The sequence below is a fragment of the Streptomyces sp. NPDC006551 genome, assembly GCF_040611675.1.
Lineage (GTDB): Bacteria > Actinomycetota > Actinomycetes > Streptomycetales > Streptomycetaceae > Streptomyces.
This window is the reverse complement of sequence record NZ_JBEXOT010000036.1, coordinates 1-57,671: the sequence shown is the minus strand read 5'-3', so window position 1 is coordinate 57,671 and position 57,671 is coordinate 1. Positions and strand designations below refer to the sequence as shown.

The following is a 57,671-nucleotide window of genomic DNA, read 5'->3' as shown; positions in this document are numbered from 1 at the left end:
ATGGTGAGGGCGACCAGAAGGATATGGAAGCGGTCTGCTGTGGACAGCAGCAGGGTGTGCAGGAGGTAGACCATCAGCATGTAGAGGCCGACGGGGAGAGCGAGGGCGAGGACGACGGCGGTGCCGGAGATCTTGGCGTGGTGTTCCATGTAGAGGCCCGCCACGTGCAGCCCGGCGCCGGCCCCGGCAACGCCGATGAACAGGGGGATGTGGCCGTAGCCGAAGAGGTATCCGCGGCTGCGGCGGTGCGCCAGGATGTCGCCGAAAGGCGTCAGGAAATACATCCACCACATGCCGAAGGTCAGACCGACACCGGCGATGACGACGGCGACGGCGTTCCAGGTCCAGTGTGTGCCGTCCCCGCCGCCCAGGAGGTCTCCGGAAGAGGCGACCGTACCGACGACGCCCTCGCCGAGGACGATGATCGCGAAGAGTCCGTACCGTTCGGCGACGTGGTGCGGGTGCCAGGGGGTGCCGCCCGCGGAGCCCTGTGTCAGCACCGGCAGGACGAGTTCGAGGGCGCCCAGGACGCCGAACGCGGCGAAGGCAACGCCGATCGGCATGTGCACGAAGGCCACCACGATCCAACCGGCCTGGACGATCACCGTCCAGCGGATGTTGGCCATGCCCACGTCGTGGAACGACGGGGACTGGCGGGCGGCACGCCACCACTGGAGCACCATCGCGATCCGCATCACGACGTAGCCGATGACCATGGCACGCAGTTCGAGGTGGCCGCCCTCCTCGACGGAGTGGAACATCGCGGGCAGGCCGAGCGAGAACACGACGACGCCGATCATCTGCAGCATCGTCACGGCCCGGTAGAGCCAGTCGTCGGTGGCGAACGCGGAGGCGAACCAGCTGAAGCTGATCCAGGCGATGCTGATCGCGAACATCGCCAGGACGAACGCGATGACCGCCTGGCCGGCGTGCCCCTCGGCGACCATCTCGGCGAACTGGAACGCCGCCGTGCCGACGGCGACCACGAAGGTGAGGTCGAACAGCAGCTCCAGCGGCGAGGCGGTCCGGCCGTGCTCTTCCGGGTCACGACCGGTCATGGGGACCAGCCGTCGCGACAGACCGCGCTTGCCGAGCCTGCCAGCGGGTGGGGAATCATTCATGTGCAGCAGTATTTCTGACGCTGTCCCTGCCGGCCCGGCCGCCCTGCCGACGCAGAGCACTCCGGCGACAACGGCGAAACACTGTACCCGACCGGCCCCAGCGGCATCGTGGGATGCGGCCATTCGGGCAGCCGTCTCTCCTGGACGCACCTTCGCGCTCGGTCCCTGACGTGCCCGTCGCTGTCTGCCAGCAGCACGGCCGCCGGCTCCGGTTGCCAGGTCTCCGCGTACTCGTCAGAGTGCTCAGGCAGGTACGGATGAACGTGCTCAGCTCGACGTTCGGTAACGCGGGGGTTGGAGGATTTCGGGATGCCACGGAGTGCGACAATCTGGCCGTGTCTGAGGAGTCGTCGCGCTGGTATCGAGACCGTCTGGTCGTGGGGCCGTTCAGGCCATTCGAGGTTGGTGAAGTTGAGGGTCTCGAACGGGAGATCGGGCTGCCCCTGCCGCCTTCCTATCGCTCATTCCTGGAGGCGGCGGGCGGGGAGAGCCTCACGTATTCGGTCCGATTGCCGGCTTGCGACCCGGAGCCGTTCCAGAGTTTCGACGATCTCTATCAGCTCGGTCGTGACGATGATGGTGAATACGGCTGGGGCACGCTTCTGGGCGAGTACCGCCGCAGCCGTGATGGGTGGCTCGCCCATGAGGTCTCACTGGCCGGCCTTCTCCCGATCGCCCGCAACGGCGGGAGCGACACCCTGTTCCTGGACCTGAAGCCGGCCACTCATGGCCAGCTCCATGCCTTCGTGCATGGCATCCCTCACCCGGGATACCTGCCGAAGGGGGTCTTCACCAAAGTCGCTGACGACTTCGACGCCTACCTCGACAGCCTTGTCGTCGATCCGGACGTCGCTGAAGACACCTGGGCCGATGTCGTCGACAGTGACTCCACCGACCCTTGGCGGCGGACTGTCGAGGAATGGCTGGACAAGGAACTGCCGGGTTGGCGTGCTGAGCCGTGGGCGGCGGCCTGAGTGCTCGGGCTGGGCGATTGATCAAGCGACGTTGGTGTCGTGCTCGATGGCGGCGAGCCGGTTCTTCAGCCGGTAGCTCGGACCGTTGATGGAAACGACGTCGCAGTGGTGCAGGAGCCGGTCGAGGATGGCGGTGGCGAGGACTTCGTCACCGAACACCTGCCCCCACTCGCTGAAGGTTTTGTTCGAGGTCAGGATGATCGAGCCCTTTTCGTAGCGCTTGGAGATCATCTGCCGGGACCGGGCGGGCGCGTACGCCGAGGGTGCCCGCCGCGGTGCCCCCGACGCGCTGCAGGGCGCCGACCGGTTCCATCTGTGGCAGGGCCTCGGCCGAGCTGTGGAGACCTGCGTCGCCGCCCGCCGCGACTGCCTACGCAACCCTTCGCCCAGCGGCATGTTGCGGAGGCCACCCCGACTGGCTTCCGGTCGGCCGCAGGACAACTCGAAGCCCGTCGGCCGGCGGGCCGAGCGGAAGAAGGCAGCACATGCCCTGGTCCACGAACTCCTTTCTCAAGGTCACTCACGCCGGGCGATTGCCCGGCACCTGGGCTGGGGCCTCAACACCGTGTTCTGGTACGCGAACGCCGCCCGCTGGGAGGACACCTTCCGCGAGAACCGGCCCCGACCCAGCAGGCTGGACCCCTACAAGCCCTACCTGGAGCGCCGATTCGCCGTACGTCGATCGGCTACGCGCCGAATTCCTGACGGGGCTTTGCTGTCCCGAGGCATCCCTCCCGCTCCAGGGGTGAAGGAAGGTCCGGTAATGGTGCGGTGAATTTGAAGGCTGCCGCCCAGCCCGCTCCGACGCATCCGCCCTGGCCGAGTTGATGTCGCCGTACGAGCCCTGGGTTGAAGCTCGTATGGCTGGTGATGCAGGACCCCCGCGGGAGCCGCTGGCCAGCTGTCTGGCAGATCAACGGGGCGGAGGTCGTCTGGCGGTTCGGGGACTGAGTCCGCCGTCGACGTCTACGTCAAGAGGCTGGTCAACGAACTCGGCATGGAGGGGACCGGCAGTCCGCGCACATCCCCGAGTTGCAGCGCATTTGCCCCGGCATCAGGCTGCGAGCCCGGTCACGACGACGGTCACGTGTAACGGGCGAGGCCGCGTACCACTGCAAGCAGGTGAGTCCGGCGTGACAGCCCGCCCACACCGATCCGTCCACCGTGGTGTCGAGGCTATGGGAGAAATCGTCGAAGTTCGCACGGAGAAAGCGGTGCGCTGGAAAACTGGGCGCTAACTGTGTCAGGGGGGTCTGATGACTGAGGTGGATATCGTGGTGGCGGCGCTTGCCGCCGGTGCGTCGGCGGGGCTGATGGAGACAGCGAGCGCTGCCGTGCGGGACGCGTACGGCGCGCTCCGCGAGGCGGTGCGCCGTCGGCTGTCCGCACGTGGCGAGGAGGTGTTGGACGCTGAGCAGGTGGAGCCGGGAGTCTGGGAGACACGGCTGCGTGAAGAGCTGATCGCGTCCGGTGCCGACCGGGACCAGGAACTGCTGGCTGCGGCCGAGAACTTCCGGGCGCTGGTCCGCTCGGAAGGCAAATACCACGTCGACACACGTGGTGCCAAGGGCGTGCAAATCGGCGACCACTCCACCCAGACCAACACATTCAACTGAGGCCGCAGCCGGTGGACAGCTACGACGGCCGACTCCCGCGCATCGACGCCCGAGGAGTGTCGGGGTTACAGGTGGGGGACGGGAGCCTGCAGATCAATTTGCTGGCCGGCGATCCCGCCCCGGCCCGGTCGGCCTACCTCCACCAGGTGCGGTCGATCGCACCGGACCGGCTCCACGGCCGGGAGGCGGAACTCGCCGAGCTGGACGAGTTCTGTACCCGCCCCGGCGGGAGCGCCTACCGCTGGTGGCGGGCGAAGGCGTGGGCGGGCAAGTCGGCCCTGCTGTCCTGGTTCGTGCTCCACCCGCCGGAAGGCGTGCGCGTCGTCTCGTTCTTCGTCACGGCGCGATTTGCCGGGCAGAGCGACCGCGAGGCGTTCATCGACGTCGTCATGGAACAGCTCGCGGCGCTGCTGGGCAGGCCCGTGCCCGCGCACCTGACCGGGGCGACCCGCGCTGCGCACCTATTCGCGCTGCTCGAGGACGCGGCCACCGTCTGCCAGGAGCAGGGGTTGCGGCTCGTCCTGGTCGTGGACGGGCTCGACGAGGACCTGGGGGTGACCACCGGTCCCGACGCGTACAGCATCGCCGCGCTGCTCCCGGCCCGCCCTCCCGCCGGAATGCGCATCATTGTGGCCGGACGCCTCGCGCCGCCGCTGCCCGGTGACGTGCCCGACCACCACCCGCTACGCGAGCCCGCGGTCGTACGGCTCCTGGAGCCGTCCGGGCACGCCGAGGTCATCCGGCACGCCGCCGAGCAGGAACTCAAGCGCCTGCTGATCGGCACGCCCACCGAGCAGGACCTTTTGGGCCTGCTTACGGCGGCCGGCGGCGGTCTGTCCGTCCCAGACCTGGTGGAACTCACCGGTACTCGCGACCCGTGGGAAATCGCACAAACCCTGGACACGGTGTCCGGCCGAACGTTCGCGCAGCGCCCGACAGTGGTCCGGCACGGACCGGAGCGGCCCGAGCACGTCTACCTGCTGGCCCACGAGGACCTGCAGCAGGCGGCGGCGACCTTCCTCGCGGGAGAACGGCTCGCCGACTACCGCCGACGCCTGCACACTTGGGTGGACGGGCACCGGGAACGCGGCTGGAACGCGCACACCCCCGGCTACCTGCTGCTCGGCTACTTCCGCAGTCTGCGCGCGGACGGCGACATTGCCAGAATGCTCGGCCTTGCGCTCGATTCGGGCCGCCACGCCTGGCTGCTCGACACCACCGGCGGCGATGCCACCGCCCTCGCCGAACTCACCGCGACCCAAGACGCGATCCTCGCCACCGAGAGCCCGAATCTGCCCGAGCTGACCAAAATCGCCCTGTGCCGGGTGCGCCTGTCGGAGCGTAACGCCTCGCTGCCCATGGCTCTGCCCGCCGTCTGGGCGCTGCTCGGCCGCGTCGAGCGGGCCCGGGCGCTGGCCGGATCCATGGAGCAGGAAAGCTCGGCGAGGGCACTGGCGAGGGTGGCCAGAGCGCTCGCCAAGACCGGCAGTCGGGCACTGGCCGAGCCGATCGCGCGGAGTATCACCGGCCCGGATGAGCAACGGGCCCTAGCGCTTTCGGCGGTTGCCGCAGCAGCCGCCAGGGATGGTGACCGGCAGCGGGCCAGCGAGCTGGCCGATGCCGCCGCGCAGGCGGCTCGCCGGATCGATGAGGACTACGCACGGGCGGCCTCCTGGGCGGTGCTGGCCACGGACGCAGTCGGGGCAGGTGACCGGCAGCGCGCTGGTGAGCTGGTGCGGGAGATCAGGGCGCTTGCCGACAGTTCACAGGCCGCGAGCGTCGGACTGATTGCGGACGATCTGGCCGGGGCGCTTGCCGTCGTGGGCGAACACGTCGAGGCCCTGGCGGTCGCCCGCGCCATCGGTGACCCTGATCGGCGGGTAAAGGCCCTCGCTAATGTAGCGCGGGCGGTGGCCCGCAGCGGAGATCTGGACCTGGCATACGAGGTGGCCGTCGAGGCAGAGGCCTGCGCCCGCGCGATCACCAGGGTTACGTTACGACCCCCGATGGCGGCGGTCATCGAGGCGATGGCCGCCGCTGGGAAGCCGGACCGCGCGGCCGAGCTGACGCACGAGGCTGTCAACGCTCTTGTCGCCGGCGCGGACGACCGCCCGGCCTTCCAGGTGGCGGGCGATCTTGCCGTCCTCACCGGTGCTGCCGCCCGGGCAGGTGACCACGGCCGTGCCGAGCTACTGGCCCGGGCCAACTTCGACCCGGAGTCGAAAGCGCGGGCACTGGCTGAAGTGGCCGAGGCGGTCGTACGGTCGGGAGAGCACCGGCGTGGGCGCATTCTGGCATCGGAGGCCCAGGAGTCGGCCCAGCAGGCCCGGTCCCCGGTGCATCAGCAGGTAGAGCTCGCTGCCTTGGCCGGAGTGGTGGCGCGATCGGGCGATTTCGACTGGGCACTGGCGATCGCCGGTACGGTGCACGACCCCGCGCGTGAGGTGGCTGCACTGAGGGCTGCGGCCCAGGCGGCAGCGGAGGCGCTGGACTTCGATCGTGCCGAGGCCATCGCTCGCACCATCAACAACGTGAGCGGCCAGCGCGACGCCGCACTTGCCGTCATCGCCGAGGTTGCTCTCGAAGCGGGTGCCGTGGAGCGAGCCATGGAGATCATCCCCACGATCGAGACGGCGACCCAGCAGATGGTGGCCATCGGCGCGACGGTCGGCGCACTAGAGGCATCCGGCGACCACAGTGATGCGGTATCCCTGATGGACTGGCTCGTGAGCCCCATCACCGAAACGGGCGCGAACCTGGACCCGTCGAGCGTGCTTGTCCTGGCCGGGGCCGTTGCCCGCACCGGAGGGGTCGAGCAGTCCCAGCGCGTCGCCCGCATGCTCGAGCAATCCGCGCTACGAGCCCGGGCACTGGCGGCGGTGGCCCAGGCGGCCGCCCGCACGGGTCAGAAGAAGAAAGCCACTGCACTCGTCAACGAGGCCGAGGCAATCGCTCGCAGCTTGGGCGAACTTCACGAGCCGCCGCTTACCCTGGAGGCGGCCATCGAGGCGATCACCGGGACCGAGGACCCCAATCAGGCCATCGTGTTCTTCGGCGAGCCCACGGCGCTGGTCCACGCCCTCACCGGACCCCTCGAACGCGCACGCACCCTGGCGGCGGTCACCAAAGCGATCGCCTGGGCCGGGGACCACGACCGGGCCGCCACGCTGGCCGCCGAGATCAAGGACGCACTTGAAAAGGCGAACTCACACGGAAACTGGGAGCTGCTCGCCGACCTCGCCCAAGCAGCGGCCGAGACCGGACAGCCCGAGCGAGCGGAGGAGCTCGCGGACCGGATCACCCTTCCAGCGATCCAAGCCCGAACCTTGGCCCACCTGGCCAACGCGGCCGACCCCGCAGCGGCCCAACGCCTGACGGCGCGGGCCTTCGCCATCGACTTGTGGACGGCCGTGGACGTGCTGCACCGGCTGGAACCGGATGTGCTGCTTCTACTCGCGGAGGACCTGGGCGTCGCCGGGTTGCGCACCGCACCGCCGAACCTTGTCGACCCTCCGACCCTCAGGCCGGCGTCGGCCCGCCGCCACCGGATGGGCCTCGCCCTACGATGGCTCCGCCGCACCGGTCGAGAACCGTGATCACTGTGCTCAGGCTTCGCTCAGCAGCCGATGCTGACGGCCCGGGCGTAGGGGTCGACCGCACTCTTCTGGTTGATCAGGGCGTGAACCGATCACGGCCCGTGAGCAGGGCTTGCCAACTAACCTGCCCGCCCCTTGCCAACTACGCAGCGCCAGGTCCTCCAGGCTAGCGACAACTCCCGCCGTCCTTTGCCAACAAAACCGCGTTGTCACACCGGCGGTGCTCGCGCTGCCTCCTTGTCCAGCTCCGCTACCTGCGACATCCAGCCCCAAACAGGACAGCGCCCGGGGAGGAGAAGTCTCGGTCCCCGGGCGCTGCCCTGTTTCCCGTTCGGCCCAGGCCGCAGCCGCCCCGTACCTGGTGCTGGCGTCACCGCGGACGTCGGCGAGGAACTGGGGGACCATGTCGACTTCCTGCCTGCACCGCGTTGCAGCGGCCCCCACGCAAGCGCCCCCTCGCACCCCAACGGGTCCACCCGGTCCTCTACCGGACCCTGGACTCCCTCAGCGTCCCCGCAGTGGTCCAGGGGCGGCGCACGGACGTCCTGGCCGCCAACCGGCTCGCTCACGCCCTCTACACCGACTTCGAAGCCCGACCCCGCCGCGAACGCAACTTCGCCCGCTTCGTCTTCCTCGACGAGGCCGCCCGCGCGCTGTACGCCGACTGGGAGCGGGTCGCCGGCGACTGCCTGGCCATGCTGCGCCTGTACGCCGGGCGTCACCCCGATGACCCGCAGCTCACCGAGCTGATCGGGGAGCTGTCCCTCCACAGCGACGCCTTCCGCCGCATGTGGGCCGACCACCACGTCGTCGCCCACACCACCGGCACCAAACGCCTCCGCCACCCGCTCGTCGGCGACCTCACCCTCGACTACCTGGTCCTGGCCGTCGAAGGCGACCCCGAACAGACCCTCACCATCTACACCCCCGAACCCGCCTCCCCCTCCGCCGAAGCCCTGGCCCTCCTCGCCAGCTGGACCGGCACCTCTGCTTCTCGGCCGCAGGCTTCCGAAGAGACACACCACCGGGCCGGCTGACCCGAGAGCTCCCGACACGCAACGGCACCGAACCCCAGCGGGATCTGCCGGACGCCGACCCTCAGCAGCGGCGCGACCTCGAGCGCGCCGGGCGCTACCAGTACGAGCTGTACGTCGAAGGCGAGCTGCTCTACTCCTCACCGGAGCTGACCCTCCGCGAGATCCGGCGAGACGGCGACGGCGCCCTGGTGGTGACCGGATCCCCCTGACCAGGCAAGGACCCCCAGCGGTGACCGCCAGCCACCCGCACACGACGCTCTCGGCAGCGAGGCCGGGTCCGGCCGCCCCTGTGTCGCTCGTGCGGGCGGGATGCCGCCGAACGTTCCTCCCGCCTGGTGGGCCTTGATGTATTGGACTGTCGGAGCAGGGCGGAGCAGGGGAGCAGGACGTTAGCCGGATACAGCACGGGGTGCGCCGTCGAACTGGGGTGCGCGTGACGGACTGGGACGACATCGAGTGGGTGGTGTGGCGCCTTGAGGTCCGGGATCCTCAGCAGCTCGCGGGCGAGGAATCAGACCTGGACGAGCGCACCCAGGAGACGATGACGGAGCTCGCGGCCTCGCTGGGCTGTGTGTACGAACACTGCGTCGATACCGACACCTACCCGGACGGCACGCCGTACTACGCCTGGTGGGTCCGCCTGCCCGCAGCCGAGCATGCCCGACACGGCACGGACGGCCTCCCGCACGCTCTTGGCCCGCTGCGCCAGCAGTACCTGACCACCCAGCTGCCCGACGGTTTGAAGTGGGAGATCACGCCGGACCGCGAGTACACGGTCGACCACGCCGGCAGCGCGGCCCTGCGGGCCGCCTACGACGATCTGATCGCCCCGTTCGAGCGCGCCCTGATCCCGCTGCGCCGGGACGGGGCCGATGCTCTCGATCCGCGGGCGAAGGTCTGGAAGTGGGAGGAGAACCTCCTGGTCGGCACGTTCGACCTGTGGCTGTGCGACGACCCGGACCGCCCGCACACCTGGATCGTCGTCACCGTCGGCCTGTGGACCGAACCGCAGCTCTTCAACGAAGAGCCCGCAGCCAGCCTCGGCCACTTCGACTTCACCCCGCACCACCCGCTGCTCTTTCTGCCCCGCCCGCCGGCCCCGGCGACCTTCACCGCCCGCGCGGAGTCCGGCTCGTTCCCCGGCAAGAGCACCTCCAGGACGAAGGCTGCCGACGCCATCGGGACAGCTCACCAGTGGACGGCCAACGACCCCCACGTCCTGGCCGAGCGGGTCGCCCGCGACCTCAAGCTGCTGTGGCCGCATCTCACCGGCCCGGAAAGGAGCTGACGATGGCCTCGTACGCGAAGGACCCGCGTTGCACCGCCATGGCCGAAGCCCTCGTGCCCCTGCTGCGCCGCAACTGCCCGGAAGGCGCCGGCGGATTCGGCGGCTCGTACCAGGTGAACCTGGACGATGAGGAGGCCGTCGGATTGGGCGGGGTGGAACTGATCCGGGCCGCGATGCGTAAAGCGGCCCGGCAACTCGGCTGGAAGGTCACCACGATCGGGATGATCGGCACCCGCCACGGCACCATGGTCGTCGTCCAGGACGTGCGCGAGGTGCCCGAGGAGCACCAGGCCGTCCTCAACGATGCCATGAACGACCGGATGCGAGCCGCGCTGCACAAGGTGTGGGGTGACCAGGGCCCGGCCCCTGTCCAGCGCGGCTCGGTGGCCTTGATGACTCAGGAGTTCCGCGCGGCCGTTGCCACGGGCAGCGCCTAGCGCTGTACCGCCCCTGACCTGCCAGAACATCGGCCGAACCGCGGCCACAGCACCGGCCCCGGACTTCAAGAGGCCCGGGGTCCGGTCACGGTGCTGGAAGGCGGTCAGGGGCTGACCGGGGCGGTATGGGGGATCGTCACCGGCCTTGCCCATTTCATGCCGAGTTCTCGTAGTGCGCCCAGCTGTTCGGCGCTGAGTTTGTCGCGCCTGGTTTTGGTGTTGGATACCCATACGCCCAGCTTCACGGTCACCGGCTCGTCCTGGCCGTCGACCGTGATCTGTTCGCTGTGGCCCCTTGGTACGGGCCGGTGGGCGCCTTCCCGCTGCACCCACTGCGTGAGGGCTGTCAGGCCGCGTTGGAATGCCTGCTGTGCCTTGTTCGTGCCCTTCGTCGCACGCGCCGCCGTCGGGGCGGGGGCCGGCTCCTCGACCGGCTTGATGCCTAGCGTGGTCAGCCGCTGCTGCTGCTCGGTCGACAGCAGCTTCCAGGTGGCCGGGTTCTTCTGCCGCTGAAGCCACCGCCCGATGTCGTCGCCGTCGAAGGTGACGCCGGGTTCGATGGCCGGCAGGACGCCGCCCGCCTCGTCGGTGGCGAGGTCGGCGAGGACGCGGTAGTGGCGCTGCCAGTCCAGCGGCCACGGGCAGTTCCAGTCCTCGTCGATCGCGGCGAGCTGCTGCGCGCGCACGGCGGCCCGGTCCGGGTCCTTCCCGAGACCGCCCTTCCGTCGCAGGTTCGCCATGTGCTGGCCGACCGGCACTGTCGCCTCGCCTTCGCCCCACACGGCGTCCTGACGGGGCGCGAGGTGCCCGGTCGCCCGCCGGTAGGACCGGAGCGCGGCGAGTTTGTTCTCCCAGGCCTCCTCGCCCGGCTCCCACACCATTCCGGCCTCCGGCAAGTCGAGCAGGGTCTTGCGCCGCTCCTCGAGCTCACCGGCCCGCAGCGCCTTCCTCTGCTGGTGGACCCACCGCCCGAGGGGAAACGCCTTCGTCGCCCCGACTTCGGCCTCGACGTCATACGGGACGGCGTAGAGCCCGGTGATCTCGTTCTCCTTTCGCCACCGGAGCAGGGCCTGGTAGCCCTCCAGCCATACCAGTGACTCGGGCCGGTAGACCCGGGTGCGCAGGAACGCCGCGATGGTCGCCGCGTCGCGCGGGCTGGAGAAGTGCAGCAGCGCGGGCTCGGCCGCCGACTCGGCGCCAGCGTCATGCTCCTGGTCCTCGCGGTCGCCCTCGCCGCCGGCCCCGACGATCCGCCCGTCCTCGTCCCGCCGGATGTGGATCTTGCGCTTCCCGCTCGTGAGCGCGCGGGAGGCGAGTTGTTCGACGAGTCGTTCATCATGCGAGCGCAGGCCCTGGAGGACCGCTACAAGGGGGCGGAACGAGGCGGAGGCGACCATGTCGGTGGGGTCCTCGCCGGGCTCCAGAAACACCGGCACGATGATCCTGGCGACCTTCGTTCTGCCGTCCTTGTTGAGCCGGAGCGCGCGGCCGATGTTCTGCACGATCTCGACCTGGGAGCCGCGGGTGTCGGCGAAGCAGACGGCCTCGACTCCCCGCTCGCCGGTGATGTCCACGCCCTCCCCGAGCACCCGCACGGACGCGAGGAACGCCCGGTGCACACGCCGGTTGTTCGCGTCGATGCCGCCTGCGAACTGGCGCAGGACCTCGCGCCGCTCGGTGACGAGGTGGTCGCCGCACAGCCACGCAGCCCACACGCGGTCGGGGGGTACGTGGCGGCCGCCCTCGAGTTCGTAGAACTCCGCGTCGATGGAGGACTTCGGCAGCTTCTCCGCAGCGGCCAGGTCGGCGTCGGAGGCGTCGTTCATGTACAGCGCGGCGGCGGTCTCGGGCAGCTTCTCCGCGAACGCGGCGGCTTCCTCGACCTTCTGGTGGAACGTCATGACCGTGCGGAGGTTCCAGGCGGCGGCGTGTTCCAGGAGGGCGGTCTGAAGCAGGGCCAGGCGCCGGCCCCGCCGCGCCTCCTCGGACTCCCCGAGAACCGGTGAGGGGTCGCGGATCTCGAGCACGTCGATCTCGAACCCGGCGAGGATGCCGCGTTCGATCGCCTCGCTCAGTCCGAGCTCGGCCAGCCACGCGCCGTAGGTCCCGTTCGGGTCGTCGGCCATGGTCGCGAGCTCCGCCTCCTGGCCGCCGGTGCCCTTCTGCGGCCGGGGAGCGGCGAGGATGCGTGGGGTGGCGGTGAGGTAGAGCCGGAAGTCGGCCGGGATGCGGGCGTTGTCGTGGATGGCCGCCCACGGCCGACCAAGATCACCGGCGGTTCCGTGTGCCTCGTCCACGATGGCGAGGTCGAAGCCTGCCATCTGCTGCCCGTAGAGGCTGTGAGGTCTCACTGATGTTGCTGTGACCGCCGGGTTGCCTGCCTGCACTACCGCAAGTCGGCCGAGATGGGTTCCAGGAACCCCTTGTGAGGGCCCTGAACTGTGGTGTTGCAGGTCGGATGAGACTGCTTCAGGTCTATTGAGAATGCTTATAGGACGGTCCCGGGGGAGTAGTCGGTGCACCGGTTCGTGCGTCCCATAGGGCGCAGACGCTGGCCCCAAAACAGCGCTCTGCGCGATTGACTGATCCAACGCAGCCGAGACGTGCTCGTCGGCGCAGGTAAGTTGAAACTAACGTGCCTATGGACGAAGCTTTATCGAGCTCACAGTTCGCACGGCACGATTGACGTACGAGAGGACGGGACGATCCATGAGCTGATCAGCGACGCCTGGTGGACGCCCGCGCCGACCTTCGACGCGCCGTGTAACCCCGGCCGCCGAGCGTCCTGCCTGGCGAGCAGGGCGCCCCGCGCTGCACGCGTTCACCAGGCGCGCTTCGGAGTCTATGGCTGGGGCGCTGCTGGCCGTGGGAGGGCTGGGTCAGCGTTTGACCCGGTTACGGATGGCCAGGACCGCCAGGCCCAGAAGGACGGGCTCGGTCACACGGGACGCCATCTCGATGTAGGTGCCGGCGGTTGTCAGGTCCTGGCCGGAAGAGCGGAACACCACGGAGTTGAGCGTGACGTTGAGGGCCTTCTCGAAGCGCTCGCTGGTGAACCTTTCCCCCGTGGGGTTCTGCGGATCAGCCTTGTCAATCTTGAAAGTGACCTTGCCTCCGTCGCGCGGCACGGTGCCGGTCGCTTGCAGTCTCGGGGAGTCCTTCGGGAGCCCGAAGCCCATGAGCAGCACGATGGTGACGATCATGGCGGCAGCGAGCCAGCCCAGGGCCCGAGAGGCGCGCAAACCATAACCGGACAGTAGCCAGTAGCCCCACAGCAGCCTGCGTTCGCCAGGCGCCGTGCCGCCGCGGTCATGGCGGCGCATCTCCATCTCGCCGTAGTAGAAATCGGCAGCGCCAGGCTCGTTCTTGCCGTCCTCGAAGGCTTTGCGCAGCTGTCGGTAGAGCGCGGCCGCGTCTTCCGGGTCGGGAGTGCGGTCGGGGTCAGGGTGGTACGGACCGGGGCGCCAGTTTCGAAGTGAGGGTGGACGGGCCGGGAGCGGGGTGGGTTGGCTGGCTCTGTGTGCGCGCCAGTGGTGTTCCTCGGCCAGGGTGCGGCGCCTGGACCATCGCAGGGGCACTAGTCCGTGGCGGTGCCAGCCAATTGGGGGGTGGGCGAAAGTTGTGCGTCCATCCATGTGGAGCTGGTCCAGATGCACCGCGCCGGCGAAGCGGCACTCGGAGAGGTCCATGTCCGTCAGGGCCAGGTGTGCTGCGTCCACGCCGCTGAGGCTGGTCACCTTCACATCGGGGTCTTGGCTAGCCAGAACCTCTTCGGACAGCATGTCCTCCTCTAGGCCGGTGAAGGGGACGGGTTCGGCCGTCACGGTGACTGGGTACTCCATCACCGCCCCGGTCAGGTCCACCTTGGCGTAGCGCAGCCGCAGCGCAGCTGCGGATGCCCAACGTGTCCGCTGGAGCGACAGCTCTCGCGCGGCGATTGCCATCGTCACCGGCGCGTCGAACACTGCGAGATCCAGTCTCACCCTGCTGCCGCATGCCATGGGCCCAAGCCACGGGGCGGACTTGAATCGAGCCCCGCTGAATGTAGCGTTGCCGGTGAAGGTCGCCCCGGGAAACTGGACTGGGCCGCTGAAGGTCGCCATGCGGAAGCCGGCGTCACCGGTGAAGTTCGCCCTGCCGAACGAAGCAGCGTCGCTGAAGGTCACCCAATCGAATTCGGCCTCACCGGTGAAGGTTGCCCGCGTGAACCCAGCGGTGCCAGTGAAGGTTGCCACGCGGAACGAGACGTTGCTGAAGGTAGCCTCTTCGAACCAGGCGGCGTTGGTGAAGGTAGCCCCGTCGAACCGGGCAGGACCGAGGCGGGGGTGTCCGGTGACGGGGTCGCGCAGGCCGACAAGCAGCTGGGCCAGCAGGTCTTCGCTGAACGGTGTGCCGCGGTGGTCGATTGCGGCACCGGGGGTCAGGCGGGTGAGGTAGTTGGTGCGGTCGGTAGCGGTCAGGTGGGCGAGGCATGCGGTGTGACCGGCGACGAGGACCCCGTGGCAGCCGACCGGATTTTCCGTGGTTGCGCCGTAGCCGCAGTAGGGCCATGCCGGCGGCGGACTCGATTGCGGTTCGGCGGTTGCAGACGTCATGCCTCAAGGACAATTGAGGCGGCCGAAGAGTTGCCCTCCGATTAGGTTCTGTCCGGCCGATCATGTCCGGAGCCAGATGATGGTTGCCGCGACGGTGACGGTACCCAGGTAGACATACGCACGCTTGTCATACCTCGTGGACACGGCACGGTAGTTCTTGAGCTTGTTGATCGCTCGTTCCACGGTGTTGCGCTTCTTGTACCGCTCCTTGTCGAAGCCGGACGGGCGACCCCCTGCCCGGCCCCGGCGAACGCGGTTCACAGCCTGGTCACTCTTCTCGGGAATGACGTGGCGGATGCCTCCTCTCCGCAGGTAGCGACGGATCCGCCGGTTACTGTAGGCCTTATCGGCGCTCAGGCTGTCCGGTGTTGTGCGCGGGCGGCCCGGCCCGATACGAGGCACCCGAATGCGGTCCATGACCGGCTCGAACTGCGTGCAGTCCGCTCGCTGGCCCGCCGTCAGCATCAGTGACAGTACGCGGCAACGACCGTCGGCACTCAGGTGGACCTTGGTGGTGAAGCCTCCTCGGGACCGACCGAGCGCCTCACCTCCCGCACCACCTCCACCAGGCGGGGGCACAGTCTCGCCCGTGACCTTTCGCTCTGGTGTGTCATAGCCGCAGCCCCTTTTGACGTGGCGGGCGGCGCGGCCTTCCGGGCGCCGGCCGCGTGCTGGTGGGCACGGATAGAGGTGGAGTCAACCGAGACGTCCCAGTCGATCCCGCCGGCGGCATCGACCTGGGCCTGCACCTGCTGGAGCAATCGCTCCCAGGTTCCGTCGGCTGACCAACGCCGATGGCGCTCGTAGATGGTCTTCCACGGGCCGTAGCGTTCCGGTAGGTCACGCCACTGCACGCCGGTCCGCACCCGGTGCAGGATGCCGTTGACCACCTGACGGTGATCGCGCCATCGCCCGCAGCGGTTGTTGCCTGTCGGTAGAAGCGGCTCCAGACGTCGCCACTCCGCCTCTGTCAGATCCCCCCGACCAGTCATACAACGGCCAACGAATCGGTGGGCAGCATGGGTACGGTCAGCACCTGCGATGCCACCACGCCAACTCCGGATCTGCCAACGGCTCGTGATGCGTTCGCCCGAGGAGTAACACGTCCAGGCGCTCCACCTGTGCCTGGAGTTCGCCGGCGGCCCTTGGCGGAAGCATGAACAGAGCGTCTTGCAGCTTGTCCCGGGCCCACCCCTCGCCGCAGCAGGAGCAGGTGAACTCAGCCTCCCACTGTCTCCACCGGCGCTTGGTTCCGTGGACGCGCACGGACCACACGCTCAGCGCCACTGCCACGATGCCCGGAGACAATCGCTCCCGTTCAAGTACACGGATGGCGGCGTTCGCCGCTCCTGACAGACCCGGGACATCGCGATACCGCACCCAGGGTCGTCCCCAGCCGCGTTTCCGCGACCGAAGTGAAGCTGGTGTTCTACGCGGCACGGCCCCTTCGGATGCAAGTCATGGACCGCATCCTCTCACAGCCCAAGATCGGCCGGACAGAACCTAGTTGAGGCCGCTGGCAAGACCGTCAGACTTCGATGCTGACGCCGAGGTCCGTGACCAGGCCCTTTAGTCCGGTGTTGTACCCCTGGCCGACAGCCCGCACCTTCCAGTCTGAGCCATGCCGGTAGATCTCCACGGCGATGGCGACGGTCTCGCCTGAAGCGAAGGGAGTCGGCTCGAAGGACAGTCTGTTGCCGCAGGGTTGGGCGATCTCCGCCCGCCATGCAGTGTGCCGATCAAAGACAGCTGTGGGTTGGGCTTCGAGGTCGATGCTGGTGATGACTGCCACGGTGTGTACGTCGCCCGGAATTTCGACCAGGTCCGCGGTGACGGTGTCGCCGCCGGTGCGGACTCCGTCGTGGTGGGGATGGTTGTAGAAGACGAGATCGTGGTCGCTGCGCACCTTGCCTTGGCGGGTGAGCAGGACGGCGGAGACGTCGACGGGCGCCCCGGTGGCGATGAGGCGGACCGTTACCGGCTCGACTCGGAGAAGGGCGTTGGACCCTTTGTCGAGCGCGTCCCCGCGATCGTACTGCCCGCCTAGAGCGGTCTGGGTGACATCCCTGTCGGTTGCCGTGGCAGGGCTGGTGCCGATCAGGTCGGCGATCGTGTGCTGGAAGATGGGCCAGCCTTCGACTTCTCCGCCTGGCCAGGGCCAGGCCAACCGCTGAGCACCGAACTGCTTCGGGGCGGGCGGATGCCCGAGAGCCTCGCAGAGCTGCACATAGCGCAGGCTTTCGACCGCAAGGCGGCTGAGCTGCCACTGGCGTTGCGCTTCCTCGGGCTGGTTCATGCGCAGTTCGCTATCGACCGGCGCGCCGCCGAGCGCGGTGTAGACGCGGTGCGCGAAGAGGAGGGCGTCATCCGGTAGTAGTCGAGCTGGGTGTTGTTGCTGAGCGGCGGGGGGTTCTCCGATCGCGGTGTAGAGAGCGCCGAGGTCGCCGCCGGTCCATTGATTAGCCGCGCTAGTCGCGACCTGGGCGAACTGGATCAAGGTGGGCGGCCGGCCTTTCGCGGCCACAAACCGGTGGTGGGCCCGCGCGACGTCTTCCAGCGCGCTGCGCCAACGTTGCTCCAAGTAGGCGTCGAGATATTGCTCGGTCCAGGCACGGCGATGGCGGGTGATGATGTCACGCAGCCGCTCGAAGCCTTCGCGACGGCTGCCGCTGCTGAGGCTCGACGTCATGGTAAAAGTTCCGATGGGTGTGTCCACCTGGGTCTCGGCTCGCTCGTGGCTGATCTCCTCGTGCGGCCCCAAGCCCATCTCGGCAACGCGAAGGTCCTCGAACAGACCCTCATCGACCGCGCAGCCCGCGGTGCGCAGGGCGGTGAGAGGGCGGCTGTAGTAGTCGGGGGCACCGGACAGGGGCGTGCGGGAGTAGGGGCCCTCGCACACGAACCAGGCAGTGAGGGCGATGCCGTGCCAGAACTCCAGGGCGGGGCCGAATGCTTGCGCCATCAACTGATGGGGGCGGGGGTTGCTGACGATGCTGCGGGGATGGCGCTGCAGCGTCATCGACTGCCACAGGCGATTCACTTGTTCGTTGACGGAAGCGGGAAGCACCTGCCGGTACAACTGCTGAGCAACGCCCTGGTGACTCTCCCAGGGCAAGTCCATGACCTCATTATCGACGAGCCCCCACAGCGACTGCATGCCGGGCCTTTGGACGGCATGCGCATGGTCGAAGGACATCCACCAATTCCGTAAGGCGGCGGCGCGTTCTTCGACAGGGGAGAGGGAGGTCGGGCCACCAACAAAGGCCGCAAGCATGGCGTGGATCTCGCCCTCCGGGACGCCTGTCTCGGACGCCATGTCGGCCGCCTGGGCGGACATCCCCACATACAGGCGCGGTTCGGGCAGCGCGGTAATGACTTCCTCGTCCGGGTGCGGTGGCACCTGCAGGTAGTCCAGCACAGCCAGCCAGTCACCAGCGAAGTAGCCCGAGACGACCGGCTGCAGTGCCCGGGTCAGTACCCGGCGGGCCAGCGCGGTGCCGGCCTTGCCCTTGGCCTTCTTGGCGAAGCCGGCCATTAGGGCCTGCGTCTGCTGGATGCGACGACGGGTGACGAGTTGGAGAGGGTCAGTGGCGGCGAGGGCGTCCAGAAGCTCAAGTCGGGCGCGTTGCTGCCCAAGCCGGTCCAACTGACCCCAGCCGCCGCCGAAGCGGAACGCCTCGAGCGTGTCCTGGTGCAGGCCCAGCGAACGGTAGCGTTCCTCAATGCCGGACCACTGTTGCAGCTGATCTTCGACCGACCCGGCTGGCCCCGCTGCCCGCACCCGGACCGGCTCCAGCAGCGTCTCGAACAACGGCACAAGCAGCGTCCACAGCAGCACCGCGTCAGCACCCTCCAAGACGCTGACCCGGGCCGTGTCATCGTCAGCCAACGTCATGGCGTGGGCGGGACGTTCACGCAGCAGATGCGGCAGGTTGACCGACCCGGCCTTTACCGAGAACTTCTGCGGCAGATACCACGCTCCCCGTCGCTGCTGCTCCCGTACCCCGAATGTATCCGCGCACCAGGTTTTCTCCGGCCCGCTGAGTCCCAGCACCTCAACACTGTCCGCAGCCTGAGACCCTCTGCCGCTGACTATCGCAGCCACTCTCTGGCCGTTCAACGCAGCGGCAAGCAACCGGGCCGCGAGTGCGTCGAGCTCGGCAAACCGCTGCCCCTGCCCAGCAGCCGCCTCCAGGGCGAGCCCGTCCTCGGGGGACGCGTCGATGGCAGGCTGCCACCAACGCGACTGGTCACTGGCCACCGGTCATCCTCCGCATGTACTCGACGAACTGCTCAAACGGCAGCGGAGCCGCCGTGTTCTGCGCGTATACGGCGTAGCGCTGGGCCATCAACTGCATCTCCCGCTCTGCCCGCCGAGCCTCCACCCGATCCAGGTCATGCACGACGCGCTGTTCGACACGCCCCTGCTCGTACAGCACGAACGCATCAGCGCCGCCGCCCGGCAGAGCACCTTCAGGTGCCCCTTCTCCGGAGTCGTCGCCACCGTGCAGCTGTGCTTCCAGCCTGTCGGTGTCGATTGGCGGGACGCTGAGCAGCACCGCTGGATCCATGTCGTTGTCCGCGCACATGGCCTCTAGATGGTCCTCAAGGCCAAGCTCGGCATGACAGACCACGTCCAGGTACTGCTGGGTGGCGGTCAGGTTGGGATGCCGCAGCACGCGCACACCGCGCCCGATGAACTGGTAAAACTCACCAAAGCTGCCGTAGGGACGCATGGGTACGACCAGCGTGATGGGCGGGAAGTCGTAGCCCTGGCCAAGCATGCGCAGCTGCACGATGCCCTGTAAATCTCCTGAGTCGGACTCGAAACGGCGCCGTGTTCCTGCGATCGCCGACGCCGGCATGCTGTGGTGCAGTGTGGCGCAGGGGATGCCGTACTCCTCGGCGATCCGGGTGATCTGCTGAGCGTGGGCCTCGCCCATCGCCGCAAATAGAACCCGGGGTTTGACCGGCGCCAGCAGCTTGGCCTGGGCATCCAGACAGGCCCGCGTCACGGCCATCACACGCCGGATCGGTGCAACGGATTGCGCGGTGATGCGGGCCATCTTCCGCTCGTCCCCCAGCACAGCCAACAGAGCATCACGGCCCATGATCTGCTCGCGACGCCCGTCGGGCCACACTGCCTCATACACTGTCGTCGCCACATCCGGGGCGAACCGGTGCACACGCAGGTTCTTCGCCGATCCGTCCGCGACGGAGTCCACCAGCCGGTAGCGGTAGACGACATCAGCGTCGATCGGTTTGCCGTCCAGACGCTGGAAGCACGCCGACATCAACAGCGTGCGCGCTCCCTCAAAGTGGGCGAACAACCGCTGGTAGGAAGCACTGGCCGCAATGTGCGCCTCGTCGACGACGATGAAGTCGACATCCTCCGGCTCCAGCTTGGCCAGCAGGTCCCCCTCCTCTTCGCCGGTGCCCAGCGCGTGGAAGTTCGTGACCAGCACGTCCGCGGCCAGCAGCTGCTGCCGGCTCACACGGCTGATCTGGCCATCGTTCGCATCCAAGACCAGCGTGGTCGGAGGACGGGAGCCCGGCAGCAGCGGACCACCAGCCAGCCCGTACAGCACGTTGCCCGGCATTCCCGGATCGAGTGCCTTGGCGAACGTGCCGCGGATGACCGAGCCCGGAGTGACCACCAGCGCACGCTGTCTGCTGAAGGACAACGCGGCTGCCACCCCCAGCGCGGTCTTGCCAGCCCCGACCGCCATCACCGTGGCCGCGTGCCTGCCCACGGAGGCGTAGTAATTGGCCAGCGCTGCCAGAGCCTCGTCCTGACAGGCCCGTAACGGTCCCCTAGCCACTGAGCCGCGCACACCGGTGAAATAGGACGCATCTGCAGGTGTCCTGGAACTCAGAGGCGGATCGGCCGCCCGCAGAGGATCCCCCACCATCTCCGGGGCCGCGATGCGCGGTGCGGCGACCACCAACGGTGCGAGCGCCGCGTCCTGGCGCAGCAGCGCTTGCAGTTGGGCGACGCAGCGCGCGGTGTCCAAGCGCACCGCATCATAGGAGAACCGCAGCACCGTCAGTCCGGTGGCGGCCAGATCGTTCTGCCGAAGACGGTCGTAGGTGAAGGCGGCCCGGTCACTGTGGAAGGTGAACCCGTCCAGCTCGACAGCCATTTGCAACGACTCACCCGCGATCAGGTAGTCCAGCCGGTAAGTGCGTTCATTCACCGTCACCGGATGCTGGCTGCGCACGTGCGCCACGATGCTCCGATCCACGGCTGGGGTGAGAACCCAGCGCAGGAACGCCTCTTCCAGATAGGAGGCCGAGGGGATGAGCTGCTCTAGTCCAGTGCTCATGCCCATCCGCCGACCTCAGCCTCGGCGACCAACGCACTAACCCTCTCTGACAGCCGGGCCACTGCGTCCTCGCTCTGCCCGCAACGAGCCAGCCGCCGCGCCACACTGAGGGCCTCTGCAAGGGCGCCCTCGCGTTCCAGCAGTGCAATGAGCCGGGGCACGGACGTCACCCGTACGAACGACTCTGGGACGGGGCCAGCGTCGAAGGACACTGCGTGCGGCGCTGCCTCCATCAACTCTAGGTCCAGCACAGCGAACACCTCAAGCAGCTCAAGCCCTTCGGGGTATGAGCGCCGCCCGCTCCAAAGGCGGCTGACCGCGTCCTGGAGGACGAAGTGGTAGTCCATAGCCTCGCCAGGAAGCTCCAGCGCTTCCCAGACGTGGTCGACCAGCTGGAATCCGCTCACTTCGCGGGGCACGTGCCGACTGGCCGGCGCTGCCGACGTGCTGCCATCAGCGGTCGGCCACATCGGTAAGCCGGACGACACCTTGGGACGGAGATGTGCCTCCAGCAACGTCTCGCGGACGACACCAGGGCTGCCCGTGAACCGCAGCCCGGGAATCGCCGCCATTCGCTCAAACCACCTTGCCACGTTCCCCGCTCTTCCCGCTCACGGCGCCTGCCGTCAGGCTACTTCCACAGCCCTTGCTGCACGCCTGGCCCTATGTAAGTCCACATCCTGGGGCTCTCCTACAGCAGCTGAACCCGCGCCCGAATGCCCACCGGCTCCAGCAAACGGTGAATCCCACTCGTGTAGCCATCCGTCCGGGTAGTGAGTAGCGCTCCCCTACCCATGTGAGAGAGCGAGACCCGCCCGCGCGCTCCGCTAGTGGTGGCGCAGCTGCAGCCGGGCGGAGAACGCAGCGCGGCACCATGACGATCAGAGCATGACGGTGCTCCGATCAGTGATTCACCCAGCCCCGTTGCCAATGCCGAACGACCTGTCAGACGATTTCGCAGTGAACGATCCCTCCCGCCAGCCGAACCATGGCACGCGTCTACTCGGACCGAATTTCGCCCGCCGTAACCGACCGGATCCGACCACCAAGAGCGAAGACTCCGGACAGTGGGTGGCCTTGGACGAATCAGGCTGGGACGGTGACCAGCTCTACGGCCGGCCCCGCAGCCGGTACCTGTCCATCGGAACGGTCGCCATCAGTGACGACGAGGCCGCACCGATCGTCGATGAGATACGCGCGGCGACGCGCCTGCTGGCAGCCGAGGTGAAGTTCTCCAAGGCACTCACCGGGCCACGCAACGGCCCGCGCCGCTCCGTCCTGGCCAAGATGCTCGCACCCGGCGAGGTGCTGCACGGCCGGGCAGCGGTGTACCTGGTCGACAAGCACTACTTCATCGTAGGCAAGCTGATTGATCTCTTCGTCGAGGAAAAGGAAGCCAAGCAGGGGCGCGACATCCGCAACACCGACCGCGCTCGCCAGATGGCGCGAGGCCTCTTCACTGAAGGCCCCCGGGCTCTGGGGCCGGAGCTTTTCGGGCGACTGCTGTCCACCACCGTCGCCTTCGCTGCGGCGAAGAACCACGACCAGAGCGTCACCGTTGATGCCTTCCACGATGTCGTCGAAGAAGCATGGACGCGCTCCACCCGACGCAAGGCCTCCGAGGCCCTGGCCATCCTGCGCACCACGAGGGAAGAGGCAGCGGAATACCTGCGCGACGCCCATGGACCTGACGCGGTCCTTGCACAGTCGCTCGAACCGCTCATCCCGGCGACCGCTGCGATCACTGCCAACTGGTCGAGGAGGCTGGGGCGGGTCAATTTCCTGCTCGACGACCAGCGCGCCATGACCGACGCCAACCTCGACCTCATCGAGGACGATGCACGCGGCCGCACACATCCGGACTTCCGCTACCTCTCCCACGGAGTCCATCTCGGTGAGCTTGTGCGAGGCAGCTCGAAGGAGCACCCGTCACTCCAGCTTGCGGATCTGGTCGCAGGCGCCGGATTCGCCGTGGCCGAGCGCCACGACGGCCAGGTGAACCCGGCTGGCGACGACCTGTACGAGGCCATCGTTCCTCTGATCGACCCGGCAGGGCTGCTCTCGCACGACGATCCGGGCCGGTTCGCCTTCTCCGGGGCCCGGCCCGTCGGCTGAGGGGCCATCCAACGGGCCCCTGCTGCGGCCGGGGATGCCCGAGAATGCACGCAGTCGAGCTCAGGCAGCCATGAGTCGTCGAGGGTGTCGAAGATACGGTCGAACGTCTAGGCGTGCGTGGCAGGGACGAGGAGGTAGGGCGTCCCGGAGCCGGCAGTGGTTCGGGGGCCTTCCTGCCCGAGACCGAGGGCGTCAGAAGGGGTGAGGAGGTCGAGATTGTCGAAGACGTAGTAGAGAGGGAGCTGGGTCCAGCGACGAGCGAAGGTGGGCGGTGACGGCGGCTCGTTCGATGACGTGACGCTGGCTGGTCTGGCTGGTCATGCGGCTCTTGCAGTCGATCAGGACGACCTGCCGCCTTGTGCGGCGATGAGGTCGGGTGTCCAGCGCAGTAGCTGGTGTGGTGCTGGGCGAGTCGAACGGGCTCGCCCATGACGCCCTGCCTCCAGGAGCCCATGCCGCGGTCACGGGCCGCGACGGGAGCCGAGGCCGTCACAGGCGGCCTGAGACAAGACAACGCTGCTTCGGCAAGCGGTTACGAAATGGATGACAGCTCCCGCGAGCAGCCCAGGACGGTCATGCCCTATGAGAGCTGGGGCATGACCGCCCGTGGCATGTCAGAGCCTGCGGGGCGACCGGGCTTGACCGCCACTAGCAGCAGCTCGTGGGCGGCTATGCCTGTCCCTTGGCGTCTGGCCGGGGCTGCGGTGTCGCACTGTGTTGTGCGCTGGGCTGTGGTGGCAGACCCCAGTCGAGGACGTGTAGGCCCGTGCTGAAGATCAGACCAGCTTCCAGGTTCAGGAGCTGGATAGGAGAGCGGTTGTGACGTTGCAGCCATGTGCGGCGCCGCTGCTGTTCCGTCTTGCTCAGATCGTGCCAGCGGTCATAGTGGACGCCGGGCGCCCTGCCTGGGTTCTCGCGGGCCCAGGATCGGATGAGGGGGGTTTCGTCCGGTGCGGTGTGCAGGGTGATGAGGGCCCATGCGGTGTCGTACGACAGTGAGGGCCCGTGGCGTTTCATGAGCCGAAGGGCGCGTAGCTGTCGCAGAGGCGCAAGGAGCCATCGTGCGGTGCGGGGCTTCATGGAGGTGTGCTCCCGGTCTCGAGTGGGGTGCGCCAGCGGTCGGCAGCGTCCCTGAGGCTGTGGTGGCCCAACGTCTGCAGGGTCTGGGTGAGGGCCTGGAGGAAGATTTCGCGTTGCTGAGGTGTGTGGAGGTCGGTCAAGAGCTGCTCGGTGAAGCGCAGGATGTCGCTGCGGATGCCGTCGCTCTCGGCCTCGTGAGGCGGCGCCAGACCCTGTAGAGCCGTGGTGAGGGTGTCGAGGTCCTTGAAGCGGTCGGGAAACTGGGTGATCCACCACACTCGGCGCAGGTCAGGGTCTGCCAGTACGCGCTGCAGGTGAGCCAGGCGGTCCAGTTCCTCCTCGTGCGCCAGGCTCATCGCCTGCTGCCGGCGAGCATGCTCTTCGGCCAGTTCGCGGTCGCGGGACGTGGCTTCCAGGCGCGCCCTGCCGACGCACTTCAGACCGGGCGCGGCACAACTCCACTTCCCCAGAGCGGTATTGACTGCATCTTGCGTGGCGGCGAGGTCGAGAACGGAGTGCTGCCGCAGGACTTTCGCGGCGTCCCGGCGCAGATGGTCTCTTGCCGTTGCTACTGGGTCGTGAAGGTCTGGATGCTCTGCTTGTGCCCAGCTCCAGGCGCCGTCGATACGGACTGTGAAGTGCACGGCCTTGAGGCGGCTCGCCATCCGCTCGTCCAGCAGGACGAGCGGATGGGACTCCTAGGCATCGGCCGCACACGGCGCGGGCAGCGCGGGCGTGCGGCGGCGCCATGGCAGGAAGGTCACGTCTGCGTCGGGTAGGTGTCACCACCAGCGTTGGAAGCGGATGCCACAGGGGAGGATGTCTGTTCGTCGATCAGGCGGTGGAATAGTTTCCTGCGCCGTATCCGGCCCAGGTCCGAGGTGCTGGAAGTGCCCACCAGGACGCTGGCTGCTCCTGCCTCGTGGAGGTGCCCGCGTAGCACCGCAGCCGTGATCGGCATGAGCAGGGTGTCCGGCAGCGCGGGGGAGTCCAGCCAGTCGGCGAGACGGCTGTGGGCTTCTGTCGCCGTGGAGGGGTCTTCCAGGGGCGGCCCGCCAGCCCCGGATGAAGAGTTGGTTGATCAGCTCCACAGTGGGGTCACCGGTGGGCTCCTGCGCCGAAGGCAGGAGAGCGGTATCGGTGACGTCGGTCAGTGCCAGGAAGGTGCTGGTTCCGGCCTTGCGTGTCGTACTCTCCGGGGACTCGGCCCACTGGATGATCTCCGACAGCACCAGGATGCGCTGCTCCGGCGCATTGGCCAGTGCCCGCACCGCATCGGCGACCGCCTCGCTGGCCAGGTCATCGCTGCGGGCGGCAAGGATGCGCAGTCGGGTCAGGGCGATGCGCGGGTACTTCTGGCCCAACTGTCCGGCACAGATCTCGGCAACGGCCGAGACCAGTTCCCTGTTGACGGTCTTCTGCTTCGCCCAGTCATACAGCCACCTGCGCACACCAGGGCCCGTGTCAGGATGCAGGGCCATCGTCTCCAGGACGCCGATGGCCAGCTGCCGGTGGCCCGTGCGGCCAGTTTCGATCCACCCGCTCATCACGTTGCCGTTCACGAGGGCCGTGGCCGGATGAAAGTCCCGCGGCTTCAGCGTCCTGGTGCGTTCGGCGCGGACGGAGCGGTCGTAGACCGGGTCCGACACGGCAGCGGCCAGTGGCAGGTCATTGTCGAGGGCAGCATCCATGGCCCGGCGGACGGCCACGCTCTCGACGAGACGGCAGGCGTCAACCGCGGCATCACCGCGATGGTCGGGCAGCACAAGGGGACCGACGTGGACGCTCGCCCGCAGCCGGATTGGGGGGGAGCTGGCCAGACGGCTCTGCTCCCGGCGATCCAGAGCCTGCTTGAGGTGGCCCAGGAGCGGGTCGACCAGCCTGGCCGCGTGTCGGGAGGAGACCACGTAGATGGATCCGTCGCCACGGTCCTTGACCGCGTTGTCGAGCGTGACGACGTCGTCGATCCCGCACTGCTCGAAGACGGTGGACAAGATGGACTCCAGATCGGCCAGAGTAGGAGCCATCTTCGCCTCGGGGATCTTGCTGTAGTCCTTCATGTCGACGACCAACAGGGCGTATTCCTGCGAAACATCGTCCGCGTCCGGTGTGACAGCAGAGGGCATGCAGCATCGGCCTTCCTGGCAGGAATGATCGGGTGGTACCCCATGCTGGCCGCGCACGTCCCACGGCGGTGCCCAGCAGTGGGCACCCCGACCGTGCTGTCGATCACCTCTGGGCATCGGCATGCGAGCGGATCGACGGCATGTCGCGGATGATCAGACCGCCGCCGGCCTCGGTGACGAGCCATCCTTGCTCACGCCACGGCTTGAGAGCCGCTCCCACGGCATTACGGGATGCGCCGATCATCTGCGACAGCTCGATCTGCGTCAGGCGTACGACGTAGTCGCACCCCTCGCCGGAGGCCGCCTGCAGCAACCGGCCCAGAGCCGAAGCCAGACGCACTGCCACCGGTGAGGTGGCCATCTCCAGACGCACGGCCTCTGCCTCCCTCACACGGGCAATGGCATGCCGCAACAACGGCGCCAGCAGCGCGTGCTCGTCCACGAAAGTCAGGAAATCCGAAGCCGGAATGATGTGCACACAGCACGTCTCAGCCGCAATCACCGACGCCGTACGCGGCTGGGAGTCCAGCACCGCCAGCTCACCCAGCAATTCACCGGCACCCCGAACCGCCAGCAGCGCGCGCTCCCCGTTCCCTCCCGTCAGAGTGACGAGCGTGGAACCCGAATCCAGCAGAATCACATGTGTCCCGGGATCGCCCTGCCGTAACAGCACGCTGCGCGCCGGCCGGACTCTCCGCGGTGCGAGATCCCGCAACTGGGACCACAACGACTCACCGATCATCGTGACGTGCCGCTGATACACAGGCCCCCCAGGCGTACCGTCCGTCCTGACCGGATGCTCTCAGGCCATCACATACAGCAACAACAGCCCCATTCCAGCCATCGCCAGCGCAGCGACAACCAGATCCACCGCCACGCAGACCGCCCGGAACTTCCGCCGCGCCAGACCAGCGAGCACAGCCAACCGCGCTTCCTCCAGACGCAGCTGCTCTGCGACACTCAACCCGGCGATCGACGCGACCACCGGCCCGATATCGACCCCCCGCCGCACACCAAGCAACGCTTCAGGCGAACCAACCCGCGGAAGCGCTGGACGCAGAGCCCACAACGCCACGCCCACCGCGACCGCCAGCAGCACCGACGCCAAGAACAGTGCCGCAGCCGAGCCCCATGGCTTCCCTTCAAGGCCAGCCAGCAACGCCACGCTGGCTGTCAAGAACCCGCCGGCGGCTCCGCATACGGCAGTCGCTTTCCCATCCGCACGCTGTAGCTCGACCACCATCACCGCAGTGACGCACTGCAGCCGCTGCACCTTCTCCAGGTCTTCTGCCGCCGAGTCCCCTGCAGCCCTCTCCACGAACGCCCCCTCATCCACGTGCTCGCGTCTATGGCTCCGACTGTGCTCTCCTCTTCCACTCGCTTGTGCACACCAACGGGCACTGCATCAGCGTCGTCGGTCACGCACCACATGCCGGCCGCTGACGCTGACCTGTTCCAGAGGACCCCAACCCGACTCGTCACAAGGCAGTGCACCGATAAACAGATCGATGGCACCGCCGCAGAACGCGCCGAGGATCAGATACCTACCGCCTCTTGGTCGAAGACGGGCCGCAGGCACGACCTCGCTACTTTCCGTGTCCCGCAAGGCCGGAGTATGGACAACTCCACGAGGTAGGCCGCACGGAAGCATGCCCCGGACTAGTAACGAGGAAGACTACGAGCGACAGCGCAAGACATACTCCTTGCGACGGATCCGAGTCGAGTACGGCACCAGCTACCTCAGAAACTGGCGGGCGCTGCACGCCATTTCGACCCTTGTGAGCATATGAGCGGCACTCTCCAGGCCGTTACCGGCCTTGCTGTCCCATCGGCAGACAGCATTCCTGGGCCCGCGACGGCGGAGGTGAGCTCCAGTCGCACCGAAGCTCTCGATTCTCACCACCTACTGTGAACGAGTTGGCTAAGGGCTGTCCCGCAAAGGCTGGCTGGCGCCCGCGCCAGGTGCTGAGCGGGATACTCGCGAGACTCCGACACGAGGCTGTGGCAGCCTGCCGACATGCCAGAGCTGCGCGTTCATGCGGGCCGTCACTACGCCATCCAGTTCCACTACGCCTTGCCGGACGACGCATGGTGTGTGGAGCTGAGCGAGGCCGTCCCGGCGCCGGCCGCATGGGCTGAGATCCCCAGCGCCGAAACGCATTTGCCTGGAGTGGCCTTCCTGGTGGCGGTGATACCCGACGAGGATCCGGACCTGGAACCGACCGTCCACATCCACAGCCACGACGAGCACGTCATCCCCTTACGAGATCATGCGCTGGTTCATGGAGCACGTGGCTGAGCAGGTTGAACGCTGCCGCATCGACTTCGAGCAGGGAGAACCTGAAGCAGTGGAATGATCACGCCGTGACTGGTGTGATCACGGCGTCGGATTCTTCCTGGATAGCCCCGTTCAGCGGACTGAGCCCGCGTCAGTTCGGCAAGCTGATCACCGCGCTTCGGCGCGAGGGTGCAGATCCGGTGCGCAAGGGCCGGCCGTGGAGTCTGCCGCTGGAGGACCGCGTGCTGCTGGTTGCCGCGTACTGGCGGACGGACCTGACCATGCGCCAACTCGCTCCGCTCTTCGGGGTGTCCAAGTCCGCAGCCGACCGCATCATTGACCACCTCGGACCCGCACTCGTCCTCCAGCGACGTAAGCGGTTCCGCAAGGACAGCGTGCTGATCGTGGACGGCACCCTGGTCCCCACCCGCGACCACAGCGTCGCCGAGCAGTCGAAGAACTACCGGTACTCGACCAACCACCAAGTCGTCATCGACGCAGACACTCGGCTGGTCGTCGCAGTCGGCCAGCCGTTGCCCGGCAACCGCAACGACTGCAAGGCGTGGGATCTGTCCGGTGCGAAGGCCTCAGTCGGCAAGACCACGGTCATCGCGGACGGCGGCTACCGGGGCACCGGCCTGGTCATCCCGCACCGCCGCGAACCCGGCCAGAGCGAACTCGCGCCCTGGAAAGAGGAACACGACACCTCCCACCGCAAGGTCCGCGCCCGCGTCGAGCACGCCTTCGCCCGAATGAAGACCTGGAAGATCCTCCGCGACTGCCGCCTCAAGGGCGACGGCGTCCACCACGCGATGCTCGGCATCGCCCGCCTGCACAATCTCACCCTCGCCGGGTGACGACGAACAGGCAGGTCAACGAACACGTCGTAGATCATTTACGGGACAACGCTTAGCCAGTGAAGTTGCCATTGTCAAATGCGAAAGTCCTATTCTCGTTCCGGTTCTATACTGAGGGCATTCGCAGGTAGGCCTGCAGGTCCGACACAACAGGGGGTGCGGTCAGTGTCGACCCAGGACCCACGGGAGCAGCTGAGCCAGTATCAAGGGGCCTTTCGAGTGTGGGCCTCTGACGCGGAGAGCCACGCTGCCCGGTGCACTGTCTTCTCGGCGGCCAAAGTCCGCCGACGCTTTACTGCGGCCGACTGGGAGCGGCGCTACGGTGACGATCCGTTCATGCTGCGAGTGACCCGGCAGGTCATTGCCGCGCTTCACCGCGACGAGCGCATCGCCACCTGGGAGGGCCTGCAGGAAGCCCTCCGGGAGCAGATGACGCAGTATTCCGATCTTCACCCCGGAGTGGAGAGGTACGTCGCACACGCGGTGGAGCAGTATCTCGACACCCACGACGAACTCGCGGCGCAGTACGAGGAAGTGCGATTTTTCGCCTTCGATCCTGTCGTGGGAAGCCAAGGGCGTGAGGTCGCTGTCTGGGCGCCTTTGTACTCCAGCGTCGATGGAGTCCGCGAGGTCCGACGACTGCGTGTGAACAAGGCCCGCAGCAGCGCCGAAGAGCATGATCGCTGGGCGACGGTTGCCGCCTTCGTTGCTGCCGGGGTCAAGATGCGGGTCCCGCCAGTGAAGATCCGAATCGTCGAGGCTGGCTTGTTCGACGGCTCCACCGAGGTCGTCTTCGAAGGCACGCCGGATGAGGTTCGCACGCGGTACGAAACGTATGGACGTCCTGTCATCAAGAACTTGCTGGAGGCCACTGACTACCGGCCTGGCCAGTCGTGTCAGAACTGCAAGCTGGCAGGGTGCTGTCCGAGTCTGGAGGACCTCTCGGGCTGCCTTGGCCAGCGACGGCCGGGGACGCACACCCGCTCGGTGAGCGCCGCCGACCTTGAGCTCTATCTGAAATGCCCCGCCCGCTGGTACCTCGAAACGGTGTGCAGGCTGCCAGCGGCCGGCATGTCGTCGGAGGCGTCGGACCGCGGCCGCATCATTCACCGGTGGCTCGCTCAAGCCCACGCACGCGGCACGCGGTGTACCGAGCAGGACGTCGCACTCCTCGGACAGGTCGGGGTATTCACGGGAACCCTCACGGCGGAAGAGTATGCGAAGACTCGTGAATTCCTTGCTGCGCATGTTCGTTCGTGCCCTCTGGTCGACGGAGTCGAAGTTGTTGCCGTCGAACCCTCCACCTACGGATACGACGGGACCGCGGACGTTGTGATTGCTTCCCAGCCCGACCTGGTATATCGGGAGGCGGGCGGGCGGATTTTCATACGCGAGACGAAGACCACGACTCAGATGCCCGCAGACGAGAGCGACGCCTTCGACCGCTTCTTCCCGGTCCCGTGGCTGATGAATATCGCCTCGACTGCGAAAGATGCCTTCGGTGAAACCGAAATACTTCCCGTCGTAGAACTGGAGGTGATCACTCCAGGGGGGGCACGTGTGTTCACCTGGGATCTGGAGCGCGATCAGGACATGGTCCGCATGGCGCGGGCCGAGGTCCGCCAACGGGCCGGCTCCTGGATTCGAGATGCCACGTGGTCCTCATCGCCCGGGCCTCAGTGCACCTGGTGCCCCGTCAGGCGGTGGTGCCCCGACGCCGCGGACGCCCACGGTGACGCCGACGGGCAGCCGCAGGTGTATGACGAGTCGTGTGCTGGCCTGCAGGCGGGCTTGTCCGACTAGCCCGACGGAGAACACGTGCACGGCAGACCGGCGGGGGGCTAGGCTTGGGCGAGGAGTATGTCGGCAGGTTGTAAGAGTGTGTTACGGGAGGGTAGTTGGATAGGCCGCTACCCACGCCCCGGGTGATGCTGCCACGCGGCCCGAACCTCCGCCCCCGGCCGCCCTTGCCGCCGGTGCGTCAGTACGCGGTCGATTCGTTGCTTCCTCGGCGTCGTCGGCCCGTCACCACCGCCCTGGTGGACACAGGCGTCCTCTATGCCCTGGCTCACCGGCCTCTGTACCTGGAGATGTTCCTCAAGCTCTACGGGGAGAGTGTGGCCGTGGCCACGGCGGTCGAGGAAGAGATCCGTAACGTTGCGCGGGTCCCGCAGGTCGTCCGTCCTCGCCGGAACTTGGTGCTGATGGGTGCCTGCGCTGACCGCCTCGTTAAGAAGCTCGACGACAAGACCATCACCGTGCTCGAGCCCTCCGAGGACTCGGCCGCGCTGGAGGCCGCGGTGCAGCAGCAACTCCGCGAGCTCGACCGTGCGGCGGCAGAGCAGCGGGGTGCGACGTGGCACCCGATCGATACGGACAGGGCGAAGCGTCATCACGGCGAGAAGGAGAGCATCCTCATCGCCGCCGACGTCATCAAAGCCGGCGGAACGGCCATCGTGCTGACCAACGACGGAGGCGCCAGCCGAGTGGCCTGGCGGCAGGGGGTATCCGCACGGAACCTGCGTGACATCCTTGCCGAACTGGCCTGCGCAGACCCGAACCTGAAGGAAGAGGACCTCCTGGCAGCGCTCAACGAGATGACGGCCCACTTCGCCACCCTGCCCACCGATGTCCGTCCGGCGGACTCCTCTGCTTTTCGGTGCCGTGGTCTCGCAGGTGTGTGCCGCTTCTGCGACCCCTTGATGCGCTAGCCCCGCGCCGTCTACTCCGCCGCCGCGGTCAGGTTCCAGCCGGCGGCGCTCAGCTGCCGCACGGCCTCCCCTTCGTCCCCGTCTGCGATCACGTCAGCCACTGTCTGCAGACTCACCACATTGCTTGCGAATGCGGCCAGAACATGCTCGGTCAGACGAGGCGAGGCATACCGTCGGCCCTCGGCCTCCGCCATCTGAGACCATGTCGTACCGGCGCCGACGCTGACCATCATCGACGTGACTGTCGTGTTCTCGCACTGATCCAGCAGCGCACTGGAAGGCGTCAGGGGGTATCTCGAATCCCGTAGCGCCTTGACCGTGGCCTGCCTACTTATTCCGTAGGTGAGCATGGCATCGGCGACAAGACGGTTCACATCCGGTAGATCCTTTGAGGGGCCGTGCTCTTCCAGTATTTCCTCTAGTGCCTCGTCCGGGAACAGGAAATGTCGAGAGAAAGAGTCCGCGATGATCTCCGGAATGGCGTTGGAATTCTGTGCCCGGTCGATGATTATTTGCCCGCTGTCCTGATATAGGACATGGCTCAATTCATGTGCGAGCGTGAATCTCTGAAGCGCCCAATAGTCGTCCGAATTGATGAGGATTACCCAAGTCTGGCGGTTTTCGCGAATTTCTGGGACTGAAATGCCGTGAACGTTCTTCGGCAGCGGCCGGTACTCCACCAGGCAGCCCAGGCTCTCAACGAAGCCGGTGAGATCCTCAATCGGGGCGAGCGGATCCAGAGCGAGCTGGGCCCGTAGTCGGACAGCAGTCATCCTGCCGTCCTCCTTCGGCTTGAACAGCCTCCTTGACACAGGGAGCCGGGAGAGAACCTCAACCGGTGTGCTGAAGCCCCAACGCTCGGTCAGTCGATCGGCGGCTAGAAGCTTCATGGCGTGTTCGACCGGCTCGACCACATCGTGCTCGATTTCTGCCGTGCCCAGGCGCAGGCTCACGCCAAGCGAGGGCCTCCTCGCGCCGGTCAGGATGGTGGGATCCACTCCCAGCAGCGCACCCAGGAGCGAGGCTTCCCGCCGCGAGGGAAGACGCTTCCCGTCCAGCAGCTCTTCCCCGATCTCAGGTGACCCGAAAAGCTCTTCCAGTACAGGCGGAGTGACCTCGTAGCGGGAGAGCAGGCTGCTCAGCGCACGGGCATCAAATGTCGCTGCCTCATGGCCCATACGCGTCACCTCCCTGGCCTCCTCGTCTGCATGCCCGCACCTGCGCCCCCCCGCAGCAGCGAGGAAACCGTCCTCAAGACTCTCCCCCCGACTCTGCCCTGTAGTCCTGACAGCCGGCTCTCCGCAGCAGAAATCTTCACTCTACGGCTGCCCCCTATGCCCACAAGGATAGAGGCGAACACTGACAGCGGCGAAGGCGAAGTAGACAGGGCAGGGGCCTTGGCCGAGGCATCGCTCAAGCCGGTTGACCAGCGATTACGTGTCTCCAGAAGGGTCGCCAGGCGATAGGTGCAGCTCATCGTGACTACGCCCCTTGTAGGGAGGCTGACAGCGCCTTGCCGCCTCGACCGACAGGATGAGGATGCGGTCCGGGGGGCGGTTGCCTCAGGGGCCACGACTGTCTGTTCCCTCCCCGGCAGAGCCCGCGATACGTCAGTGCCCATCCGGCAGCCCGCGCAGCGATGCACCAGCATGCCCGATGCTCGCACTATCAAAGCAGCCTTGCCCATGCCGCGTCACCTTATTGGGCGGGCGGCACCGGCCTGCAAAGGCATCAGCCAAGATCCCTCGGTAGGCGCCTATCGGCGCAGGGCGTCGGCTCGGATCTAGTACTGCCCAACAGTGCTTGTCGGGGATAGCGGACCTGGTGCCAGTGGTCGATCTGTTTGTGGCATCAGCACTCAAGCGCCAGTGAGCTTGAGCGGCTGGGGTTGAAGAACTTGAAGGCGACTGCTGTGGACACAGGGCGATCGCCAACATGAGCCGGGCCGTCAGCCTCGTAGCGCACGCTTCGAGGCCCGCCCTGCCCCCGTCACCGCTTGGTAAGCGGTCGAGCGTTTCTGGAGACGCGGGCTCCTGGGATCGGAGGCTGAATAGCGGAAGGAATCGTGGAGGCGTCCATTGCCGGCAGTTGTGAGGGGCTGGCACCTCCCCGCTTGATGGGCAAGCGCGGGCGTGCCGACGCAGCCTCCAGGACAGCTCGCCACGGTTGTGAATGAGGGCGCCAGTCAAGATCACCCGGTGCTACACGAGCCTTCGAACTTCTTCGAGCAGTCGGTAGACAGATGTGGCGCACAGGTGTGCGATCTGGTGGGCGTCAGCAGCGCCCTCGACAGCGCCTGGTTCCAGATGAGCTTGCAGTGCGACAGCAACCAGCTGGGACCTCGCGGCCGGCTTCGTGAGCCTGTGCTCGCAGGCGACGCGCAGGGTCCAGTCGGCAGCCCGTGACCGGGCCCTGCGGCCCGGCATGTCCGTCAGAGGGTCAGTGAGCCAGACGGCCGCAGCCGTCCCTGCGGGACAAGCCGCAGCAGCCACCGGGCCGCGGATCCTGCAGCCACTTGACGAAGCCCCCTCACGCTGACCAACCCCTTGATGGGCGTCGTTAGTTGTGCATGGTGTGCGTCATAGGTTTGCACTGGTGTTGACCTGGGCCGTGGCGATACCTGGGTGTCGTTTTGGTGGTGAAGGCTGGTGTCGTTCGGTGGGTGGGGCTTGCCGCTGCTGTGAGCCCTGCTTCATCCGTTGGCGTGTGCCCGATCGGCGTGTTGGGATGGATGAAGCCACGGCGGACAGCCACCACCTGCACGAGGTGCAGCCGGGGGTGAGAAGTGTCCGATCAGGTTCCTGGTTGTGCGTTCTCGATCTTTCTGAGTTAGGTAGAGGGCTCTTAGCTGTCCCCCCGCCCCCTGCCAACCCGCACCCTCCATCTCAGGAGGCATCGGAGGAGTCCAGATTGAGGGTGTTCTCGTCCGCGCGGGTGTAGGGGGAGCGACGCTGGAACGCCTCGTACCTTCCCTGCATGTATGCGGCAGCTTCTTCCTGAGAGGGCAGTCTGGGCTGCGCGGAGGGCGGCCAGGGCCGAGCCGAGATGTGACGCAGGGCTAGGGCGGCTGTCTCGAGGGGGTGGACAGGGCTGTTCACTGCTTGCTCGTGTGCTTCGCGGCAGGCGTGAAGCAGGCTCCGTTCCAGCCGCTGGAACTGCAGAGGGTCGAAGATGACCAAGGCCCTTCCCGTTGTGTACGGGGGCGCGAGCCGTAGACCAATGTGACCCACGTGAGTGATCAGTGCCAGAGAGTCGGGTGCGTCGTCCGCCGCGGCAGCGAGGACGCTGCTCCAGTTCTGCGCCAGCAGCCACTTCTCGATGGCCCGCGGGACGTCCGGCCCTTTCACGGGAGTGGAGGTGGTGACGTGGTGGATCACGCGCCAGTACTCCTCCTCTGCGTCCAGACGGGCGTGACCGAGACTTTCCATGAAGCTCGGGAGCACCGGTGCCGGCAGCACGATACAGACGAGCTGCCCATCGTCCCGTCCCGCGCGCATCGTCAAACTGCCGTGTAGGGCACCGATTTCCAGCATGTCGACCACCACGGTCCGTCGGCCGGTGAAGCCGGCCCTGGACTGCCGCCCGGGCCTCTTTCGCTTGCTCACAGTGGATTTCCTTCGTTTCCCGGTTCGTATGCGGACGGCGCGGTGCGCGCCCTGAGATCAGGGACTTCCAACCGCCTGCCACCCCTTTTAGGCAGGGCACGGCTGTGTTTGCCGAAGGCCGGCACGGGGGCTGGCGTCACAGAGCCAGCAGCGCGCCGCCGGAGGGCTGGCGGGCTGCTGGTCGACAGAGTTCCGTGGTGATGGCCATGGCTGCGGCGCCTGTTTCGGTGGCTTCCTGAACGGCCATGTCGGGCGACTCACGCGACCCGACCGGGACTGTTCTTCGTCACCAAGGCGACGTGCTTCACCCGCGGATGCCTCGGCCGTTTGGCGCGGGCTTGGTGAAGGCCGAGACGAGTACCTGTGTTCACGCTGTCTCAGCCGACGCCTGGATAACCAGGGGCTCGATGCGCACCGTTCCTGGGTACGGCGGTTCGGACGGGGCCAGGTGAACCGCTGTGGCCTTCTCTCCGTTCCAGAAGGCCGCGTAGTGGGGTGCCAGGGCGGTCAGGAGTCGATCTGCCACTTCCACGCCTGCGCGGTAGCCCCACGGGTCCGGGCCCCAGTCTCCGCCGTGGTCATCACGCGTCCATTCCTTAAAGTTGATCTCCTGACTGTGCGACGGGAACAGGTACAGGACCAGCCCGTTGTCACCGGAGATCCCGACACACGTCTTGTGGGCCGGGTCGTGGAAGAGCTGAGCAATCAGCTTGGTCGCCCTCCCGGCCTCGTCATCTGCCCTGAGGAGCCCGAGCACCTCACCCTCCGGGATCCGCCCGAAGACTGTCGTGACGAGGCTGTCCGCGGTCGCCCCTGCGCGGTGCGCGGCGCGGATCCGGCACCTCAGGTCTCGGCGGACGTCGTCGAACCCCCGTACCGCCGACCCGAGGTAGGCGCGTGCGATCGTGGACGGTTCGGGGGAGTGCGTGCTGACGTGACGCCAACCGGACGTGTCATTGCCGCGTTGGAACAATCGGACCCTGACGTCCATCGTGCCCTCACGCACGACACGCGCCAGATACTGCTCGTCGATGACGGTGTCCAGTGCCTGCTCGAGATCATCTTCAGCGCAGTCGGTCGGAGTACGCGGCACCGTACTGTCTTCGTCCCATTCTCCGATGCACATGACATTGGAGTAGTAGGGGTCGAGGACTTCGTCGTAGCGACGCCACGTGCCTTCCTCGCCGTGAGGTTCGGGGAACCGCACTTCCAGGATGGTCCGGTACTCGTCCATGTGCTTCCTGCCTTCTTGAGGCTGCGGTGCTACCGACCGTGCTGGGCCGGGGCGGGTGGAGTCCGTCGCCAGGGCAAGCGACCGGAATACGGGTGAGGGCACTGTGACGGCTGTGCCGACGGATGGATGCAGTCCGTGCAACGAGCGGATGATCCGATGGGATGTGCGTCAGAACTGCAGAATCGGATCATCAGCGAAGCGCCCCACCAGTTGCTCGTCGAGAAGGTCCTTCGTGATGGCTTCGGTACCGGATTCGATGGCTTCCTGCGCGGCCTGGCAGACCAGGTACGACAGCGGCTTCATGTAGCCGCCTGTTCGTTCGTGCAGGTGGGCGGCGAGCTGAAGGAGGTCGCCGGGGGAGTGGTGACGCAGGCGAAGGTCTTGGTCGAAGAACTTGATGACCTCGTGCCAGGTGCCGTGGTCTGCGGGGCTGTACGGGATCAGGTTGACGGCGAGGGTGGGGATGCCGCCGGAGCCGCCGTGCGGGGGCTGCGGGCGCTTTCCGCGGCGGGCTGCGTTAGCGATGTCGCGGGCACCGATGCCGCAGTACACGAAGGACACGTTGTACTCGCTGGCGATGTAGCCGAAGTAGTCGAAGGCGGTCTTGATCTCTGAGTTGTCCAGCCGGTCGATGCCGTCGACCAGAACGAGCCGGGTGCCGCGGGTCTTCATGACATGGCAGACGGGCCCGGTCATGTCGGTGGGACGCTGGGTGCTCTCGGGATCCTTGGGCTGCGGGAACTCGAGGAAGTTGGCGAATGGCAACGACCAGTCCACTTTGCTGCTCGGTGACAGCGGCGTGTTGATGAGAATCACGGACACCCGCCGTGGATCCGGCGGCAGTTGATCGTCGATGATGCCTTCGAAGACCCGGCCGATCTGCCGCAGCACAGTGGTCATCCCCGTCTCGCCGGCGCCGTCGACCGCCAGGTGGAGGGGCCCTTCGCTGCGGGGGCTGCTTGACAGCCACAGGCGCCGCGCAACGGCCACCGCCTTCTTCAGCGCAGGGGTCTGCACGGTGCGCATGGCGGCGTGATACCGCAGCCGGGCATCGGCGCCGTTCGGGTCGGAGCTGGAGTCCACGTCGGGTGGGGTGATCGTGCGCTGCCAGTAGGCCTGCCATCCGGTGCGGACGGTAGGGCGCAAAGGGCTGTCGCCAGCCGGGAAGGCTGCTGTTGTCACGTCGGTCTCTCAAGCGGAGGCCGGATCCCCGCAGCGCTCGGGGGTCCGGAGGCAGTCGGCTGTACCGGTCGGTGGTGGTGCCTAGGACTCGGCGGGTCGGGGAGGTGTCTGGTGCAGGCGCCGGGGGTCGACATCCATGCTGGGCGGGGTGGTGATGCGGTCGAAGTCGGGGCGGGGAATGCCGGCATAGGGGTCCTTCACCGGCTCCGGGCCCACATGTGGGCCTCGCTCCAGTGCGCTGCCTCCCTCAGGCTGGGTGGGGGAGGGGCCGCGCCCGGCACGTTCCAGGATCCGGCGTACGGCACGGGCGATCGCCGACTCCTGCTTCACGCTGCCACCCTGCTCAAGATGGGCGGCAAGGGCCCGGTCCCAGACCTGTTCGGTCCACACATCACCGATCAGACGCTGATGGATGAACTCGGCCTCGACGAAAGAACCGTCCCGGTGGTCTTGCAGCCAGAGCTTCTCGGGCTGGTGCGGGTGGTAGCGCACGGGCCAGCGCCGGCCCTTCCCGGGCCATCCGGACAGGGCGCCGCGGTATCCCTTGAGAGCGGCGCTGTCGTAGGTGCGGTTGTTGAGCCGGATGCCGTGCTCGGTGACCTGGACCCACGCGGTGGGCAGCAGCTTGAGACGGTCCTCGGCACCGAGGCGGACCGGTACGTAGCCGCTGCTGGCCACGTGGGCGGCGAACATCTGGTTGGGGGTGCGGGGAGGCATCGACGGCAGGAACGGATTGCGCAGTTCGGCGTGGGGGCGCTGCTGCCATCCCACGGCGATCCACTCCTGGAGGATGCTGTTGAGCTGCTCCAGGGTCCACAGCGGCGTGCCGTCGGCGTCCTTGGCCCGAGCGGTGAGGCCGGGACCGGTGTAGCCGGCGACGTACTGGCTGAAGAGGCTCTTCACCGACCGGAACGTGCGCTCGATGATCGCCTTGTGGGTGGGGGAGTGGTAACAGGCGGGACGGACCGAGATGCCGAGGTGGGCACAGGCGTCCATGAAGGCACGGCCGGCGAACACCTTGCCGTTGTCCATGACGATCATGTCGGGGACGATCACCGGCCGGGCGGCGGCGTGCCGCATCCGCTCGTCCGTCTCGACGAGCTCCTCATACGGCAGGCCGGAGCCCTTGGCGTGAGCCTGCTTGGACCATCCGGGCCGCATCGGCTGCGGGGTGCACATGTCGGCAAGCAGCAGCAGGGCGTCGACGGCCTTGGTGGCCCGCCCGCCGTGGCGCCGGCTGTCGGGTTTGCTCTTCGTTCCGCTGCTCTTTGGCCGGATGACCGCGGCGAGGATGGTACGGGTGGCGACGTCGATGGCCGCAGTCAGTTCGACCGAGATCACGCGGCCGGATTCGTCCAGGGCCCGGATTCTCAGGGCGGTGGTGTCGATCTGAACCTGCTCGCCGGGCGCCGTGGCAACGGTGGGGGTGAAAGGCGGCGCGGGCTGGTACGTGTCGGTGCTGTTCCCGGCTCGGCCGGTATCAGGGCGGCAGTGGATGCCGAGGCGGTCCAGGAGGCGGTAGAACGTGGCACGTGAAGGCATGAGGCGCTTCGCTTCCGCCTTCTTGAACTTTTTCACGCAAGCTCTTTTCAGTAGTTCGAACAGCCGGGACCGGGTCCCGCGCGGTTTGCCGTGCAGCCGCTTGTGGATCTGGCGCAGCAGCTGGACTACACGCCCGTCGACCCGGCCATGGGAACTCGCTGTGCGGATATGGCGTTTGTCGACCAAGCCCCATACGCCCTCGGCCAGCCACGCCAGCCGCTTGCGCTCCACGGTGGCCGCGGAGACCTTGTGGTGTGCGGCTTGCAACTCAGCGGCCTTGGTGGCGTACCGCTCGCGCAGGGTGGTGAGCGTGGGGTCGTAACAGGCCCGCGGCGTGGCGCCGGAACTGGCGTGGCCGGGCAGACCGGTATGCACCTCCAGCACGTGGTCGAGCCAGAAGGCGACTTGCTCCTGCGCTCTTTGAGGAAGTCCCTCGAGTAGAGCCAGGCTCGCCAGCCCGTCCACAGCCGAGCGGTCTTTCCTGCACGGCGCCGGGCGGGGTCGCTGCTCGCCGGGTCTTTGCGCTCTCAGCACGGTGAAGTCGGACGCCTGCAGCAGTGCGTCGACGAGGATGGTCGCGTCCTCGCCCTGCGGGCTCTGGCTGAGCAGGTACACGCTGTGGCCCTGCAACGCGGCCACCAGGTAGGTGCCGCCTTGCCAGCACACAGCGTCCCCCAACGCCACCGATGCCGAGGAAGAGAGCACCTTCATGCGGCCACCGACCGTCCGGAAACGACCAGGGAGTCCGCCGGAGCGAAGGGGCGCTCCCAGTTGATCACCAGCTCCTGCGTCCAGATCAGATGGTGTGCCCGGCCGGTCGCCTCCAGTCGGGGCAGGCCGCTGGACTCGATGCCTTCGGCGAAGGGCAGCGGACGAGCGAAGACCTCATGCAAGACCCGCGTGGCACGCTCGTCCGCCCACCGCGCATGCCGATACCGCGACAGCCGGCGCCGGTTGGCCGCCACCACAGCATGGATGTCCGAGACGACCCGAAGCTGCCAGCCGGTCTGCCCCGTGGCCGTCTGCAGCAAACGCATCTGCCCCGCCCACGTCTCGCCCCGGGCCTCCCGGGTCTGCGGCGGGCACACCACCAGGCAGCCTTCACCTGAGCGCAGCCGGGCGAAGAAGTCCGGCACCACCACGCTGCCATGGTCGGGGGAGCCAAGCCGCAGGGGCCACGAGGCGAAGGTTTCCACCGACGGGTCGAAGTCGAGTTCCTGCGCAGCCCGCCAGGCGCCCAGGTTGGCGCACCCCGCGTGCCGAGGCGTGTCGGCCAGTCGCCACCACGTGGCAATCGACCGCTTCCCCCGGTACTGCACCGGACGCCACACCGGCTCCCGCCACTCCAACGCCTCCCCACTCACCTCAGCGACAGGACATCGCCTCAGTCGTCCGGCAGCGGAGTTGAACTCGGCCCACACGGCCCCGCCCATCAGCATCCTTCCCAAGACCACAGATCGACTGTGTGATCGACAGAAGGAACACCGTGACGGCTTCCAAGATCCGAACGGAAGTAGTTCGCCCACAAGACGCTCGCACGAGTGAGCGCACGCACGCGCCGCGCGCCCTCTCGATCGTGTGACCGACCCCGCCCCTGAGCCGCCTCCGCCCTGCCCTGCAGGCACCACCGGAAGGTACGCACGCGCGGCGGCCCGGGCGCATGTCCACCTCCTCGCGCGCGCCCCTCGAACGGGTATATGTATCCACCGTCGCGGTACGGCTTTGTGCAGGTCAGATCGTCGCACCGGCAGGCTGAACGTTCATTCCCCTCACCACGGCCGCCCCCGCGCCAGGCATGCTGCGCCGCGAAGCGAAAAGACCACCGGACGGCGCCCCCGTCCTCATAGGCTGCCCGGGGGGAACACACAGCCATGGACGCACTGTTCGGCACGGACGCCCTCACCAGCACCTCCGCCGGCACCGCGCCCCTGCCACAGGAGCGACAGGCTCTGCGCCGCGCGTGCGAGCTGTCCGTCTACCAAGTCGCCAGTGCCTGCTCGGTCAGCGAAGCCGCCGTCCGAGCCTGGGAACACGGAACCGCCACCCCAAGCGGCGACAACGCCGCCGTATACGGGCAGCTGCTTCAGGGACTGCGGGCCTATGTGACCAAGACCCCGCTGGACCGTGCCACCGTCCCCCTGCCGGACTGGGCGGCCCTGGGCGCGCTGCGCCACCGGATCCCCTTCCGCGACAGCCCCGCGCCGACCTGCTGGCGGTGCCATCAGCCCACCTCGCAGCGGGTGGGGGGCACGCCACAGCACCTCGGCACCCGCTGCCCCGACCCCCACGCCACCAGTCCGGCACCCGCCCCGCCAACCGAGCACCTCCACGCCCCCGAGCGCCCCCGAGTACCTGCACCGCGGCCCGCGAACCGCGTGGACTACCCGGCACAGGGCCGCAGTACAGCCGCAGGCCCTCTCGCCGTCCTCGCAGCCACTCCCTCCGGAGCCCTGACCGCTCACCTGGCAGGCGGAAGCACCGTCGTCTGCCCCGCCGACGACATAGCCGGACTGCTGGCATGGGCCACCACCGCGGGCCTGGGCGCGCCGGCCGTGAAGGCAGGCGGCCTCAACGCTGGCCCCCTGCTCGTTCTGACCCACACCGCGACCACCCTCCTCTCGCTCCCGCCGACCCCGCCTTCACCAGCACAACGGCACCCGCGCAGCAACCACCCTGTCCACACCCAGCTCAGAGCGATCGGCTGGCAGTCCAATGCCCAAGGTCTTGGACCCTGGACCACCCTGCATCCCGTCCACGGTGACCCCATCACCGACGGTGTCCACCTGGCGATCACAGCTTGGGGCGCCCTGCACGGCGACACCTGGCAGCTGCCAGCCCACCTCAGCCCACCCCAGATCGCCCAGCTCCTCGGCGCATACACCCGCCTGCTGCGCACCCCCACAGGGCCCCCGGGAGAATGCGGGCACCGACTCATGAGCGACCTACGTCCGCCGGAGCACCGTCACGCCTTCACCAACGTCCTGCTCTGCCACGGCGCGGCGGGCGCCCTCACCCAGAGCGTCGACCCCGCTCCCTGCGAGGCCCCCGACGGCCACCGCCTGGCCCGCGGTCTTACAGCCCACGACCGCATGACGGTGGAAGACATCGACTGGTGGCGGTCACCCACCGATGCCGAGGCCACTGCCCCCTATGTCGTATGCCTGGCCGTGAACCTCTCCCACGTCGCCGACAGCAACAACATCCGCGTCGCCGCCGGCCCCGCCAGGACCGTGCAGCACCCCGCCTTCCACCCCAAAACCCCCGGTAGCTGGTTCGTTGACCTGTCCGGCACCCCCCAGCACCCTCACCTGCCGACGCCCTACGTGACCGCTGGGCCCGCATGGCACCCCACCGAAGCCGTCACCTACGCGCAGCAACGCGGCGCCTCGATCCACCCGACCAAGGGCCATCTCCGCACAGGACCTGCAGGCCCCTACCTCAACCCCTGGTACCAGCGCATCCGCGACGCACGCGCCGCAGCACTAGCCCGCCTCGAAATCACTCCCGCCATGCAGCCCGAAGCACTGTGCCACGCCCTTGAGCACCTCGACGAAGGCGACCCGATCAGCAGGCTGTTGCTTCACGCCGTGGACGCAACAGCGACCCACAGCATCAGCATGCTCGCCCAGCAGCCCGCCGACCCCGATCACATCCCCGACCACCCCTTCGACACCCCACCCATTCCCACATGGCGCCCCGACCTGCGCGCCAGCCTCATCGCCAATGCCCGCACCAACATCCACCGCAAACTCGGCATGACCGCCCGCACCGGCTACTTCCCGCTGGCCGTCCACCAGGACCACATCCTGTTCGCAACCCGCACCCCCAGCGTCCTGGAGATCACCAGCCAGAGCAGCAGCGGCTTCCGACTGGGCATCTCTCCAGGCCAGGCCAGCCCCGCCGGCACCCGCACCATGGCCTGGTACCTCCACCACTGCGCACAGCAGCTCAACCCAGCGCAGCTGCTGAGGGACGCCCCGACCCGATGACCACATCCAGACGTCACCACGCCACCCGCGCCCTACACCGTCGTCACCGATCCACCCCACCGCCAGGGAAGGCAGGACACGTCCTCAAGGCGACCTCGCTCTGGAAAACCCCGGTGCGGCTCCATCAACGGCAGCCGCTCCCGAAGGTACCCAGGCGGGGGAGGACCCTGCCGACGCCGGGCCGCCACAGGCGTCGCAATGCTGTGCTCCATCGTCCATGCCCGCAACGCCCGGTATCCGCCCCGCTCCATGCCTTCGGCCATCCCCAGCCGCTCCCCGGCCCAGTCGATCCAGCGACGCGACACCCAGTCCGGCGCACCATCGTCGAACTCCCGGCCCCAACGGCGCTGCCGCTCGTACACAGCCATGGCCTCGGCCAGCCTGACCGCTTCCGGGTACGTCACCAAAAACACCCACGCCAACTCACGCCCGAGCCCGAGCTCTCCCTGACGGCACGCCCACACCGTTGCCGAACCCATCTGGCGACACTGCCACCAGAAGCTGCTCACCTGCGCCGCGTCAGCCAGCAAAGCCCGCGCGTACGGACCGAGCCGGTCCCTAAGGCGCAGCCACCTGCGATGCGCCACCACAACGTCGCGCGCTGGCGCGAGAGAACGCTGCTCCGCAGGGTCCGCCGAACTCAGCCATCTGCCATGCCGCATACAGACCTGCCAGGTCTCCCCACTGGCCACCCAAGCCGGCTGCAAGCCGTCACCGCGGCTACGGACACACACGCTGCACTCCGCCATCACCGTCCAACCGGCCGGCCACGCCGTGACGCGCACCGCCTGGGCGCCAACCCGGCCGCCAAGCGTCGGCAGAGCCCGCCGCAGATGTTCCACATCGCGACCAGCCAGCACCGCCAGCTTTACCGTCGCCGCCTCGCTCAGAAGCACCTCACCCAGGCGCCAGTCCGCCGAGCCCGGCGTGCGCCTGCCCAGCAGCTCCAGCACGTGCGCGGACGACAGCGCGTTGGCCTCGGCAAGCCGGCTGATGAAAGAACCGGTCGACTCGCCATTAACTGGCGAGAGGTCCACCCGAAGAGCCGAAACCCCACCCACACCGCCCCGGCCCTCCGTCACTCGCGCCGACTTGCTCCCGCGCCCCCGAAGGAACAACGACAAGCCCACACGCAGGCAACGCCCCGCCACGTCGAAGGAAGAGCGAGCCTGCGGCGGTGAAGCCGACGATCACCTCCGTCGCCCAAGCGCTCGACCTCGCTGACGCCCGGCATTGGACGCGACAGCCGCCCAAACACCCCACCGCCCGCCTCAACCACCTACTGCTGGCGCAGGACATCGCCACGCTGGCGGCCCGCCTGTTTACCCACCCAGAAACCCTCACCTTCTGGAGGCAATGCGACACCACAAGCCTCAGTGACTCGCAGACCCGTCTCATCGAGCGGGAGATCCTGCGCACCTGGCAGACAGCGATCCGGCACCGAGCCCATCGGCGGATCCTCGATCACCACGGCTGCGTCGCTGTCCAGATCCGGGCCCGCTTCACCTACACCACTCACCACGGCGAACACGAAGACCCCCGCCTGCACCACCTGACCGAAGAACTACCCGCCCTGCACGCCCGAGCGCTGTTCGAAGCGCAGCACCAACAGGCTCCAGAACACCACCTACGCCGGATCCTTGCCGACGGCATCGCCGAGGCCTACTTCTTCCGCGCTCTACCCCCCGATCAGCAGCAAGCCGCAGTGACGATCAGCGACCTGCACCACGTCCGCTTCCACTACTAAGCCCCGCACAGCCAACTCCGCCCAACAGGACAGATCACGTGGCCCTCATCTACGCCTTCCAAGACGCCCTCGGGCACTGGCACGGCGACGTCGACGCCCCACTCATCGAAGAAGGACCAGATCACGGCACCCTTACCTACCTGCCCGTTCCCGGCACGCCCGAGGCAGAGAGCCCCTTCGCGGGCCAGACTCTCGAGGTCCTGGTGGCCGCCACTGACCTGGACCCGGGGCCGGTGACCTATCAGCTCGATGACGGAGGCCGCTTCCAGGCCACCTGGTACGTGTACACCTTGCTGGCAGCACCTGTTGGTAGCCGCCCCGTCCCCGACGCCTCCGACAACACGCCAGAGTCCTACCTGGACATCGCCCTCACCGACAACGGCCGCCGCTACCTCATGACCGCAACCCGCAACAACGACGGCCACCTGGCCATCAGCCTCAGAGCATGCACCCTTGGCGGGGAGGTCCAAGGCGAGCTCACTGGCACCATCGACATGCAGGACATCCCTGGCCTCACACGACTCCTCGGCAGCGTGAGCACAACCACGGGCACCCCATCCAAACCGGCGCCACCACACACGACCAATGTGCCTGCGCCCAGGCGCGGCGCCCAGTGGACAGACCAAGAGCGCACCCGGCTCGTCGACCGCTACCGTCAGGAACGGGACTTCAGCCGGCTGGGCCACGAATTCGGGCGCAGCGCCCTGTCCATCCAGTTCCAGCTCTTTCAGCTCGGCCTCGCCAAACGCCCAGCAACAACTCCCCCCACTACACCCACACCTCCACCACTGCGGACCGGTCCGACGCATGAGGAACTACGCAAAACCCACACCCGGTCTCACACGCCATGGACTGACCAGGAAGAGCGCCAGCTCGCCCTGTGCTGCGAGCAGGGCGCGACCGCAGAAGAAATGAGCCACGAGTTCGGGCGAACCGTCGGAGCCATCGAGTCCCGGCTCAGACTCACTGGAGCGCAGGGCCCTGCGGCCGACCGAGCACGGGAGCAGTTCCCGTAGGGCTCTCGTCCCGAGACCTTTTCCACCATCTGGCCCGAGGGTGTAGATCACAGGACCGGGGGCATGCGGGGGTTGAGCGCATGGGACCGCTCTGGATAGGCAGGGCCTGCCGGTCTCCCCCCCACTCTGGCAGGCTCCTGGGTGGATGAACGGCCCGCACCACTGGGTGATGGTGCGGGCCGTTTGGCATGTAGCGCAGACCGAAGCCCACGGTCTTCGAGCCCGGCTCCGCTGGCCGGCGCCGGGCCGGGGAGCGGTCGCGCGAGCTCGTCCAGGCCGCCCAAACTGTCCGCCGCGGCCGCAGTCCGCCGGTACCTCGTCGGATGTGCCGGGTAACCGGGACGTTCGGCGCGGAGGGCGACGGCTGCCAGCCGTCGGCTTCCTTATGCTTCCCAGCCGTCCCGTATTCCTGGCTCGCACATCTCGCCTGCTGCTCACTGCCGACCTGGCTTTGTTCACGAGAAATGGTTCTGGCTCACTTTCCGTGGAGTGTGCACGCTGAGTGACGGTTAGCGAGCGAGCGAGCGATCCCTGGGGAAGTTGCCCGGAATTGAGCCGTACCGGGTGCGGTGTGGCTGACAATTCGGCCCGTGGAAGAAGTGGTGCTCCGGCTGGAGGAGTTGCTGTTCCCGTCGATCGCCGATGTGGCGGTGCTGTCGGTCGACGTGAACGACGAGGCGGTACACATAGTGGCCCGAAGCACTGTGGCTGGGGCCGTCTGTCCCGACTGTGGGAGCTGGTCTCGGCGGATTCACAGCTCCTACCTGCGCTTTCCCTGTGGACGTTCACGTAATTCCTCACGTCCACGGTCACGTTATTCCCCAGGGCGTGATCGTGTGAGGCCCGTTCCGACCCGGTTCAGCATCTGGCCGAGCAGGTGGAGGGCTCGGGCTGGTGTCGGTGCTCCGCGAGAGGTGCCCTCCCAGTAGGCGTCGGTGAGCGACTCGACGGTTGCGAGGGTCTGGTTGTTGTTCTCGGCGGCCAGTACCAGGATGAAACGCACGTAGTCGCCGATGTCGGTCCCCTGTGGGTGCTGCTCGACGAAGCCCCGAAGCCGTGGGGTCAGGGCGGGCAGCGTGCGGGCAGTAGGGAACACCACGGCGAGGCCGGCGAGGGCCAGCCGAACTGCCGGACATTCGACTGCCCACCGGGCGAGCAGGTCCGGTGTGTGAGACCGGACCGCCTCGCGGGCTCGGTCCTCGCTCTCCGGATCTGCATGCCGCGGTGAGTTGGGCCAGCAGTCGGCCAGGTGGCGGTCGGCGGCAGTGGCCGTGCTGAACAGCAGGTCGATCGCCTTGAAACGCTGCTGTGGTGGCACCCGGTCATCGACGGCCAGGGCCGCCAGCAGGGGGACGCCGGCGGCGGTGCCCGGCTGGCAGGTGTCCTGGTGGAGGATCCCGTTGTAGAAGTCGCCGAGGAAGAACCTGTCGTCCGTCCAGAACGGGTCGACCGAGGACTGGAACAACATCGCGGCCTGCGGTGGCTGCGGGTCTGCCAGACGGTCGGCGATGACGTCCCGGAAGACCCGCCGGATTGGTGGCTCGTCCGGCAGGTCGTTCCGGTCGGAGGTGTGCATGTTCATGGCCAGCGCAGCCTACTGCTGTGTGGATCAGTCAGCCTTGGCTGCCGCGGCAGTGCTCGTCCTGGGTCGCTTGTTGGGGCGGTAGCTGGGGCCGTTCATGATGACCTGGTGGCTGGTGTTGATGAGCCGGTCCAGGAGAGACTCGGCGACGACGGGGTTGGGGAAGAGGGGATACCAGTCGCTGGGCGCCCTGTTGCTGGTGATGATCAGGGACCGTCCCTGTCGCTCGGAGACGAGTTCGTAGAGGTCGTCGGCCTGGGCCGCGGACAGCTGGCGCATGGCGAAGTCGTCGAGGATGAGGACGTCGGGGCGGACGAGTTCGCGGATCCGTTTCTCCCAGGTGCGGTCCGCGTGGCCGCCGGCGAGGTCGGCGAGGATGCGGCTGGTTTTGGCGAAGCGGACGTGGGCGCCCTGGCGGACGGCGAGATGGCCGAGGGCCTGGGCGATGTGGGTCTTGCCGACTCCGACCGGGCCGAAAAGGATGACCGACTCGCCGGCGTGGAGCCAGCGCAGGGCGCCGAGGTCGCGGATCTGGGCGGCGGGCAGTTTCGAGGAGGCGGTGAAGTCGAACTCCTCCAATGAGAATGCCCTTGATCGTGCGGTAGGACGGGTCACCGACCGCGATGGCCCTCGCGCAGGCGGCCTCCAGACGCGTCTCGCCGTACTTCTTCCGCAGCCCGAGCACCCCCTGGGCAGCGCGGAGCCGATAGAGGACGTTGACCTCCAGCAGCTGGTCGACGACCTCGCGACAGGCGTCGCCGACCTCGGACGCCTGGCTGCGGCACCAGACCGGCGTCCGCATCTGGAAAGCGATCTTCTCCGGCGGGTAGTCGCTCTTGTCGGTGCGTTTTCCCTGGTCGAGGGCAGTGTGGGTCTTGACGAGCTGGCCGTCGTGGAAGACCTGGACCATCGTGGCGGTGGAGCGGACGTCGACGCGGCGACCGATCAGCTTCCACGGCACCGAGTAGAGGGTGCGGCCGACCTTGATGTGGATATCCGGGCCGACCGTGGCCGTCGACCAGCGGGCCAGCACGAACGGCGTCGGCGGCAGAGGCAGCAGTTCAGCTGCCTCCAGCGCGTCGAACACGGTCATCGGGGCGGCCCCGCCCAGCGGCCGGCACTTCCGGCGGCCGGCGACCTGCTGGCTCCAGGTCACAGCCTCGGCCTGCAGGTGCTCGATCGAGGTGAACTCCCGACCTCGCCAGAACGAGTCACGGACATAGGGCATCGGTCGCTCGACCCGCGGCTTGTCCTTCGGCTTCGCCGCCCGAGCAGGATCGACCAACGCGCCGTAGTGCGTCGCGAGTTCGGCATACGGACCTCCCGTGTGAGATCGCCCGAGCCTGCCGTTCTATTCTGAACACGTTCAGTCGAGTGTGGGGGATGTCGATGAGCGCTTCGGTGAGACGGTGGTCGGCTCTGGTCGCCGCGTTGGCATGGGCATGCGTTGCTTGCGCTGCAGGTGGAGGCGCGGCTCGCATTGATCAGTCGGCGCTTGTGGGCGAGTGGAGCAGCCCGGGTGGCGCTCTTGTTCGCTTTCGGGCGGACCGCAGCATGACGGGGAAAAGCCTGAACAACGCGATGCTGGGAGGCACATCGTGCCCGGACGCTGCCACCGGGCGCTGGAGCTTCTTCAGCTCGCCGGACGACGCGGGTTCCTCCTTTGCCGACAACGCCCTCGCCAGCGGCGACACGGTCTCCTTGAGCATCGATTCTCCGGCGGACTCCTGCCTCTTGTCGGCTTTGGTCCGACGTGACGAGCAGGGACTCAATCTCTGCCTGGTAGAAGATCCTGATTCTGACTGCTCCGCCGACGAACTACTCCGCCTCCAGTCAGTGCGGGAAGACCGGGCTGTGAAGTGACACGCACTCCCAGCTGTTGAAGGGGCATCACAAGATCCCCGACAGAGCCGAAAAGCGTGACCGCTGACAGACCATGCCTGCATGCACATGTTCCTCGCGCGGCGGCCAGATCAAATTGATGATGAAGCCCGCCGACAGCATCATGCCCCGTAGCGACGCACAGCCGACACGTTGGACGGAGCCTCCGACGCTCGACCCTCGGTCAGTGGCGGTATTCGTACCGGTGGAGGCGTGAACGGGCGTCGGTTTCGGTGGTGCCAAGGCCTTCAGCAATCCTGGGCCAGGGGATTTCGTCGCCATACATGGCGATGCGCGCCACCTGCGGTCCGACCAACTCGACTATCACCTCGAGCTCGTTCACGGCCTTCAGCGTCGCCAGCGGAGAATCGTCGACGAGACTCTGTAACCGCTCACTCAGCTTGGTCAGGAGGTCGGCGACCTCAGCCGGCAGCGGAACACTCCGCGCCTCGACGTCGTCGAGGTGAGCCGCCCAGTCTGCCGCCACTGCGGAGGTGTCGTACGTGTACGGCCCGCGACGCTGTACCTGGTCCCACTCGATCGGGTACGAGGTATCCGCGCGCCACCCGCACGCGCACTTCGCCCTCATCCGCTCCGCCAAGGGGGCACGGAACGTGCCGTCGTAGACCCACCAGTCTGCCGACTTGTGGAAGCTGCCACCGCTGCCCATGTCGAAGAAGACGGGGCCTGGTTCACTGCCGTCCGGCAGCAGTACACCGACGGCCCCCTCATGGGCCAGGAACCCGTCCCTCTGCCACGGCATTGCCCCTCCTCGGACGCTTCCGTCGGCCGCCCACCGAGCCGCCGCGTTATGCCGCCACCATGAAGCAAAGGTGGCCCTGCCGTCCGGGGAACCGGCGAGAAGCCACCCTCACGTGCGATCGCCAGAGGCATATGTCGGGCGCCAGTCGACCCGCCTCGCACCGGGCCGTCCGAGAAGCGAAGTTGTCTACTGCACTGCGGCCCTTGGAGGTCAGCAACGGCGCCGTCCAGGTCAGTGTGTGGACACCTCCCCGACCCTGCCGGCGGCTTGTCCTGTAGACCCGGGCCGGGTCGGGCAGCACGGGCCTCGAAATCGTCATGGCTGTATGCCGCAGTTTTGAAGTGCGCCGGAGTCGGTGGGCAAGCGTGTCAGGGCCGCTATCGTGCTGGCCGACGACCCCGGCGGCGCCCTGGTTGGCCGCCTGCTGTGACCGTTTCTGCGCTCCTTTCCGCCTGATTCAGGGAAGTCGGCTCAATGGATGCCGAGCGGTAGGCGAGCTGGCTGATAGGTTGCGCATATCGGGGTACACGGGTCGGCATGGCACCGAAGACCGACAACGTCATGTCCTTGCGGGCCGTACGGCAGCTGCGCCGAGTCCGCACTTTCTACGCGGCAGGTGTCCTGCTGTGGGCGGCCGCGGCGGCCGCGGCGGCCTGGACGGGATGGGCGCATCCCGGGAGCCGGCAGATGTGGGTTTCCGTACTTCTCCTGGCTGTCTTCACCGGTCTGCTCGGCACAGCGTCTCTGTGGCTGCGACGCCTCCAGGCAGCCGCAGGACACAGGCCGGCGTATCACGCTGCACCGCGGCAGGCAGTCACCGCACGCCATGCGAACGCCTGAACACGGCCTCCGCAACACTGCGTTCTGGCGTACTGGTGACTGCATGCCTTCGGCCGTCGGCGGTGCGCACGCGAGTAGAGATCAAGCCGTCACCGCTCACCGTCCGATGGCATGTCAGAGACAGTTCAGGACGGGTTCACCGCAGAGAATGCGGGAAGCAGGTCGACACCCAAGCTCCGTCCTATGCGAGGAGTCGCCATGACCACCTTCGTCATCACCGTCCCCGGCACATTCATCTCGGACATCACCGACTCCGCGTGCTCGGTTCTCGAAGGGAAGCTGGCCTCGCAGCACACGGACGTCAGCGAGAGCGAAGGCCTGAACCTCCTCACACTGAACGAAGATGGCACCTTCTCCGTCCGCCTCGAAGTCGACGCCCCAGATCGGTACGAGGCTGAGCTGGACGCCACAAGGCTCGTCTCAGCCGCGCTGAAGGAAGCAGGGATCGCGGAGGCTGATGCCCCGCTCGGCCCGCCCGCCGTCACTGGCATCGACAGCGACCTCTGACCCTTTTCTCGCTGCAGGCTCTGCTGACGAGGCGCGGAGGGAGTCCCCCTCGCAGCGCACTTCCATGGTGGCCGACCAGTCCTCCTTCGGCAGGGTGAAGGTGGCGATCCAATGCGGGTCTGCGCCGCCATACCCCACGTCCACCGTGAGTCTGAAGCCATTGGCGTAGGTCGGGAAGCGCTCACCGACGGCCGTGATCATTTCGAGGCCTTCAGGCAGCGTCCGGGGCCAGGCTGAGTGGCTTGAGGAGGCCGTCGAGCGCATCCGAGGGGTCGCTACAGGCATGATTGTCGGCTTGGCGAGCCGTGCCCTGACCGGTTTCGGACCGGCCACGGGTGACGACGCCGCCATCGCGGGTAAGCCGAGATCGTCCCGGACCGGGATCTGCGGGATGGTCGAAGTGTGCGCGACGAGAGATCCCGGTCGCTCACCGAGATCGACCGTATCTACTCCGACGCGCGCATCATTCACCTTACGATCCGCACCTGGCGGTCACAGGCGTGGGCGATAGCGGGCCTTCATCCGGCAGTCCGGCCGGCATTCCTTTCCACCGCGCCACCCAGCGCCCCGGGCGCCGACTGATCCGCTGTTCTGGGGGCATCGTACGTTTCTGGGCTCTTGTCCGTTTTCATGGAGCTCGGAAACCCCGCACCTCGGTTCACTCCATCGGGTTACTTCCATGAGGGTCGGATGAACGTGCCCTCCCTCCTGGCCCGGAAACCGCTGAACAGCCTTCTGGGCAAATACGAACAGGAATACGCCTGGCGCTGCACGGGAACGATCGCTTCGCGTCGCACGGGCATCTTCAGGCGTCAATAGGCGCAGCGGCGTTCCGTTTTCACGGCCGCTGCAGCGGATGACGCTGCTTCGGCCGGACCTATAACGTTCCGCGCACATGGGTCGGGACCCCTGGTCAGAGGGGCCCCGACGAGAACCATGTACGTGTCGAATCTCGAGAAGAGGACGTCCATGATCCACATCCGCCAGATGCTCAACAGGCTGCTTCCGGCTTCAGCCGAAACTAGCATTCCGCTGGTTTTCATGGCTGAAACACATTCGCTGAGTTGCCTGGCCGTCAAGCTGCGCTGGAGTGCCTTCGCCATGACTGCCCTCGGTGCTGTCACGGCCGTTCATGGCCCGGTCGTACCGGACCACATGTGGTGGGCCGTCATGGCCGGCACTGCCATCGACGGGTCGGTCTTCAGTTACCAGCGCTTCCGCCGCCGCTGAAAGCGGGAAGGGGGCCGCGACATGCGTGGTCCCCTCCCTCGCTCTGCCGGTTCGGCCCCGGCCCGGGGGCAAGCCCCCGGGCCGGGCGCCACAGACAGCGGACGGACAAGAAACGTGACGAAGAGTTCGGCGCGCGCAGGACAAGGCGAATGCTACGAGTACAGCCGATGTGCTTTCCCCCTGTGTGGACGACGGTTCCGGCGGCTCAAAGGCCCGGGAAGACCACGGAGGTACTGCCAGGACGCATGCCGTCGCCGCGCGCAGCGCTTGCGCAGCCGCGGACGAACCGAGGAAACGCCCCTGATGCATGCGCTGCGGCAGGGGCCCGGGGCGGCACTGCGCTTGCAGACCCTGGCAGGAGAGCTGGCCGAAGCAGAACGGCGGGGCAGCGACCTTAAGGAGTTGGCCGAGCGGGCCCTGGCGCTGAGCGCGGCGGCCGACCGCTACCTAGGCGCGGCCGTCCATGACGCCCGCGCCCAAGGCCTCGGCTGGAGCGAAGTGGCCCGCCAGGCACGCGTCACCGAGGCAGCCGCGCGGGCCATGTGGAGCCCCCGCACACCACTTTTGCCGACAGACGGCCATGACCACCGCTGCGAGGCACACCCCCTCAGCCCCGCGGAGAGTGAAACCAGGCCGGCGCCGGCGCCTGCTTCAGACAGCCAGCGCCTTGGCTCGGCCGTCTCCTGCCTGCTGCGCACCCGTGGCGTCACGGTGCAGGAAGCAGCAAGGAAGGCAGACCTTTCCTCCGCCTGCATCCTGCGGCTTGTGACCGGCCACCGCGTACCGGACTGGCCCGTCGTCTTCACCCTGGTCACAGCAGCAGGCGGCCGGCCCGCGGAGTTCCGCCTCCTGTGGGAGTGGGCCCGCAAGATCCAACGGGTGCCCAGACGCTCCGTAGCCGTATCCCTGGCCCGCTTCCACAATGCTTTGCGCGGCCTGCAGTGGGCCTCGGGACAAGCAGCGGTCCCCGCCGACGGCGTCCTGGACGACCGTGGCGTCCTCGCCGCCGTACTCAACGGCGAACTGGTGCCTGACTGGGCGATGACACAGCAGATCGTGCAAAGACTCAAAGGCAATCCTGATCAGGTCAAAGAGCTGTGGGAGGACGTCCGCCACAGCTTCATGATCACCAGCGGCTTCCTTTCTTCGCCGGAGGTGCCCGATGCAGACAACCTCACCTGACCCCCACGGGCCGGGCTCCAGACGGCAGCTCGCACACCCCACCAGAGCAGGCAGGACCTGCGTGAAAGTCCCGCCGTCCTCTGGGGCCACGCCAGAGGACCCCAAGACCGGCCCGCAGGTGCTGGAGATCGGTCTGCCCACCGCGTTCGCCGCGTTCTGCATGCGCCACATGGACACCTACACCCGCTACACCGCCGTGCGCACTGGTGACCCGCACGCTGCGAACGCTCTGGTGAGCGCAGTACTGGGAGACCTGGCCATGGCCTGGACGGAAGTACTGCGAAGCCCCTCACCGTCCGCGCTGGCCTGGCGCCTGCTCTCCACCCGAGCCGGCCGTGACGCCACAGCAGCAGGGCCCCACCGGGTCCTGCCCGCGGCCCAAGCCGACGCGGTACTCCTCCACTACCGCCTCGGACTGCCGGCCGAACAGGCCGCAGAAGTGATGGGCCGCAAAGCAGCCGAATTCACATGGCTGCTGAAACAGGCGGTGAGAACCGGCGCAGCAGCTTGAACCTGGCGCCCGTGCACCCCCGTAGGGATTGTGCGCCCGCGCAGCGGCACCACACCGGGCCGCCATTTCACTCCTGAGAGCACACGAATCTGACGGTTCAGGGTGGATCACGGGGTGCGTAACTCCTAGCATGGAGCCTTGACCTGAGCCTGCCGGACAGACATCTGCCGGACGGGCGTGTGACGGGTGATGGCAATCGGGGGCGCGCAGACGGTGATCGATGTAACCCAGGCCAAAGACGCTCGCATCCACAATTTTTTGCTCGGCGGACATGACCACTACGAGTCCGACCGCGATGCAGCCAGACGCCTGGTGGACCTGGCGCCGAACACCCCCCAACTAGCCCGCATCAACCGCGAGTTTCTCGCTCGGGCCGTTCATTACCTGACCACCCAATGTGGGATCAACCAGTTCCTCGACCACGGATGCGGCCTGCCCACCCGTGACAACGTCCACCAGATCGCCCGCCGCTCGGGCACGGAAGCCCGCGTGGTCTACATCGACAACGACCCCGTCGTCCTTGCCCACGCACGCATGATGCTCGACGATGACCGCACACTGATCCTCAACGCCGATCTGCTCGACTTCAGTACCATCCTCACCCGCAGCGAACAGGCAGGCATGCTCGACGGCACCTCACCCGTGGCGGTGCTGTTCACCTCCGTCCTCCACTGCATCCCCGACGCTCGTAACCCCTGGCGGCATGTAACGGAACTGATGAATCAGCTCCCCTCAGGCAGCGTCCTGGTACTGAGCCACCTGGCCGGCGAGAACTACGAATTAAACGAGGAAGTCTCCGAGCTCATGCGGGAACTCACCGGACAGCAGTGGGCCAAGATCCGTTCCTTCGCCGAAGTAGGGCGGTTCTTCCACGGCCTTGAGCCCATCGGCGGCCCGATCGGAGACGTTGCACGCTGGCGACCTGGGACCGGTCTCAGCCTGCAGCCCGCCGACCGGACATGGAACGTCTACGGCGGCGTCGCCCGCAAGAGATGAACCAGGCCCGCCCTCAACCGGAGAGCTTGTGGATGTAGCCCTTCAAAAGCTTCAGAGTCTGTTCGCGGTCCGCAGCCTTGTGCCACAAAGACGTCAGAACCAGGCGATACCTGTCCACGTCCTCAGGGTTCGTGAGATAGCTGCCGCCGTTGCGCACCTCGAGGTAGACCATGTCCACCTCCCGATGCGTGGGGAACGACAGATAGGTGATGGACGGTGCAGGAGCCATCGCCTCGTCACCAGCACTGAACGGCAATACCCGGATATGGACGTTGCCCATGTTCTCTTCCAGGCTGTACAGCTCACGCAGCTGCATGCGCATGACCGCAGCCCCGCCCACCGGCCGGGCCAGAACGGCCTCGTCCACCAGCGCGTAGTAGTCCGGTGCGCTCGCGTCATGGAGCACATTGCGCCTGTTCTGTCTCACACGCACCGCACGGTCGCGTTTGAGTAGTTGCCTCTCCGCATCCTCGGCAGAAGTGCCTGGCAGAGCGTGTTTCATCAGCGCCCGGGCGTACTCCGCCGTCTGCAGAAGGCCCGGGACGTACTGCACCTCGTAGGTGCGGATCTCCTGCGCGGACGCCTCCACACTGATCAGCCGCTCCAGCCAGCCAGGGATCGCGTCGCGGAACTCCTCCCACCACTGGGTGTCTTGCGAGCGGCTGGCCAGGCGCTCCAAAGACTCCAACTGCTCGGGATCGGTGACGCCGTAGAACTTGGCCAGGGACAGCACCCGGTCCGGCTTCAGGGGCGACTCGCCGTTCTCGAGGCGGCTGAGTGTCGGGGCAGAACCGATCAACCCCGCCTCCACCACATCCACCAGGCGCAGCCCCCGATCCTTGCGCAGCCGGCGCAGGTGGGCCCCTACCACCCTTCCCGCGCCGGCCAGGTGACTACCCGAGTCCTCTCCGTTTCCTACAGCCCAAAGGACTTGACCACCCGCCACCCGCAACTCCCTGGCCACCCGTCGTTGTTACCGTGAGGATCTCAGACTGAGACCCTGTCAGGCGGTCAGCAAGCCTATAGCGGCTAAATTCAGACGATCAGGCGGTCGAACTCGTCACGCTTCGCTCCGGCGAGCATCGCACTGATTTCCGAAGGGGTGAACACCAGTGCCGGCCCACCCGGGAACCGAGAGTTGCGTACCGCGACTTCGTTGTTCGGTAGCCGGGCGAACTCAACGCAGTTACCGCCCTCCGGGTTGCTCGCGGAACTCTTCATCCACTGCACCTCCGGGATGGTGTCGCTCGCGACTCCGTTCGCGTACCTTTCCACTCCTCTTCCTTTCGTCGCTTCCTTTAGGCGGATACACGCACCGGCCATGCCTCCCAGCCTGGGCACGCCCCGGCGCAGGCCGCAGAGTCCTGATGAAATTTCATCGATACGTGGAATGGGGTCGATCTTAGGCTTCCGTTTTCACCCGCGCTGTCCCTCGAAAGAGCGTTCTTTCTAATGTGGTGATCGCATGTATCGGCGCTTGGCCTTGACGGAAGTGGAACCCCGGCCACGGGTGAGCTTGACTTGACTGGATCAGCTGCGGTGGCGAGCCCTGGCGCGGTCCGGGCTGAAGGCGTGGAACCCGAGCCGGCTCTGAAGCGCGAGCAGCGTTCCCCTAGGTCCTGTCTGATAATTGATCTTGTGGTGGGTCGTGGTGAGCTGACGGATGCGGCGTGGGGTCGGATAGCGCCGTTGTTGCCTGGTGTTGAC

Annotated in this window: 40 protein-coding genes and 4 pseudogenes (1 of these 44 running past the window's edge); 19 read left to right on the top strand and 25 right to left on the bottom strand. The window is 67.3% G+C overall.

Going from position 1 to position 57,671, the window contains the following annotated elements:
- On the bottom strand, window positions 1–1,121 hold the 5' portion of the coding sequence (locus ABZY12_RS26220) for a low temperature requirement protein A (protein ID WP_356894417.1). Its footprint begins 160 nt before the window's first position; the window shows 1,121 of its 1,281 coding nt (coding positions 1–1,121); it begins with the start codon at window positions 1,119–1,121; the stop codon falls past the left edge of the window.
- A 257-nt stretch (window positions 1,122–1,378) separates the two neighbouring features.
- On the opposite strand from ABZY12_RS26220, the gene ABZY12_RS26215 reads away from it, so the two are divergent.
- Complete coding sequence (locus ABZY12_RS26215) at window positions 1,379–2,095, top strand: SMI1/KNR4 family protein (RefSeq protein WP_356894415.1); 717 nt, start codon at window positions 1,379–1,381, stop codon at window positions 2,093–2,095.
- Between the two features lie 21 nt (window positions 2,096–2,116).
- Here the strand turns inward: ABZY12_RS26215 and ABZY12_RS26210 are convergent.
- A pseudogene (locus ABZY12_RS26210) lies at window positions 2,117–2,326 on the bottom strand (ATP-binding protein); the annotation flags it as partial.
- Between the two features lie 1,025 nt (window positions 2,327–3,351).
- On the opposite strand from ABZY12_RS26210, the gene ABZY12_RS26205 reads away from it, so the two are divergent.
- The 5 genes from ABZY12_RS26205 (at window position 3,352) to ABZY12_RS26185 (ending at window position 10,069) form a co-directional block, all read left to right on the top strand.
- Complete coding sequence (locus ABZY12_RS26205) at window positions 3,352–3,711, top strand: hypothetical protein (protein ID WP_356894413.1); 360 nt, start codon at window positions 3,352–3,354, stop codon at window positions 3,709–3,711.
- Window positions 3,712–3,722: 11 nt separating this feature from the next.
- Window positions 3,723–7,307, top strand: coding sequence for a hypothetical protein (locus ABZY12_RS26200; protein ID WP_356894411.1), 3,585 nt, complete (start codon window positions 3,723–3,725; stop codon window positions 7,305–7,307).
- Between the two features lie 428 nt (window positions 7,308–7,735).
- Window positions 7,736–8,344: a hypothetical protein gene (locus ABZY12_RS26195; RefSeq protein WP_356894409.1), complete on the top strand. Its 609-nt coding sequence runs from the start codon at window positions 7,736–7,738 to the stop codon at window positions 8,342–8,344.
- 433 nt (window positions 8,345–8,777) lie between these two features.
- Window positions 8,778–9,632 carry a hypothetical protein gene (locus ABZY12_RS26190; RefSeq protein WP_356894407.1) on the top strand — a complete coding sequence of 285 codons (855 nt, stop codon included), beginning with the start codon at window positions 8,778–8,780 and terminating at the stop codon, window positions 9,630–9,632.
- A gap of 2 nt (window positions 9,633–9,634) precedes the next feature.
- Window positions 9,635–10,069: a hypothetical protein gene (locus ABZY12_RS26185; RefSeq protein ID WP_356894405.1), complete on the top strand. Its 435-nt coding sequence runs from the start codon at window positions 9,635–9,637 to the stop codon at window positions 10,067–10,069.
- A gap of 104 nt (window positions 10,070–10,173) precedes the next feature.
- Here ABZY12_RS26185 and ABZY12_RS26180 read toward each other — a convergent pair.
- The 6 genes and pseudogenes from ABZY12_RS26180 to ABZY12_RS26155 all read right to left on the bottom strand — a co-directional run.
- Window positions 10,174–12,405 (bottom strand): annotated as a pseudogene (locus ABZY12_RS26180) (Helicase associated domain protein); the annotation flags it as partial.
- A 543-nt stretch (window positions 12,406–12,948) separates the two neighbouring features.
- Entirely contained in the window at window positions 12,949–14,664 is a 1,716-nt protein-coding gene (locus ABZY12_RS26175; protein WP_356894401.1) for a pentapeptide repeat-containing protein, read from the bottom strand.
- A 60-nt stretch (window positions 14,665–14,724) separates the two neighbouring features.
- Window positions 14,725–15,656, bottom strand: a pseudogene (locus ABZY12_RS26170) (IS5 family transposase).
- A gap of 536 nt (window positions 15,657–16,192) precedes the next feature.
- On the bottom strand, window positions 16,193–18,925 hold the full coding sequence (locus ABZY12_RS26165; protein ID WP_356894399.1) for a TerD family protein: 2,733 nt from the start codon (window positions 18,923–18,925) through the stop codon (window positions 16,193–16,195).
- Window positions 18,915–20,990 carry a DEAD/DEAH box helicase family protein gene (locus ABZY12_RS26160; protein ID WP_356894397.1) on the bottom strand — a complete coding sequence of 692 codons (2,076 nt, stop codon included), beginning with the start codon at window positions 20,988–20,990 and terminating at the stop codon, window positions 18,915–18,917. The genes ABZY12_RS26165 and ABZY12_RS26160 overlap by 11 nt, the downstream gene beginning before the upstream one ends.
- A complete protein-coding gene (locus tag ABZY12_RS26155; RefSeq protein WP_356894395.1) occupies window positions 20,987–21,562 on the bottom strand; it encodes a hypothetical protein in 576 nt (191 codons plus the stop codon). Before ABZY12_RS26155 ends, ABZY12_RS26160 begins: the two co-directional genes overlap by 4 nt.
- Window positions 21,563–21,878: 316 nt before the next feature.
- Here ABZY12_RS26155 and ABZY12_RS26150 point away from each other — a divergent pair, with 316 nt between their 5' ends.
- Window positions 21,879–23,105 carry a hypothetical protein gene (locus tag ABZY12_RS26150; RefSeq protein ID WP_356894393.1) on the top strand — a complete coding sequence of 409 codons (1,227 nt, stop codon included), beginning with the start codon at window positions 21,879–21,881 and terminating at the stop codon, window positions 23,103–23,105.
- Between the two features lie 1,076 nt (window positions 23,106–24,181).
- Here the strand turns inward: ABZY12_RS26150 and ABZY12_RS26145 are convergent.
- The 4 genes from ABZY12_RS26145 to ABZY12_RS26130 all read right to left on the bottom strand — a co-directional run bounded on the left by ABZY12_RS26145 (window position 24,182) and on the right by ABZY12_RS26130 (window position 27,629).
- Window positions 24,182–24,850, bottom strand: a complete 669-nt coding sequence (locus ABZY12_RS26145; RefSeq protein WP_356894391.1) for a hypothetical protein — start codon at window positions 24,848–24,850, stop codon at window positions 24,182–24,184.
- 117 nt (window positions 24,851–24,967) lie between these two features.
- On the bottom strand, window positions 24,968–26,311 hold the full coding sequence (locus tag ABZY12_RS26140; RefSeq protein WP_356894389.1) for a hypothetical protein: 1,344 nt from the start codon (window positions 26,309–26,311) through the stop codon (window positions 24,968–24,970).
- A gap of 103 nt (window positions 26,312–26,414) precedes the next feature.
- Window positions 26,415–27,053: a Crp/Fnr family transcriptional regulator gene (locus ABZY12_RS26135; protein WP_356894440.1), complete on the bottom strand. Its 639-nt coding sequence runs from the start codon at window positions 27,051–27,053 to the stop codon at window positions 26,415–26,417.
- 60 nt (window positions 27,054–27,113) lie between these two features.
- Window positions 27,114–27,629 (bottom strand): hypothetical protein, encoded by a 516-nt coding sequence (locus ABZY12_RS26130; RefSeq protein ID WP_356894387.1) that lies wholly within the window; start codon window positions 27,627–27,629, stop codon window positions 27,114–27,116.
- A 699-nt stretch (window positions 27,630–28,328) separates the two neighbouring features.
- Between ABZY12_RS26130 and ABZY12_RS26125 the strand changes: the two genes are divergently transcribed.
- The 4 genes from ABZY12_RS26125 to ABZY12_RS26110 all read left to right on the top strand — a co-directional run bounded on the left by ABZY12_RS26125 (window position 28,329) and on the right by ABZY12_RS26110 (window position 32,157).
- Window positions 28,329–28,610 (top strand): hypothetical protein, encoded by a 282-nt coding sequence (locus ABZY12_RS26125; protein ID WP_356894385.1) that lies wholly within the window; start codon window positions 28,329–28,331, stop codon window positions 28,608–28,610.
- Window positions 28,611–28,675: 65 nt separating this feature from the next.
- Complete coding sequence (locus ABZY12_RS26120; protein WP_356894383.1) at window positions 28,676–29,446, top strand: transposase; 771 nt, start codon at window positions 28,676–28,678, stop codon at window positions 29,444–29,446.
- Between the two features lie 336 nt (window positions 29,447–29,782).
- Window positions 29,783–31,249, top strand: a complete 1,467-nt coding sequence (locus ABZY12_RS26115) for a PD-(D/E)XK nuclease family protein (protein WP_356894381.1) — start codon at window positions 29,783–29,785, stop codon at window positions 31,247–31,249.
- 236 nt (window positions 31,250–31,485) lie between these two features.
- Window positions 31,486–32,157 carry a hypothetical protein gene (locus ABZY12_RS26110; protein WP_356894379.1) on the top strand — a complete coding sequence of 224 codons (672 nt, stop codon included), beginning with the start codon at window positions 31,486–31,488 and terminating at the stop codon, window positions 32,155–32,157.
- 11 nt (window positions 32,158–32,168) lie between these two features.
- Here the strand turns inward: ABZY12_RS26110 and ABZY12_RS26105 are convergent, their stop codons facing one another.
- The 6 genes from ABZY12_RS26105 to ABZY12_RS26080 form a co-directional block, all read right to left on the bottom strand.
- Window positions 32,169–33,335: an ImmA/IrrE family metallo-endopeptidase gene (locus ABZY12_RS26105; protein WP_356894377.1), complete on the bottom strand. Its 1,167-nt coding sequence runs from the start codon at window positions 33,333–33,335 to the stop codon at window positions 32,169–32,171.
- Between the two features lie 1,707 nt (window positions 33,336–35,042).
- The gene (locus tag ABZY12_RS26100; protein ID WP_356894375.1) at window positions 35,043–35,762 is read right to left on the bottom strand and encodes a hypothetical protein; all 720 of its coding nucleotides are present in this window, start codon (window positions 35,760–35,762) and stop codon (window positions 35,043–35,045) included.
- A gap of 367 nt (window positions 35,763–36,129) precedes the next feature.
- Window positions 36,130–36,996 carry a hypothetical protein gene (locus ABZY12_RS26095; RefSeq protein ID WP_356894374.1) on the bottom strand — a complete coding sequence of 289 codons (867 nt, stop codon included), beginning with the start codon at window positions 36,994–36,996 and terminating at the stop codon, window positions 36,130–36,132.
- A gap of 168 nt (window positions 36,997–37,164) precedes the next feature.
- Window positions 37,165–38,178 (bottom strand): hypothetical protein, encoded by a 1,014-nt coding sequence (locus ABZY12_RS26090; protein ID WP_356894372.1) that lies wholly within the window; start codon window positions 38,176–38,178, stop codon window positions 37,165–37,167.
- 81 nt (window positions 38,179–38,259) lie between these two features.
- Window positions 38,260–40,431, bottom strand: coding sequence for a Mu transposase C-terminal domain-containing protein (locus tag ABZY12_RS26085; protein ID WP_356894370.1), 2,172 nt, complete (start codon window positions 40,429–40,431; stop codon window positions 38,260–38,262).
- Entirely contained in the window at window positions 40,428–41,153 is a 726-nt protein-coding gene (locus ABZY12_RS26080) for a TnsA-like heteromeric transposase endonuclease subunit (RefSeq protein ID WP_356894368.1), read from the bottom strand. Before ABZY12_RS26080 ends, ABZY12_RS26085 begins: the two co-directional genes overlap by 4 nt.
- Window positions 41,154–41,591: 438 nt before the next feature.
- Here ABZY12_RS26080 and ABZY12_RS26075 point away from each other — a divergent pair, with 438 nt between their 5' ends.
- Window positions 41,592–43,709, top strand: coding sequence for a helix-turn-helix transcriptional regulator (locus tag ABZY12_RS26075; protein WP_356894366.1), 2,118 nt, complete (start codon window positions 41,592–41,594; stop codon window positions 43,707–43,709).
- Window positions 43,710–43,741: 32 nt separating this feature from the next.
- On the opposite strand, the gene ABZY12_RS26070 is transcribed toward ABZY12_RS26075, so the two are convergent.
- Window positions 43,742–44,746 (bottom strand): TniQ family protein, encoded by a 1,005-nt coding sequence (locus ABZY12_RS26070; RefSeq protein WP_356894364.1) that lies wholly within the window; start codon window positions 44,744–44,746, stop codon window positions 43,742–43,744.
- A 140-nt stretch (window positions 44,747–44,886) separates the two neighbouring features.
- Between ABZY12_RS26070 and ABZY12_RS26065 the strand changes: the two genes are divergently transcribed.
- A complete protein-coding gene (locus tag ABZY12_RS26065) occupies window positions 44,887–45,456 on the top strand; it encodes a hypothetical protein (protein WP_356894362.1) in 570 nt (189 codons plus the stop codon).
- A 38-nt stretch (window positions 45,457–45,494) separates the two neighbouring features.
- Complete coding sequence (locus ABZY12_RS26060) at window positions 45,495–46,472, top strand: hypothetical protein (RefSeq protein WP_356894360.1); 978 nt, start codon at window positions 45,495–45,497, stop codon at window positions 46,470–46,472.
- Window positions 46,473–47,286: 814 nt separating this feature from the next.
- Here ABZY12_RS26060 and ABZY12_RS26055 read toward each other — a convergent pair.
- The 4 genes and pseudogenes from ABZY12_RS26055 to ABZY12_RS26040 all read right to left on the bottom strand — a co-directional run bounded on the left by ABZY12_RS26055 (window position 47,287) and on the right by ABZY12_RS26040 (window position 50,698).
- Window positions 47,287–48,054, bottom strand: a complete 768-nt coding sequence (locus ABZY12_RS26055; protein WP_356894358.1) for a hypothetical protein — start codon at window positions 48,052–48,054, stop codon at window positions 47,287–47,289.
- Window positions 48,055–48,081: 27 nt separating this feature from the next.
- Complete coding sequence (locus ABZY12_RS26050; RefSeq protein WP_356894356.1) at window positions 48,082–48,669, bottom strand: ATP-binding protein; 588 nt, start codon at window positions 48,667–48,669, stop codon at window positions 48,082–48,084.
- Window positions 48,626–49,369, bottom strand: a pseudogene (locus tag ABZY12_RS26045) (IS21 family transposase); the annotation flags it as partial. The gene ABZY12_RS26050 and the pseudogene ABZY12_RS26045, both read right to left, overlap by 44 nt.
- Window positions 49,370–50,119: 750 nt before the next feature.
- The gene (locus tag ABZY12_RS26040) at window positions 50,120–50,698 is read right to left on the bottom strand and encodes a hypothetical protein (protein ID WP_356894354.1); all 579 of its coding nucleotides are present in this window, start codon (window positions 50,696–50,698) and stop codon (window positions 50,120–50,122) included.
- Window positions 50,699–51,736: 1,038 nt separating this feature from the next.
- Here ABZY12_RS26040 and ABZY12_RS26035 point away from each other — a divergent pair.
- From ABZY12_RS26035 to ABZY12_RS26015, 5 genes are all read left to right on the top strand, one after another.
- On the top strand, window positions 51,737–52,045 hold the full coding sequence (locus ABZY12_RS26035; protein WP_356894352.1) for a hypothetical protein: 309 nt from the start codon (window positions 51,737–51,739) through the stop codon (window positions 52,043–52,045).
- A gap of 969 nt (window positions 52,046–53,014) precedes the next feature.
- Window positions 53,015–53,275, top strand: coding sequence for a hypothetical protein (locus ABZY12_RS26030; RefSeq protein ID WP_356894350.1), 261 nt, complete (start codon window positions 53,015–53,017; stop codon window positions 53,273–53,275).
- Between the two features lie 303 nt (window positions 53,276–53,578).
- Complete coding sequence (locus ABZY12_RS26025; RefSeq protein ID WP_356894348.1) at window positions 53,579–54,457, top strand: hypothetical protein; 879 nt, start codon at window positions 53,579–53,581, stop codon at window positions 54,455–54,457.
- 61 nt (window positions 54,458–54,518) lie between these two features.
- Window positions 54,519–54,968, top strand: coding sequence for a hypothetical protein (locus tag ABZY12_RS26020; RefSeq protein ID WP_356894346.1), 450 nt, complete (start codon window positions 54,519–54,521; stop codon window positions 54,966–54,968).
- A gap of 213 nt (window positions 54,969–55,181) precedes the next feature.
- Window positions 55,182–55,964, top strand: coding sequence for an SAM-dependent methyltransferase (locus ABZY12_RS26015; RefSeq protein ID WP_356894344.1), 783 nt, complete (start codon window positions 55,182–55,184; stop codon window positions 55,962–55,964).
- A 13-nt stretch (window positions 55,965–55,977) separates the two neighbouring features.
- Here ABZY12_RS26015 and ABZY12_RS26010 read toward each other — a convergent pair whose 3' ends face one another.
- Together ABZY12_RS26010 and ABZY12_RS26005 are read right to left on the bottom strand one after the other, a co-directional pair.
- Window positions 55,978–56,928, bottom strand: coding sequence for a helix-turn-helix transcriptional regulator (locus tag ABZY12_RS26010; RefSeq protein WP_356894342.1), 951 nt, complete (start codon window positions 56,926–56,928; stop codon window positions 55,978–55,980).
- A 71-nt stretch (window positions 56,929–56,999) separates the two neighbouring features.
- Complete coding sequence (locus ABZY12_RS26005; protein ID WP_356894340.1) at window positions 57,000–57,239, bottom strand: DUF397 domain-containing protein; 240 nt, start codon at window positions 57,237–57,239, stop codon at window positions 57,000–57,002.
- Window positions 57,240–57,671: the final 432 nt, after the last annotated feature.

Coding starts and splice junctions, on each gene's coding strand:
- ABZY12_RS26030 (WP_356894350.1), top strand. CDS start 53,015: ATGATCCACATCCGCCAGATGCTCAACAGGCTGCTTCCGGCTTCAGCC.
- ABZY12_RS26055 (WP_356894358.1), bottom strand. CDS start 48,054: ATGAACATGCACACCTCCGACCGGAACGACCTGCCGGACGAGCCACCA.
- ABZY12_RS26095 (WP_356894374.1), bottom strand. CDS start 36,996: ATGGACGAGTACCGGACCATCCTGGAAGTGCGGTTCCCCGAACCTCAC.
- ABZY12_RS26035 (WP_356894352.1), top strand. CDS start 51,737: ATGACCACCTTCGTCATCACCGTCCCCGGCACATTCATCTCGGACATC.
- ABZY12_RS26145 (WP_356894391.1), bottom strand. CDS start 24,850: ATGGCGAGCCGCCTCAAGGCCGTGCACTTCACAGTCCGTATCGACGGC.
- ABZY12_RS26185 (WP_356894405.1), top strand. CDS start 9,635: ATGGCCTCGTACGCGAAGGACCCGCGTTGCACCGCCATGGCCGAAGCC.
- ABZY12_RS26075 (WP_356894366.1), top strand. CDS start 41,592: ATGGACGCACTGTTCGGCACGGACGCCCTCACCAGCACCTCCGCCGGC.
- ABZY12_RS26205 (WP_356894413.1), top strand. CDS start 3,352: ATGACTGAGGTGGATATCGTGGTGGCGGCGCTTGCCGCCGGTGCGTCG.
- ABZY12_RS26105 (WP_356894377.1), bottom strand. CDS start 33,335: ATGGGCCATGAGGCAGCGACATTTGATGCCCGTGCGCTGAGCAGCCTG.
- ABZY12_RS26080 (WP_356894368.1), bottom strand. CDS start 41,153: ATGGGCGGGGCCGTGTGGGCCGAGTTCAACTCCGCTGCCGGACGACTG.
- ABZY12_RS26040 (WP_356894354.1), bottom strand. CDS start 50,698: ATGCCGTGGCAGAGGGACGGGTTCCTGGCCCATGAGGGGGCCGTCGGT.
- ABZY12_RS26135 (WP_356894440.1), bottom strand. CDS start 27,053: ATGATCGGTGAGTCGTTGTGGTCCCAGTTGCGGGATCTCGCACCGCGG.
- ABZY12_RS26025 (WP_356894348.1), top strand. CDS start 53,579: ATGCATGCGCTGCGGCAGGGGCCCGGGGCGGCACTGCGCTTGCAGACC.
- ABZY12_RS26215 (WP_356894415.1), top strand. CDS start 1,379: ATGAACGTGCTCAGCTCGACGTTCGGTAACGCGGGGGTTGGAGGATTT.
- ABZY12_RS26115 (WP_356894381.1), top strand. CDS start 29,783: ATGCTGCGAGTGACCCGGCAGGTCATTGCCGCGCTTCACCGCGACGAG.
- ABZY12_RS26085 (WP_356894370.1), bottom strand. CDS start 40,431: ATGAAGGTGCTCTCTTCCTCGGCATCGGTGGCGTTGGGGGACGCTGTG.
- ABZY12_RS26125 (WP_356894385.1), top strand. CDS start 28,329: ATGCCAGAGCTGCGCGTTCATGCGGGCCGTCACTACGCCATCCAGTTC.
- ABZY12_RS26175 (WP_356894401.1), bottom strand. CDS start 14,664: ATGACGTCTGCAACCGCCGAACCGCAATCGAGTCCGCCGCCGGCATGG.
- ABZY12_RS26160 (WP_356894397.1), bottom strand. CDS start 20,990: ATGAGCACTGGACTAGAGCAGCTCATCCCCTCGGCCTCCTATCTGGAA.
- ABZY12_RS26140 (WP_356894389.1), bottom strand. CDS start 26,311: ATGCCCTCTGCTGTCACACCGGACGCGGACGATGTTTCGCAGGAATAC.
- ABZY12_RS26150 (WP_356894393.1), top strand. CDS start 21,879: ATGACGGTGCTCCGATCAGTGATTCACCCAGCCCCGTTGCCAATGCCG.
- ABZY12_RS26155 (WP_356894395.1), bottom strand. CDS start 21,562: ATGGCGGCGATTCCCGGGCTGCGGTTCACGGGCAGCCCTGGTGTCGTC.